A 53,848-nucleotide genomic window follows, 5' to 3' on the forward strand; every position below is an offset into this window, starting at 1 on the left:
GCCACCGCAGCGCGTTGATCACATCGAATTCCGGTCCGGCCTCGGGCACCCGGAACGAGTAGCCGACAAATCCGTGCTCACCCGAGCGGTAGCCGGTGCCGATCGCCGCCAATCCCGCCGCCGTGGTGGACGGGAACCCGACGTGCAGTGTCCGATTGGCCGCCCGGTCCGACATGGCGGTGAGGACCGGCGCATCGGCGGCATGGGCGGCCAGCAGGTCGGCGCCGAGTCCGTCGATCAGCAGAACGCATGCTCCGCGGATGGGGCCGGGCCAGCTGATCCGCGCATCGAATCCCGGCGCGCCCATCGCGGTAAGCACCGACGGGACCACATCGGCCAGGTGGGGTGCATCGGGATCGGGACGCGCAGGCTCCACACCGCGAGCGTGCCACAGATCACGTCGGCGGGTTTGGCCGACGCAGACCTCGGCCCAAGGGCGCCCGACCACTCTGCTGTACCCGGTACGCTGGGTTTTCATGAAGCCGATGAGAGCCGTGATCCTCGCCGCCGCCCTGGTGGTGTCTGCAGGTGGGGCATTCAGTGGCATCGCCAGCGCCGATCCGGACGCGCCGGCCCCCGTACCCGCGCCGGGCCCACCTCCGGGTCCTGTTGCCGCGCCCGGCCCTCCGCCGGGTCCCGCCGAAGCGGCCCCCGCGGCCCCTGCCGGCGGGAAGGCGATCGACCACGACGGCCTCTTCATGGTCGGTACCGATATCCAGCCGGGCAACTACGCCTCGGCCGGGCCGGTCGAGGGCGGTACCTGCTACTGGAAGCGCATGGCCGATCTGCACGGCGGCGACATCATCGACAACGCGTTCAGCAAGAAGCCACAGGTCATCACGATCGAGGCCACCGACAAGGCGTTCAAGACCAGTGGTTGCCAGGCGTGGCAGCCAACCGACGCGGTCCCCGACACCCCGGCCAACGGCGCCATCCCGGCGCTGGTCGGTGGCGCCAAGCTGCGCTCGTGGATGGACACCTTGAACAACAACGCCCGCAACTATGACGGGTCGTCGGTGCCGATGCCCTGACGGCTCGGCACCGGTGATCAGCCGGGGAGCAACGGCGGCCGGCAGGCATTGCCGACCGGGTCCCACCACCAGCCGTTGTCACACATCGGCGGTGGCGACACCACCGGCGGGCGACACGTATTGGCAACCGGGTCCCACCACGCGCCGTTCTCGCACTCCAGTGGCACGACCGGCGGGCGGCACACATTCGCCACCGGATCCCACCATTCTCCGGCCCCACAGTCGGCCCAGCTGACTGCCGGTGTGGCGACCGTAACCGCTGCCATGAGACCGAACGGCGCCAATACCGCGCCGACGCCGGCGGCGCAGCGGCCGATGATGCTGGACATCTCAAACCTCCCGGGAGATCACGTAACCCGAGCCTATCGGCCGGCTGAGCGGGCTGCCAGGAATCGGACACGCCGCGTGGTCGCTGACCACGCCGATCCAGCGACCGTGCCGGCGTCGGCAGATGCGTTGCTGCACAAGATCACCCAAGCTGGTATTCGCGCACCCGGTCGTGTCCCCCGGGAAGTGCGCACCGCGCGGGGACCAAGCTCTGCAACGGCACGCTGCTAGTCTGCGAGAGCTGCCGGTTGCGCGAATCGCGGGCCGATCCGCCCGGCCAGCCGCGGCGGAAGCGTGACGGATCAGCTCAGTGGATACGGAAAAGGGTGTAGTGCGCGGCGCAGAGATCAAGGCCCTGACGGGACTGCGCATCGTTGCAGCGGTGTGGGTGGTTCTCTTCCACTTCCGGCCCCTGCTCTACCAGGTGGCCCCTGACGTCACCGAAGCGCTCGCCCCCGTCCTCGACCGCGGCGCACAGGGCGTCGACCTGTTCTTCATCCTCAGCGGATTCGTCCTGACCTGGAACTACATCGACCGGATGGGGCCGACCTGGTCCACGCGGGCCACGCTGCACTTCTTGTGGCTGCGGTTGTCCCGGGTGTGGCCGGTGTACCTCGTCACGCTGCACCTGGCTGCACTGTGGCTGATCTTCACCCTCAACGTCGGGCATATCCCACCTGAGGACACGAGTGGCTACAACGCCGTCAGCTATTTCCGGCAGCTGTTCCTGGTCCAACTGTGGTTCCAGCCCTACTTCGACGGCTCGAGCTGGGATGGGCCGGCATGGTCGATCAGCGCCGAGTGGTTGGCCTACCTGCTGTTCGGAGCGCTGATCCTGGTCATCTTCCGGATCGCCCGCGCCACCCGGGCGCGAAGTCTGGTCCTGCTGGCCATCGCCGCCGCGGTGCCGCCGGTCGTGCTCTTGATGGCCACCGGCCACTTCTACACCCCGTGGAGCTGGCTGCCCCGCATCGTCATGCAGTTCACCGCCGGTGCGCTGGCATGTGCGGCGGTTCGCAAACTGCATCTGACGGATCGGACCCAGAAGGGTGCGGGCTACCTCTCGATCTTGTTGGGTGCCGCCATCGTCGGCGGACTGTACTTCTTCGACAAGCACCCGTTGAACACGGTCGGCGATGCCGGCGGCATGGTCGACATCCTCTTCGTCCCGCAGGTTGTCGCGCTGGCGGTCGGCGTCGGGAGCCTGCCGGCATTGCTGTCCACCCGGCTTCTGGTCTACGGCGGACAAATCTCGTTCGGTCTGTACATGGTGCACGAGTTGGTCCATACCGCCTGGATCTGGACCACCAGGCAATTCGAACTGACCCTGACACCCACGCTTTCGGGTAAGGCGACGCTTCTCGGTCTGTTCGCGATAGCCGTGGTGGGCGCAATCGCGCTGTACCACCTCGTGGAGGAGCCGGCCCGACGCTGGATGCGCAGGATGGTCGACATCCGGCCGGTCGAGCAGACGAACAAGAAACTGCACCGGATCGACACCGAGTCCGCAGACCGGTCGGACGAGGTTTCGGCCCGCGCGGGCTGACCGTTGTAACCATCCAAACTCGCTGCGCGACAGGTTGTTATGCCCTTGTTATCGCTGTGTCACCGGCCGCCTATCTACGGCCCAGGCTCACACCTTAGGCTGTCTCGGTATCGCGGTCCGGGACGAATTGGGTCTCGCCGGCAGTGGAGGTTGCAGTGGGTCGTCTGACCACTTTCATCGTCTCACTCGGCCTCACGGTCGGGCTTTTCGCGCAGCCTCCTCAGCAGCGCTACGTCACCTCGGGCCTAGATCCCCAGATCAACCACATCGCGGTGATCGGGGACTCCTACACCACGGGCATGCTCGCCGAGGGCGGCATGGGACCCAGGAACTGGGCGCCGCTGGCCTGGCAGAAACTGGCGCAACGCGGTGTGCAGGTGGACGCCGATGTGGTGGCCGAGGGCGGCGCCGGCTATGAGGCACGTGGAAACCACGGCAGCGTCTTCGCCGACCTGACACCGAGGGCGGTACAGCCCGACGACGCGTTGATTGTCTTCTTCGGGTCGCGCAACGACAAGGACGCCGATCTGGGTGTGGTCACCCGGTTGAGCCACGACGCCCTGACGACGGCACGTCAGTCCGCGCCGACGGCCCGGATGCTGGTGATCGGGCCACCGTGGGTGAACGCGGAGGTTCCGCCGAATCTGCTCGGTGTGCGTGACATCCTGCGGGATCAGGCCCGGCAGGTAGGGGCGACGTTCGTCGATCCGATCGCGGAGCGATGGTTCTTCGACAACCCGGAGTTGATCGGGGCCGACGGTATTCACCCGACGGACGCCGGCCACGCCTACATGGCGGACAAGATCGCACCGCTGATCGGAAAGGAACTCCCGCGCTGGGTCTGAGCGCGGGCTCAGCTGCCGGACGTGGTGCGGAACCGGTCGCGGTAGGCCCTCGGTGACACGCCGAGGTGGTTGACGAACACCCTTCGTAGGGTCTCGGCGCTCCCGAACCCGGCCAGGCGGGCGGTTTCTCCGACGTGGCGACCTGCATCGAGGGCTGCTCGTGCGGCGTCGATCCGAACCGTTTCGACGTAGCGCGCCGGGGTGGTGCCGAGCTCCGCCTGAAACAGCCGGGTGAGTTGTCGTGTGCTCAACGAGGCCAGTGCCGCAAGGCTTTTCACGCTGTGGTCGGCAGTCGGGTCAGCCGCTATCGCGTCGGTGACCCTACGCAATGTCGACTCTGCCGGCGCGTCTGACTCGACCAACCTGGAGAACTGCGACTGGCCGCCCGCGCGCTTGAGATACACCACCAGTGACCGTGCCACGTCGCGCACCAGGTCGGCTCCGCAATCCGATTCCACCAGCGCCAATGCCAGGTCGATGCCCGCCGACACCCCCGCTGAGGTGTAGATGTTGCCGTCCCGGACGAAGATCGCGTCAGGCTCGACCGAGATCGTGGGATACGCGAGTGCCAGCAGCCGTGCGTGCCGCCAGTGGGTGGTGGCCCGGCGGCCGTCGAGCAGTCCGGCCTCGGCCAGAAGGAAGGACCCGGTGCAGATCGACGCCAGCCGCCGGGTCCGCGTCGGTAGGTCGCGCAACGCTTCCACCAGACCCGGATCGATCGGCCGGCCCACGAGATTATCTCCACCGGAGACCAATACGGTATCCACGCCATCGATCTCGGCGATTCGATCGGTCGCCGCGAACTCCGTGCCGATCGAGGTCGTGACGTCGGCGCCGTCGACCGAGGCGATCCGGAGGCGGTAGTGGGCGCCGAACCGGTTGGCCTCGGCGAAGACCTCGGCGGGCCCGGCGGCGTCCAGCAACTTCATCCCGTCGAAGACGACGATCACGATCTCACGGGGCCCCATAGCCTGCGCCATCTATCCATTGTGTCGCTTTTTGTGGGAAAGATGGCAGATCGGACATGGTCGGGGCGTTGGGCCGCGGCGCAGACTCGAATCACGCGAAGTGCACCCAGAGCGCCGAGCCAGGTAAAACCGTTATGAGACAAAGGGACCGACATGACAACGTCGACAGCCAACACCATCGCCGGAATCCAGCTCCCCGATACCGCGCTGGTTCGAGATACCACCGAATACATCCGCGACGTCGAGGATGACCTGCTGTTCCACCATTCGCGCCGAGTGTTCTACTTCGGTGCGCTACAGGGCCTGCGTCGGGGACTGAAGCCCGATCTCGAACTGCTGTACGTCGGTGCGATGTTCCACGACCTCGGGCTGACGGAGCGGTACCGTACGACGTCGCAACTGCGGTTCGAGGTCGACGGTGCCGAAGCCGCGCGGGACTTCCTGTTGCAGCACGGGTTCGACGATGCCGCCGCCCGCAAGGTCTGGCTGGGCATCGCGTTGCACACCACCCCGGGCGTCCCCGAGTTTTTGGATCCCGAGATCGCGCTGGTGAGCGCCGGTGTGGAAACAGATGTGCTGGGGATCGGCCTCGACAATCTGGCGCCGGGGGATCTGAGTGCCGTCACCACGGCGCATCCGCGGCCTGATTTCAAGAACCGGATTCTGCAGGCATTCACCGACGGGGTGCAGAAGCGTCCGGGGTCCACCTTCGGCACGGTCAACGCAGACGTGCTCGCCCACTTCGACGATTCGTTCGTGCGCGAGGACTTCGTCGAGGTGATTCTCGCGAACAAATGGCCGGAATAGCCTGTCCCACAGGCGAACCCCGGGTAATCAGGTCGAGGCGGTCCGGCGTTCGGCGAGCTCCCGCAGCGGGTCGGGGAGGGCGGCCGCGCGCAGGATCGCGGGCAGATGCTGTGGCTCGAGGGTCAGCGCACGGAACACGAATCCGACGGTGATGTCGTGGTCGGGCCGATCGGTCACCACGATCTGATCGCCGGAGGATACCGATCCGGGTGTCACCAGACGCAGATACGCACCTGGAATCGCCGCTCTGGTAAAGGTTTTGACCCATCCGTTGAGCTCCAACCAGTTGGCGAACGTCCGGCAGGGGATGCGTGGCCGGGACACTTCGAGCTCGAGCCCGTCGGATCCGATGCGCCACCGTTCACCGATGACGGCGTTGGTGACGTCGATGCCCGCGGTGGTGAGGTTCTCGCCGAACACTCCGTTGGCGATCTCGCGGTCCAGTTCGGTCTGCCAGCCGTCGAGGTCTTCGCGTGCGTAGGCGTAGACCGCCTGATCGTCGCCGCCGTGGAACTGTTGGTCGCCGATGGTGTCGCCGACGAGGCCGCTACCGAGCCCGCCGTGCATCGGGCCCGGCGCGCGGACCGCGACGGCCCCGTCGACGGGACGTTTGTCGATGCCGGTGACGGCACGCCCCTCGGCGGTGTTGGGTCGTGGATGAGCCACGTTCACCGTCAGTACCTGCGCCATGACGCCCAGCGTAATGGCTTAGAAAAGTGGTGTCGCAACGCCATTCGGAGCGGGTGGCGGGGGCGGAACCGGCAGGCACAGCCCGGTCGCGGTGTCGAGTTGCCTGCCCGGTACGCAGAACGGAGAACAACCGTTGGTGACGCCGGTTTCCCCGGGTTGGCATGCCGAGCTCGGGGCCGGCGTCACGATCGTGGCGACTGCCATCGATCCGGCTGACAGCACCGCGGCCGACACCACCGTGAATACCCCGCGCCACACTGCGCTCGTCATTGGCTGTCTCCTCATCGGCAGCACCGCTTCAGGACCTACGGGCGCAGTCTAAGCCGCGGGTTGTCCGCCCACGAGCGGTTCGGTCCGCTAGCGTCACGTGGTTGTGCAGACCCTGATCGACTTTGACCGTGCGCCGGTTTTCGCCATCCCGACCCTTGAGCCGGTCGGTGGGCTCACGGTGCGTGAGGGAATGCTCATCGAGGGGCCGCAGGGCTGGGGGGAGTTCAGCCCACTGCCGCACGAGCGTGCGCTGGGCCGCTGGCTCACGGCGGCCACCGAGCCGGGCACTGTCGGCTGGCCGGATCCGGTGCGTGGACGAGTACCCATCGCGGTCACCATTCCCGCCGTCGACGCCGCGCGGGCGCACGAGATCGCCGCCGCATCGGGTTGTCGGACCGCGGCGGTCGAGGTGGGCGCCGGGGGATTGGCGGAGGATGTCGAGCGGGTCCGGGCGGTGCGCGACGGGCTCGGCGCGGACGGCGTCCTGCGGTGTGACGCCAAGGGGCGGTGGGATCCGGACACCGCGGTCACCGCCATCGCTGCTCTCGATCGGGCAGGCGGGGGTCTGGAGTTCATCGCGCAGCCGTGCCCCACGATCGGTGAGCTGGCGCAGGTGAGGCGCCGGGTCGAGGTACCCGTCGCGGCCGGCGAGTCGATCCGCGAATCCGGCGACCCGATCGGCCTGCGCCTTGGCGAGGCGGCCGACATCGCCGTGCTCGCGACCGGGCCGTTGGGCGGAGCCCGGCGCGCGTTGCGCGTCGCCGAGTCCTGCGGGTTGCCCTGTGTGGTCACCTCGACGCTGGAGACGACCATCGGACTTGCGGCGGGGCTCGCGCTGGCGGGCGCGTTACCCCAGCTCGCGTTCGCGTGCGAGCTGGGGACCAGGCGATTTCTCGCCGGCGACGTCGTCGCGGATTCGCGTTCCCTGGTCGCGGTGGATGGCTACCTACCTGTCGCGCCGATGCCCCCGGCGCCGCAGCGCGACCGACTCGAGCAGTACGCCGTCACCGACCCGGCCCGGCTGGCGTGGTGGCGCGAGCGCCTGCAAAGTGCCATTACTGCATCGTGAACTGCCCCGATGCAGTATCGGGTGAGGCGACTCGGGAGCGGGAGCAGCAATCTTCACCGAACAGATTCAAGTAGCGCACTACGCATGTGCGCGACCTGGCGGCAACTCGAGAATCGACTTCGTCAGCTACCGCTGGCGCGGAGATCCAACGGAGGATGCCATGTCGTTGTTCGCGAAGCTGTCGGAACTTCGGGCGGTGAGAACCCAGGATTCCGGCGGAGCCGACGAGCTCAGCATCAGCCGAGCTGATGGGTTTCAGTTCAAGGCCGTCTCGATGTGCCAGGGGGATGTGGTGGATCTGGACCGGCTACTGCCGTTCGACGGCCAGTTGGAGATCGTGTTGAGGGAGGTGGACGCCGGTACCGACGAGATGGAGGACGTCGGCTCGGTAGTCATCCGCTCCGACGAGTTGGGGCGCGGAGAGCTCACCCAGCAGGTCAGCGGCGCAGGCGCACTGTACGAAGTCACCTACAAGGTCATCTGAGGCGTCAGTCCTGCACCGCCTTGGCGATCGCCACACAGGTGGTCAGCCAGTCCGCGTCGGGTTCGGGCGTCTCGGTCAGCTCCCACATCGCGTTGTGCACCATCCGTACGATGACCCAGGCTCGGGCCCGGTCGACATCCAGGCCGGCAGCGTCGACCAGAGCCGACAACCGGCGCCGGACCCCGTCGCGAACGTAACCGGCCAGCTCCTCCCGCCGGTTCCACAGCATCGGCGCGACCTCGTAGTGCGGATCCCCGTTCATCGGCTTGGGATCGATCACCAGCCATGGCTCGCGGTCAGCGGCGAGGACATTCTCGTAATGCAGGTCGCTGTGGATCAGGGTGCCGGTGGCGGCGGTATCGGTGGCCAGGTCCGTGCCGAGCGTGATCGCCTGTTCCACGAGCCGGCGCGGGATCGGGGCGTTGCGGGGGAGTCGCACCAGATCGGCCGTCCACTGTGACGTGCATTCGGCCAGCGAACGTAGCTGGGGCAGCGACGGAACATGGATCCGGCCGTACAGCTCGGCGACGATCTCACACGCCTCAATATCCCAGAGCTCATTGAGATTTCGTCGGTACAGCCGTTCCAGCAGCATCGTCCGCCGGTGTGGATCGGCCCGGAGCAACCGGACCGCTCCCGCACCTGCCCAACGTCGCAACGCGAGGTGTTCATGTTCGGACTCGTCGTCGGGGAAGGCCGCCTTGAGGACCGCGGGCACACCCTCTCCGGTGTGTACCGGCAGCACGATCGAGCAATGGCCGTGTCCAGCAGGTCCGTCGGCCCGCAGATCCCATTCGTCGAATTGGTCCCGGATCATGCGGGGCAAGCCGTCGACCCAGGACTGCCACTGCGGTCCTCGCCTGCCCATCGCGCGCACGGCCTCGGGCAGATCGATCATCGCGCCCATCGTCGCACCCCGGCCCGCCCGCCGAGCACCCGGTTTTGACAGACTGTGCCCCATGGCACAGATAACCTTCAAGGGAAACCCCATCAATACGGTCGGCGACCTGCCGGCAGTCGGTAGCGCGGCCCCCGGCTTCGCGGTCACCGGCACCGATCTCGGCACCGTCACCAACGACCAGTTCCAGGGCAAGTCGGTGCTGCTGAACATCTTCCCGTCGGTGGACACCGGGATATGCGCCGCCAGCGTGCGCACCTTCAACGAACGGGCGGCTGCCGCCGGGGCAACGGTCTTGTGCGTGTCGAAGGATCTGCCGTTCGCGCTGAGCCGTTTCTGCGGAGCCGAGGGCATCGAGAACGTCATCACCGCGTCGGCCTTCCGGGACAGCTTCGGCGAGGATTACGGGATCACCATGGCCGACGGTCCGATGGCCGGTCTGCTGGGACGCGCCGTCGTCGTCATCGGTGCCGACGGCAAGGTGGCCTACACCGAACTGGTGCCCGAGATCGTTCAGGAACCGAACTACGACGCCGCGCTGGCCGCACTCTGATCGTCGTCACCCTCCCTCACCGGCGCGCCTCGCGCCGGTGAGGGACCGGCCGGCGTTCAGACCGGCCACTGCTCGCGGCGATGGGCCGCGTCGAAGAACATCCATTCGTATTTCGCCGTGACCTCGAAATGGGCTCGTGCGGCGGCCTCGTCCGCCCCGCCCAGCGTCGGCCCCAGCCGATCCGTCAGGTCGAGCACCTCGGCAACCGTGGCGGCGTACTCGTCACCGCCGTAGCTGTCGATCCAACGCTGATAGCGCCGATCGGGCGAACCGCGTTCCAGCAACGCCGTTCCGACCCGGGCGTAGATCCAATAGCAGGGCAGGACCGCCGCCAGGCCTTCGGCGAACGTGCCGCTGTATGCGGTGGCCAGCAGATAACTCGTGTAGGCGCGTGTGGTCGGGGCGACCGGCGTCGCGTTCAGCGCTGCGATATCCAGCCCCAATTCCGGGAGCAGTTCGTTGTGCAGACCCAATTCGACATCGAAGACCTCGGCGGCATGTCGGGCGAACATCGCGGTGTCGGCCAGGGTGGGTGCCTTGGCGGCGACAATGGCCAACGCGCGGGCGTAGTCGCGCAGGTAGTGGACGTCCTGTGCCACGTAGTGGGCGAACGCCGCGCCGTCCAGGCTGCCGTCGGTCAGTCCGGTCAGGAACGGGTGGGCGAGGATCGCGGTGAACGTCGGCTCGATCGGCTCCCAGAGTCGGGCCGACCAGGATTGCGGATGCGCGTCGGGGTGCATGTCACCATCGTGTCAGGTGACCCGCAAACGTGGTGAACCCTCCCGGTGCACCATGTACCGCAACGATTTTCACGGCGGCGGAGTCAAATCGGAGCTGCCCCGCGAACTTTGCCCGCCGGCAGGCGCGCCGGTGCCCGGCGCGGACGGTGTCACCGGCGCCCCGACGTGCCGCGATAAGCATGTGCGGTAACTGTTCGGTCACAGTCCTGCATCTGATCGTCCCTGCGCCCCAAACTAATTGGGCAATCCTGGCGCCCAGGGGTACAAATGGTTGACCCGGCTGACAACGACCAGCGGCCGGTGTCGCCTTCCGGTGGTCGAGAGAGTTGATGTTCGATGAGACGTACCTTTGCCCTGGTGTTCGGTCTGGCATTTCTGGTAGCGGCTCCCGGACTGGCCGGCGCCGCACCGATCGAACGCCCCACCGGCAACCAGCGCTATGTCGAGCTTGTGATCGCCCGCGCGATGTCACAGCGCGGTGTGCCCTTCAGCTACGGAGGCGGGGACGTGAACGGGCCGACCCGTGGCGTCGCTCGCAGCCTTCCCGCCCCGGGCCTGGCACCCGCCACGCCGCAGCTCGCCGGCGGCGGTCTGACACCGGGTCTGTCGACCCCCGCGGTGACCGCGCCTGTCGCTCCGGTGCTGACCCCGGGTCTCGGTGTCGCCCCGGATCCCTCGGCTAATGTGGTCGGATTCGATGCCTCCGGCCTCATCGTCTACGCGTTCGGCGGAGTAGGGGTGAAGATGCCTCGGTCGTCCGGCGAGCAGTACAAGGTCGGGCAGAAGGTACTTCCGTCGCAGGCGCTGCCCGGTGACCTGATCTTCTACGGACCTGAGGGCACCCAGAGTGTGGCGCTCTACCTCGGCAACAACCAGATGATCCAGGGCACCGAGCCCGCTGTCGCCGTCACACCCGTGCGCGCCGAGGGCATGACACCCTATTTGGTCCGCATCATCGCCTGACCCCGTATTGGTGCGCCTGAGACGGCTCAACCCTCCGTAGGCTTTGAGCTGTCGACGAGGAAGGGCGCTCAGCACCGATGGAACAGATACCTGCGACTACGCGGACGGTTTTTGCGGGCATCAGCTCGCGGGCCTGGGAGCATCCGGCGGACCGGACCGCGCTGACCGCGCTCCGTCGGCTCAAGGGATTCGATCAGATCCTCAAGGTGCTGTCGGCGATGCTGCGCGAACGCAAGCACCGGTTGTTGTATCTGGCGAGTTCGGCACGGGTCGGTCCGCGGCAGTTCGCCGATCTGGATGCGCTACTGGACGAATGCGTGCAAGTTCTCGATGCCCCGGTACGTCCGGAGATGTTCGTGATTCAGGCGCCCGAAGCCAACGCCTACTGCATCGGTATGGACGATCCGTTCATCGTCATCACCTCCGGCATGTACGACCTGATGTCGCACGACGAGATGCGGTTCATCATCGGTCACGAGCTCGGCCACGCGCTCAGCGGCCATGCCGTGTACCGCACGATGCTCAATCATCTGCTGCGGCTGGCTTCGTCGTTCGGCTTCATCCCCCTGGGGGGCTGGGCCCTGCGGGCCATCGTCGCCGCTTTGCAGGAATGGCAACGCAAATCCGAACTTTCGGGGGACCGGGCGGGTCTGTTGTGCGGGCAGGACTTCGACATGGCGATCCGGGTCGAGCTCAAGCTGGCGGCGGGCAGCCATCTCGAGAAGCTCGACTCGCAGGCGTTCCTCGCCCAGGCGCGTGACTACGAGGCGACCGGCGATATGCGCGACGGACTGCTCAAACTTCTGAATCTGGAGATGCGTACGCATCCGTTTTCGGTGCTCCGGGCGGCGGCGCTGACCAAGTGGGTTGATACCGGCGGATACGGGGCGATCATGGCGGGTGATTATCCGCTGCGGTCCGACGATGACACGGCCAGTTGGAACGACGATGTCAGCGCGGCGGCCCGTCATTACAAGGACGGTTTCGACCAGTCCGAGGATCCGTTGATCCGCGGGATCCGGGACGGCCTGGGTGGCGTGGTCGACGGAGTCGGCCAGGCCGCGACCAGTGCGGCCGACGCGATGGGCCGCAAGATCTCCGAGTGGCGTCGCAACAACAGGCCGGGCGAAGAGTAGCGGGCCGACGGGTGATTGCCGTCGGGCCTACGGTAAGCCTCTAGACTAGGCGGCCGTGGGCATCCTGTTTGGCTTCGCGCCGTGGATCATCTATTGGGTACTCGTCGGCAACGTGCCGTTCCTGGTCGCCGTGCTGGTGGCGCTCGCGGCGGCGATCGCCACCTTCACGATCAGCCGCATCTCCGGCGCGCCGGGCCGCACTCTCGAGGCCGGCGCGCTCGCCACCTTCGTGGTCCTGACGATCTTGACCCTGGTACTCAACCAGGACGTGATGGAACGCTGGATGCAGCCGCTGAGCAACGCGGGCATCTTCCTGGTCGCGTTGACCGGGTTACTGCTCGGCAAGCCCTTCGTGCTGGAGTTCGCGGCGGCGGGCCAGCCCCCGGGGGTCGTGGAAAGTGATCTGTTCCAACAGATCGTGAAGATCCTCACCTGGATCTGGGTGGGTGCATTCGCCGGAATGACGGTCTCTTCGGTGATCCCGCCGATCGTGCAGGGCGACGCCACGATTCTGGACACCAAGTCACCGCTGTCGTTCATCTGCTACTGGGTCATCCCGTTCACGCTGCTCGGTCTGGCGGCGCTGGCGTCACGCGTCCTGCCCGACCGAATGACGGCGGGCATGAACGACATAGTGCGCAAGACCACGTTCGTGGCATTTTCCGAAGCTGAGATCGACCAGCTCTACTACCTGGCTCAAGAGCACGCCAATCGCGAGGTCGGCGCGGGACAGGAAGCCTATGACGTTCGGGTGGGAGGTTCGGGAACGCCGTTGGTGGGCGATGAATCTCGCATGTCGTGGCCCTCGACGTACAAGGTGCGCGATCGCAAGAGGTAGCACCTCAGCGGGCCGGCATCATGCCCAGCAGTCCGAACATCATGACAAGGCCCGGCAGCAGGTTGGTCACCTGGTGGGCGATGATGCCGCCCCACAGGCTTCCGGAGTACAGCCGCGCCAATGCTATCGGGATGGCGACCACCAGCAGCAGCGGAGCCCGCTCGGGTTCCAGGTGGGCCATGGCAAATACGAGGGTGGACACGACCACCGCGACGATGCGCCCCCACCGTTGCTCGAGCGCACCCCACAGCAGTCCGCGATACACCACCTCCTCGCAGATCGGTGCGATGAACGCGACGAGCAGCAGGACGACCACCGCCAGCGGCCACCCGGTCCGGACGCCTTCGTAGACCCCGCCGACGGCCGAGGTCGCGTCGGGTCCGACGATCGACTGGTAGAGCAACGCGGCCGGCAGTGTGACGAACAGCCCGCCGATGCCGAATGCCAACCCGAGACCGACTGCACGCCAGGACCACTGCCATCGAAAGTCGATGCGGGCACCGTTGCCGCGCCATTTCGCGATGGCGACGGCCAGCGTCGCGGCGACGAGTGTGGGCACCCCGATCGCCAGCGTGATCAATTCGGCCGGCGGCGGGCCCGGGGGTGCGAACACGCCGAACGCGGCCGAGGCGAGCAGATAGACGGCCTCTACGACGACGAAGGCGCCGAGGCCCCAGCGGTGTGCGCTCACTTGGTCCCGAAGATCCGGTCACCGGCGTCGCCGACGCCGGGGACGATGTAGCCCTGCTCGTCGAGTTCTCGGTCGAGTGCCGCGGCGTAGATGGGGACCTCCGGATGCGCCTGATGCATGGCTGCGACGCCTTCCGGACACGTCAGCAGGCACACGAACTTGATGGATCGGGGCCCGTATTCCTTGATGCGGTCGATGGCGGCGACGGCCGAGTTGCCGGTGGCCAACAGCGGGTCGACGACCACCACGTCGCGCTCGTGGAGGTCACTGGGCAGCTTGCAGTAATACTCGACGACCACCCGGGTTTTCGGATCCCGGTACAGGCCGATATGGCCGACCCGGGCATTCGGCATCACACTGAGCATGCCGTCCAGGATGCCGCTGCCGGCGCGCAGAACGGACACGAACACCAATTTCTTGCCGTCGATCACGGACCCTGTGGTGGACTCCAAGGGCGTCTCGACGTCGATGTCGTGTACCGGGATGTCGCGCAGTACCTCGTAGCTCATCAACATCGAGATCTCATTGAGCAACTGGCGAAATCCTTTGGTGGACACGTCCTTCTGCCGCATCAGGGTCAGCTTGTGCTGCACCAGCGGGTGGTCGATGACATGCAGGTTGCTGCCCATCTGCCCTCCTAGAAGACCGTGCCGTCGCTGACAACGGACAGGGGAGGGCGGCCGTCTCGCAGGTGCGCGGCGAGCGCCCGCCCGGCGGCCCACGTCCCGCCCTCCAGCACGCAGGCCAGAGGCAACTGCGAGGCCCCGAGATGGCCGCGGATGAGCGGAGCCAGTTCATCGAGCAGCGCGACGGTCAGGGCCCGCCACTCCACGACGAGCTCGTCGTTCACCGCCCAGTCCGACTGCGCGAGTACAGGATCACGTAACCGCAGCACGCCGGTGTCGAGCAGCAGGCCGCCGTTGCGATACTCGGGCAACCCGGTCAGCGCGTTCAGATCGGTGACTGCAATGCCCGCCCACTCGAACGGCTCCAGGAGTGAGTAGGTCAACCACTGAGACAGTTTGTGAAACGGCATCCATCCGCGGGAGAGGCCCGGACCGGGTACTGCCCGGTGCCGCCAACAGTCACCGAGCGGTTGACCCGCGATGGCGTTGCCGGTGAGCCACACTCCGGACAGTGTGTTCAACACCGTGGCGAGGAGATCGTGGGCGGCGATGGACGGGCCGGTCGCCGTATCGAACAATCTGCCGGGACGGCCATCCGGACCGAACACGTCGGGGCGAGTGGCCAATTGCGTCCCGAGGCGATGCAACAGCTGAACGCGACCGGCGAGACCGACCAGTGGATTTCCGGGATTCACCTGAAAGGCCGCGGCCAGGCTTTCGACGTCGAGGCGGCGCAACGCGGCGGCATCGACCCGCAGCGGATCGCCGGGGTCGATGGAGAACATGCCACCGCAGAAAGCGTGCCAACTGGCAACGCCCAATCCTTCCGAGCGGGTCAGATCGAGGCCGGTATCGGATTCGACGTAGTGCCAATCAGTTCCGGCGCCGGCGTCGAGCAAGACGCTCACCACGGTCAGGTCGATCATCGAGCGGGCCCGGGCTGCAGTATCCAAATCGGCTGTGTGCGATTCCAGTTGAGCGCGGCGATCCACGCCTCCGGCCTCGAAATGTCGCCACCTGCTGTGGTAGGGAATGGCAAGTGTGGGGTACCGGGTACGGGTGACGTCAGCGACCTCGGCCGCTGCCTGGTCCAGCGCTTCCTCGTCGACCAGAAACCAGGCGGAGCCGCCGTCCCGGGCGCGCTGCAGAAGATGTTGAGCCCGTTCACGGATCGCAGACGTGGTGCGCAGGGCCGCGACGGCCGCCGAGCTGTCCAGGGTTGTGGTCATGGCATGAGCCCGCGGCCCTTGGCCATCTTGAGTTCGTAGATACCCGGGACCGGTCCGGGGGTGAAATAGCCGGCGGCCGTCTTCGCGTCGATCTCGACCCGGGCATCGGCCGGGATCAGCTCGTCGGGAATGTTGACCCGTTCCCCGACCTCGATCCCCGAACCGGTGATCGCGTCGTATTTCATGTTGCTCATCGATACCAGACGATGGATCTTGCGGACGCCGAGCCAGTGCAGGACATCGGGCATCAGCTCTTGGAACCGCATATCTTGCACGCCCGCCACGCATTCGGTGCGGGCGAAGTACTGGTCGGCGGTGTCGCCGCCCGCCTGGCGTTTGCGGGCGTTGTAGACCAGGAATTTGGTCACCTCGCCCAGTGCGCGTCCTTCCTTGCGTGAATAGGCGACCAAACCGACCCCGCCACGCTGGGCGCCGGCGATGCATTCTTCGATCGCATGTGTGAGATAGGGCCTGCAGGTACAGATGTCGGAGCCGAAGACATCTGAACCGTTGCACTCGTCGTGTACCCGTGCAGTCAGTTCGACCCTCGGATCGGCCAGATCGCTTGGCGCGCCGAATATGTAGAGGGTCTGCCCGCCGATGGGGGGCAGGAACACCTCGAGATCACCACGAGTGACGAGCTCTGGGTACATGCCCCCGGTCTCCTCGAACAACACCCTGCGCAGTGTGGTCTCCGTGCAGCCGAATCGGGCTGCCACGCCGGGTAGGAACCACACCGGCTCGACGGCGGCCTTCGTCACCAATGCCGCACCGCTCTCCAACAGCACCCGGCCATCCGGGTGCAGGCGCCCGGCGGCGATGGCCGCGGCGATCTCCGGCACGATCACGTGAGCTTTGGTGACCGCGATGGTCGGCCGGATGTCATAGCCCGCGGCCAGTTCGGCGGCGAACGAGTCGGAGACCATCGCGCCCCACGGATCCAGGCTGACGATCGCCTCCGGTCGACTCCACTGTGGATACGGCCCGATCACGTCCGTGGGGGCGGTGTTCGTCAGATCGGCCCGGTGCTCCGGCGAGAGCGCGCCCGCGGCAACAGCCAAGGCCCGGTAGACGCTGTACGAGCCGCTGTGGGTGCCGATCACATTGCGGTGCGCGCGTGTGGTGGTGGTGCCGATCACCGGACCGCGCTCGGCGGCGCTCGGTGCCGCCCACTGGATCGTCGGGGTACCCGCGACAGCGCTGTGGGACGTCAACCGGATGTGGCGGGCCTTCGCCGGCTCCGCGGACGCACCACCTGATTCGGCGACCATATCGGTGCTCCTTCCTCCGCGCATGCGCCCGGCTGAGACAGTCCAGTCAACTCCGATTCGGCAGGTTCTGCATGCGGTGTGCCCGTACCGTCGATCGGGTGCGCTGGATAGTGGACGGCATGAACGTCATCGGCACCCGGCCTGACGGTTGGTGGAAGGACCGCCACGGCGCGATGGCCGGTTTGGTCGAGCGGCTCGAGCGTTGGGCCGCGGCCGGGGGACACCCGGTGACGGTCGTGTTCGAAGGGCCGACGACGCCACCCATCGAGTCGGGAGTCATCGAGGTGGGTCACGCTCCGCGGGCCACCGCGAATTCCGCGGACGACGAGATCGTGCGGTTGGTGCGGGCTTCTCCTCGACCGGACGAAATCACCGTGGTGACTTCGGACAGCGGGCTGGCCGCGAGGGTCCGCGGGGTGGGCGCGCAGGTTCAGCCGGCCGCCGGCTTCCGCGAGCTGATCGAGTGATTCTGACTACTGTGCGGGGCGTTGTGCGGGCTGAAGTCGTTTGGCCTCGATCTCTCCGTCGATGATCAACTGCCGCAATGTTTTCCGGTCGAACTTTCCGCTGGGCAGGGTCGGGATCCGTTCGCTGTCGGTCAGCGCCCAGCGGGTAGGCACCTTGTAGGCGGACAACTGTTCCCGGGTGTAGGCGGCCAGGGCCGGCAGGTCGAGTTCCGCCGCGGGCACAACGACCGCGCAGACCTCCTCGCCGCGGTGTGGGTCGTCGATGCCGACGACGACGCATTGCGCGACGCCGGCGTACTCGGCAATGACAGCCTCGACCTCTAACGGGGACACGTTGGCCCCGGCGGCCTTGATCAGATCAGTGGTGCGCCCGACGTAGAACAGCCGGGGATCGCCGTCGCGCCGGTACACCTGGTCGCCGCTGTGATACCAGCCGTCGGCGTCGAACGTCTCCGACCGTTCGCGCTTGTTGTAGCCGGCCATCACCCCGATACCTCGGACCAGGAGTTCGCCGGTGTCCCCGGGCGCCACCGGGATGCCGTCGTCATCGACGATGACCATGTCGGTGAAGGCGAAGCCGCCTGCGGTCTCAGACATGGTGCGGTGCACCGGAAATCCGTCGGGTACATCGGTCATGGCGATGTCCAGCGGGCCCTCGCGCAGCATCGGTGCACTGCTCAGATCCCGGTCGGCGAACGACGGATGATCGCGCAACCGCTGCGTGAACGCCGGCCAGCCCACGATCCCGGTGATCCGTTCCCGCTCGGCCAGGTCCAGCGCGGTTTCGGGTTCCAGTTTCGGCAACACCACCAAGCTGACGGGTTCATGCAGGGCCCCGGTCACCGCGAGCAGTCCGCCGATCCAGAAGAACGGCATCGCGCACAGCACCCGAGACTCGTCCTGCGAGCGGGTAATGGCCCGGATGGCGGCGGGCCAGGTCGAGGTTTGACGCACGAGGGTGCCATGGGTGTGCAGGACACCTTTGGGATCGGCAGTGGATCCGGACGTGTGCACCATGATCGCGAGGTCTGCAGGGGACACCTCGGCTTCCGCGGCGGCCAGGACGTCGGCCGGCACGCCGTCGCTGGTTTCATCGCGGCCGCGCGACGCCCAGGCCCGGTCCGCCGAGCCGATCATCGCGATGCGGCGCAGATAGGGAGCGGCGCGCAGGGCCAGCCGGCTCGTGGACTGGCCGGACAGTTCGGGCAGAGCCTTCTCCAGCCGTTCGGCGACATCGATGTTCAGCACCGAGTTCGGCGCGATGAGCAGCCCGATGTCGGCCAGGCGCAACACCTTTGCGATCTCGGCCGGCGCGTACATCGTGCTCAGTGGCACCGCCACCGCCCCGATTCGCGACACCGCGAGCCACCACGTCACCCACTCGGAACCGTTGGGGAAGAACAGGCCGACACGACTGCCTTTGCCCACTCCTTCGTGCAGCAGCCATCGCGCCAGCTGCGCGGACCGATGCTCGGCCTCGAGGTAGGTGAGTCGATCGGTCGGCGTGACCAGATAGACGGACTCGCCGAACTCGGCGACGCTGTGGTGCAGCAGAGCGGGGATGGTCAACGGGGATTGCGTCACCTGCCCATCTTCTCCAATGGATGTCGCCGGTCTACTCGAGGTGGGTCAGCGACTCCCACAGGCGGCGCAGTCATCACGTGGCGGACGTGGATCGTGCGCGTTGTCGGGGTCGGGGGCACCGAACCACCGCGACGGTTCGTGCTCGGGATAGGCGTCGTGCCAGGACCACCACTCGTAGGGCTTGGTCTGCGGGTATCCCGGTGGCGAGTCCTCCCAGTTCTCCTGGCGGCCCAGCGCGGTCATGTCCAGGAAGTTCCAGGTGTTGACGAATGCCTCGTCGCCCCGGTCGTTGATGAAGTAGGTGCGGAAGACCTGGTCGCCGTCCCGGATGAACGCATTGGTGCCGTGCCATTCGTCGACGCCGAAGTCCACGTCGAACTCTGCGCCTGCCCGGGGAACCATGGTGTACCAGGGATGGCTCCACCCCATGCGCGTCTTGATCCGGGCGATGTCGGTCTGCGAACCGCGTGAGGCGTACACAAGGGTGGTGTCCCGGGCGTTGAGGTGGGCCAGGTTGCCGATGTGGTCGGCCATCAACGAACAGCCGACACATCCATGGTCTGGCCAACCGTGCACATCCGGGTCGAGGAAGGCGCGGTAGACGATCAGCTGGCGACGCCCGGCGAACAGGTCGAGCAGGGTCGCGGTGCCGTCAGGGCCTTCGAACTCGTAATCCTTGGTCACCGGCGTCCACGGCATGCGCCGGCGCAGCGCGGCGAGTCGGTCCCGCGCGTGGGTGAATTCCTTTTCTTTGACCAGCATTTCGTCAAGTGCGGCTTGCCATTCCGTTGCCGGCACGATCGGTGGGGTCTTCATTTCTGCTCCCGTCGTCGGTATCTTGCGGCGTTCCCAAAATATTCAACAACTCAGTTGAATAACCTTCCTCGAGCGAACCACGGCTCGCGGCTATAGTCAACAATGTGGTTGAAGATCAAGTTCTGGACCGCGCATATTCGGCCCTGGCCGATCCGACACGTCGGCGGCTGCTGGAGACCCTGCGTCAGGGTGACGCCCGGATCAGCGACCTGGCCGCCCCGTTGCCCATGACGTTCGCCGGGGTGTCGCGGCATATCGGGGTGCTGGAAGCCGCCGGTCTGGTGCAGCGCGAGGTCCGTGGACGCGAGCACTGGGTGTCGCTCAAGCAGGACGGGTTGACGATGGCCCAGCAGTGGATGAGCGAGCAGACGGACTTCTGGTCGACGCGCGCCGATGCGTTGGCCGCACGGTTACGGCGGAAGGCGGATCCTCGATGACCGAGGCGGCGACGGTCCGCGTGCGGCGGCTGATGCCCGCGGCCCCGGAGTTGGTGTTCGACCAATGGCTCGATGCAGAGTCGCTGCGGGAATGGATGTGTCCGCGCCCGGTGCGGTGCGTCGAAGTCGTGGTCGAACCCCGGGTCGGGGGGCTGGTGCGCTTCGACGTCGACGATTCCGGTACCGGCGTCCTCATCACGGGCCAGTTTCTGACCATCGATCGCCCCCGCGTGCTGCGCTTCACCTGGAGTAACTCGGACTGGGTCGATCCGACCGTGACCAGCATCGTCAACGTCGAATTCGAGCCGGCCGGCGACGGGCAGACGATGATGTCGATCGAGCATTCCCTTTTGCCGCCAGAGGAATTCGACAGCTTCCACAACGGATGGATCCTCACTTTCGAGCAGCTGGGAATCCGCCTCGAGCGCGCCGCGACCTAAACTGCGGTCATGGACAGCGGTACCCAGGTTCAATACGAGGCCCCTGCAGGCCTGCTCCGCATCGAGGACTGTCTGGACGACGATGGCGGCATCGTGCTGCCCCCGGGCACCACGCTGATCTCGCTCATCGACCGCAACATCGCCCACGTCGGCGACCTGGTCGCCTACCGCTATCTGGATTACAGCCACGGCGAGGAAGAGATCTTCGAGCTGACCTGGACCCAGCTGGGCGTCCGGCTACGGGCCGTCGCTGCGCTGCTGCAGCAGGTCGCCGCCCGGGGTGACCGTGTTGCCGTCCTCGCACCGCAGGGCCTTGACTATGTTGTCGGCTTCTTCGCGGCGATCAAGGCAGGGAACACCGCGGTGCCGCTGTTCGCGCCGGAATTGCAGGGTCACGCCGAACGCCTCGAAACCGCGCTGCTCGATTGCCGTCCGACGACGGTGCTCACCACCGCAGCCGCCGCCGACGCGGTACGGGCGTTCCTGGCGAAGCTACCTGACACCGTGCGGCCCCAGGTGGTGATCATCGACGAAGTGTCCGACTCGGTGGGGGACGGCTTCACCCCGATCGAGGTTGGTCCCGACGACGTCTCCCACCTGCAGTACACCTCGGGCTCGACACGTCCGCCGGTCGGAGTGGAGATCACCCACCGCGCGGTCGGCACCAACCTGCTGCAGATGATCCTGTCCATCGATCTGCTGAACCGAAACACGCACGGCCTCAGCTGGTTACCGCTGTATCACGACATGGGACTGTCGATGATCGGATTTCCCGCGGTATACGGCGGGCATTCGACGCTGATGTCTCCGACCGCGTTCATCCGGCGACCCGAGCGGTGGATCCGGGCGTTGTCGGAGGCGTCGAAGCTCGGCCGCGTCATCACCGCCGCACCGAATTTCGCCTATGAATGGACCGCACAGCGCGGTGTGCCCGCAGCGGGGGAGGACATCGATCTGAGCAACGTGGTGCTCATCATCGGTTCGGAACCGGTGATCCCCGAGGTGATGACGGCATTCAATGAGGTGTTCGCCCCGTACGGGCTGCCGCCGACAGCATTCAAGCCGTCCTACGGTATCGCCGAGGCCACCCTGTTGATCTCGACGATCGCCCCGGCCGAACAGCCGTCGGTGGTCTACTTCGACCGCGAGCAACTCGCCGCCGGGCGAGCAGTCCGCGTCAGTGCCGATTCGCGGGCTCGCGCCGAGAGTGCCGTCGCACATGTGTCGTGTGGCCACCCGGCCCGCAGCCTGTGGGCGGTGATCGTCGATCCGGCGACTGCCGACGGGCCGGCAGCCGAGCTGCCCGACGGTCAGATCGGGGAGATCTGGTTGCACGGCAACAACATCGGCCGGGGCTACTGGGGCCGTCCGGAGGAGACGCGCAGGGTCTTCGGTGTATCGCTGCATTCGCGCCTTGTCTCGGACAGTCACGCCGAGGGGCTTCGGCAGGACGTCACCTGGCTGCGCACCGGCGATCTCGGGGTGTACTTCGAGGGGCAGTTCTACGTGACCGGGCGGATGGCCGACCTGGTGCAGATCGACGGTCGCAGCCACTACCCGCAGGACATCGAGGCCACCGTGGCAGAGGCCTCGCCGCTGGTCCGGCGTGGCTATGTCACGGCGTTCACCGCACCCCCCGACGCCGACGACGCCGACGGTGCCGGATTGGTGGTGATCGCCGAACGTGCGGCCGGGACCAGCCGAGCCGACCCCACCGAGGCATGCGATGCCATTCGCGCGGCGGTGGCCGATCGGCACGGATTGACCGTGGCCGATCTGCGGTTCCTTCCGGCCGGGGCGATCCCGCGGACCACCAGCGGCAAGCTGGCCCGGGTGGCATGTCGCAGTGAGTATCTGGAGGGCACATTGGGCGTGCGGTGACCACCCGTCGCAGGCATGCTGCTGGTATGAGCAGAGACGAGATCACCGCCGCGATCGTGGAAGCCCGCCTGACCAAGGGCCTGACCTGGCAGCAGTTGGCCGATGCCATCGACAAACCATTGGTGTGGACGGTGTCTGCGCTGCTGGGACAGCATCCGGTTCCGGCCGAGTCCGGCAAGATCATCGCGGACCTGCTGGGTTTGGACGATTCGGTCATCCCGGTGCTGGCCGCGGTGCCGATGCGTGGCGGTTTGCCGACGGCCGTGCCCACCGACCCCACCATCTACCGGTTCTACGAGGCACTTCAGGTATACGGAGGGGCACTCAAGGAAATCATCCACGAGCAGTTCGGTGACGGCATCATGAGTGCCATCAACTTCAGCGTCGACATCCAGCGCAAATCGCACCCCGCCGGGGACCGCGTGGTGGTGACGTTCGACGGCAAGTTTCTGCCCTACGACTGGACGGCGGCCGAGAAAGTGGTTCGCTGCTAGTTTGCAGGCGTGAGCCAGTTCTCGGATTCGTGGGCGGCATTACGTGCGGCGGTGGCCGGGCTCGGGCCGGAGGAGTTCGAGCTGGCCTCCGGCTGTGCCGGGTGGTTGATTCGAGACCTGGTGTGCCACCTCATCATTGACGCCCAGGATGTGTTGATCACACTGGCCACCCCGGCCGATGCTCACGCGACCTGCAACGCGCTGACCTACTGGGACGTGTCCGGTACGCCTCCCACCGGTGCGGATCCCTTGGATGCGCTGACCGTGCGGCTGGCCGCCGCATACGAGGATCCGGAACTGCTCAAGTTCCATCTGGACGATCTGGGTTCGGCTGCGGGCCGGGCGGCGGATCTCGCCGACCCGGATCTGCCGGTGGGCACGAAGGAAAAAGTTCTCACCGTCGGCGACTACCTCGACGCCTACGTTCTCGAATCGACGTTGCACCACCTTGATCTGGTCGCGCATCTGCCGGCGGCAGCCGGACCGCCGGCAGCCGGGCTGGCCCGATCACGCGTGATGTTCTGCGATATCGCGGGCCTCCCATTCCCGGCAGAATTCTCGGACACCGACGTACTGCTGGTGGGCACGGCCCGGCGGGTCCCCACCGATTCGGAGAAGACCGCTCTCGGTGCAGCGGTTGCACGGTTGCCGTTCATCCTGGGCTGACGCTGGCCAAGTGGGCTGTCAACGGTCGATGATGGCCTGGTACACCGACGGCGACAGTAAGGACTCCCATGGCTACTCATCGAGCTGTTCACGTCCAGTCTTCTGGCGGCACCCTGGAACTTGTTGACGCCCAAACACTCTCACCGGATCGGGGACAGGTCCGGGTGGCTGTGGCGGCATGCGGCGTCTGTGGCACCGATCAGGCCATCGTCAACGGCGGGTTCCCGGGCATGGCCTGGCCGGTGACTCCCGGCCACGAGATCGCGGGCACCATCGCCGAAGTCGGCGCGGGTGTCACCGATTTCGCGGCGGGTGACCGCGTCGCGATCGGCTGGTTCGGCGGCCACTGCGGGGTGTGCATCCAGTGCCGTAAGGGCCTGTTCATTCACTGTGAGAAGGGGCAGATTCCGAGCCTGCATTACCCGGGCGGCTATGCAGAATCGGTGACGGTCCCGGCCAATGCGCTCGCCCGGATCCCCGACGAACTCTCCTTCGCCGAGGCCGCCCCGATGGGGTGTGCGGGGGTGACCACGTACAACGCGCTTCGTCACACCCGCGCACTCCCTGGTGACCTGGTTGCGGTACTCGGTGTCGGCGGCTTGGGCCACCTCGGTCTGCAGTTCGCCCACGCGATGGGCTTCGAGACGGTGGCGATCGCCCGTGGCCCGGGCAAGGAGGCGGATGCGCGATCGCTGGGGGCCGGGCACTACATCGACTCGACCGCCGGGGATGTCAGCGGCGCCCTGCGTGACCTGGGCGGAGCGGCGGTGGTGCTGGCCACGGTGGGCAACTCACAGGCGATGGCCGACACCGTGGGCGGGCTCGCGCCGCGTGGGGAGCTGGTCGCGATCGGGGTGTCGGCCGATCCGTTGCCCATCAGCCCGGTGCAACTGATCCAACCCGCGCTGAGTATCTCCGGGCACCCGTCTGGTACCGCACGTGACGTCGAGGAGACGATGCACTTTGCGGTCCTGTCGGGGGTTCGGGCCCGGATCGAGGAGCGCCCGCTCGACGAGGCAGCGAGCGCCTACGCGGCGATGGCGCAGGGGCAGGCGCGCTACCGGATGGTCCTGACCGTCTGATCGATGGTCGAATCCGGTTATCTCGCCCCGCTGGTCACAGCGAACGGGTAGCGTCGTGACTTCGTTTGCTGGACGACGAATCGGTGGGGGCCGGGATGGCGTGGAAGCGGATGGCGACGGTTGCCGACAGGATTTTCTCCGGTAGGTCACCTGGCGTTGCCCCAGAGTTCGCTCGTGATATCTACTCTGCCCCGGTGCTTTTCACGCCGGGACGGCTCAGAACAGTGGTATCGGCTGCGCTCATCGCGCTGACATGGTGCGCGGCCGGGGTGACGCCCGCAGCGGCTGCGCCCTTGCCGTCGGCACAGATCGATTTCGGCGGAGTGATGCGCACCTACCGGCTGCACCTGCCGCCCGGCGGCCCACCTTCGGGGCTGGTCGTCAATCTGCATGCCGCCGGCGCGACGGGGGGCGATCAGGCCGCGCTCACCCATTACGACGCGGTGGGCGACGCCCACGGGTTCGCTGTGGTCTACCCGGACGGTATCGATTACAGCTGGGCGGACGGCCGTGGTGCGTCGGTGCCGGACCGCCAAGGGGTCGACGACGTCGGTTTCATCTCGGCCCTGGTCGAGCGTCTCGTGGCGGAAAACGGCATCCCCGGGGGCCGCGTATATGCCACCGGTTTGTCGGCGGGCGGCTTCATGGCCAACCGGCTGGCGTGTGACCGCGCCGACCTGTTCGCCGCGATTGCCCCGGTCGCCGGCACGCTCGGAACGAATGTGGGCTGCAGTCCGTCGAGGCCTGTTTCGGTGCTCGCGACGTATGGGACGGCTGACCCGGTGGTGCCGTTCAACGGCGGGCCGATGACGGGGCGTGGGGGAGGGAGCACCGTGGTTTCGGGGCCGGCGATGGTGGACCGGTGGCGCCAGATCAACGGCTGCCCGGCTCCGTCTGACGAGGTGCTGCCCAGCACTGGTGACGGCACGGAAACCCACCGCATCGCCTCCGACGGGTGTGCCGCCGGAACTTCGGTGGTGTTCATGCGGGTCGACGGGGGCGGGCACACCTGGCCGGGTGTGCCCGAGATCCTTCCCGCGCAATCCGTCGGAGCCGCCAGCCGGGCTTTCGATGCCTCGGACGCCTCCGGGCAGTTCTTCGCCTCACACGGCAGATAGAACGCGCCGCCGAATCGCGTAGTCGGCTACGCGTGTCGATGCTGCGCCGGGCCGATACGTTCTGCGAATGCGGGCACGTGAAAGTCCTTGTGTCCGCATCGAAACGGAGGAGTCGATCATGGCGATCAGTTACGGCGTCCTGCGTGCACGACCGGACCGGTTCGTGCGCGAGGACGGGCAATCCAGTCCGCACCTGCAGATCCGGGCGGTTGACGACTCCGGGCAACCGTGGCGGGTCGCGGTCAACGTCGAGTCCAGCGACGGCAGCGAGGTCGTCTTCTGGGTGGTGGATCCGCTGGTCGGGCACCCCATCGTCGACGGGCTGGCCGCCGTGGCGTCGGGATTCTCTTTCACCCAAGGCAGCTCGGCGGCATCGTTGGACTACGTCAAGGCGCCGATGTTCGATTTCACGCTCGGGCGGGCGCTTCCGCCCAGCGGCAACGCGAACGCCGATGACCTGCAGGACCTCTTGAGCCTGTACCTGACCCAATGCCAGGCTGCGGGCGGTGAGCTCTACGCCTTCGGTGCGAAGTTCGACCGCAACCTGCAGAAGCCGATCGATACCGAGTTCGGCAATGCCGACGGTCTGCACGGAGTGCACGACATCCACATGAACCAGGGCAACGTCGGCGCCCACAGTGCCGACAACGGCGCGTTCCACGACGGCGGGCTTCTGCTGGCCTTCCCCGACCGGACCGTGGGCATCCTGCTCGCGTTCCAGACCCAGCGGGTACCGACCGATGCGGAGGGAAATGCGGCCCCCGCTGCCCAACCGCTGTCCCGGTTGATCGGGCCTGCACCCGTCGGGCAGATGAGTCCGGGATCGGCGTATCTGGAGCGGGCGCTGATCAACCCCGCCGGCCCGGATCCCGGACAGGAGGCCGTGGTGATCGGCAACTACGCGACCACGACGGTCTCGTTGCACGGTTGGCGGCTGGTCGACCGCAACGGCCGGGAGAGCAAGCTGGATGCGGACCTGCCCGGCGGCGCGTCGGCCGTCATCGGGCTCGACGGATCAGGTGCCCAGCTCGGTAATTCGGGTGGAAACCTGCTGCTGGTCGATGATCACGGCACTCAGATGGACAGTGTCACCTATTCCCAGAGCGAGGCAGGCATCGTGGACCGCTATGTGCGATTCCAGCGGTAGTCGCCAGTATTCATCACGCCGCGATTAACTCCGCCCGAGCTCCGATCGGCCCGCTGGGGACTATCGAAAAGTGGCTTTTCCCAGCTGAATTCACGATGCCGTCGCGCCGGTACATGGTCAAGTGCAGCAGCGCCCGGCCGTCCTGCAATGGCGCGGGCGAGGGTGCTCCGGCCATAGGGTTCCTCCCGTGGTGGATTGGCACAGCTGGCACGAAGACTACGACCGGCCCGATTCGGCGTTGGCGCACCGACTTCGCGCGGTGCAGACATTGATCAGACAGGCGTTGGATGAGGCTCCGGCCGGCCCACTGCGGGTCGTCAGCCTGTGCGCCGGGCAGGGCCGCGACCTGCTCGAGGTACTGGCCGGCCATCCGCGACGCGATGACGTCCGGGCGCGCCTGGTCGAGTTGGATCCCCGCAACGCCGCAGTCGCCGCCGATGCGGTGAACAAGAGTGGACTGACGGGGGTAGAGGTGGTGACCGCCGATGCCGCGCGTATCGACCACTACCAGGATTTGGTGCCCGCCGACATCGTGGTGGCCTGCGGCATCTTCGGCAACATCACCGATGAGGACATCGAGCGGACCATCGGCTTCCTCCCGCAGCTGACCAAGTCCGGCGGCACGGTGCTGTGGACTCGGGGGCGCACTGTTCCGGACCGGGTTCCCTTGATCCTCAACTGGTTTGACGAGCGCGATTTCGACCTGATCTGGGTGTCGCAACCGGATGTGAGCTACGGCGTGGGAGCCCATCGCTTCACCGGGCAACCCGAACCACTGGCAGCCGGCGCCCAGATCTTCACCTTTGTCGGCTCTGATGTGATCCGGGCCGCGGACCGCGCCCGCCACGCCGGCTGACGACTCCCGCCGGAGGCGCCGCCTGTCTTCCACCAGCACACGCGCGTTCATCAGTACGCTTTCCAACGATGGCTGAGGAAGGTCTGAACGGCAGGGATCGCTTGCGCGGTGGGCTGCGCATGGCTCTGCGGGGACGCCGCGACCCGGCACCGGTGGCCGGCCGGCGCAGTCGCGCGTCGGCCGGGATGGGAGACGTGCACACCCGCAAGGTCCTCGATCTGACCATCCGGCTCGCGGAGGTCATGCTGTCGTCGGGCTCGGGTACTGCCGATGTCGTGGCCACTACCCAGGACGTCGCGCAGGCCTACCGGCTCACGGACTGCGTTGTCGACATCACCGTCGCGACGATCATCGTGTCGGCGCTGCCCACCGCGGACAGCCCGCCGGTGACGATCATGCGGGCGGTGCGGACCAGGTCCACGGACTACACGAGGCTCGCCGAACTCGATCGGCTGGTGCGGCGCATCACCTCCGGCGGTATCACCGTCGACGAGGCGCACGAGGCCATGGATGAGCTGACCGAGAGCCCGCATCCGTTCCCGCGGTGGCTTGCGACCGCCGGCTGGGCCGGGTTCGCGCTCGGTATCGCGATGCTGCTGGGTGGCAACTGGCTGACCTGTCTGCTGGCCACCGTGACGGCCGCATTGATCGACCGGGTCGGCCGGTTGTTGAATCGAATCGGCACCCCGTTCTTTTTCCAGCACGCGGTCGGAGCCGCGATCGCGACATTGATCGCGCTGGCTGCCTACCGGTACGCCGGTCAGGGTCTCAGTGCGCTGGTCGCCACCGGGATCGTGTTGTTGCTGTCCGGCATGACTTTGGTCGGTGCCGTGCAGGACGCGTTGACCGGCTACATGGTCACCGCGATGGCGCGGCTCGGTGACGCGGTGTTTCTCACCGCGGGAATCGTCGTGGGCATCACCGGTGCACTGCAGGCCGCCACACTCCTGGGGATCGAGATCGAACTGCACGTCAACACGGCGGGCACCTTCATAACGCCGAGAGGACCGGTGGCGATCGTCCTGGCGGTCCTGGGCGCCGCGCTGGCCGGGATCTGCCTGACCATGGCCAGCTATGCACCACTGCGGTCATTACCCACCGCCGGGTTGGCGGCCGCGCTGGCCGAGCTGACGTTGATCGGGCTCGGGACCGCCGGGTTCGGCCAGTGGGCGGCCACCGGGATCGCGGCGGTCGGCGTCGGTCTTCTGGCCACCCTCATTTCCATTCGCCGGCAGGCTCCCGCGCTGGTGACGGCGACCGCGGGCATCATGCCGATGCTGCCCGGGCTCTCGGTGTTCTGGGCGGTATTCGCATTTGCCGTCGACGAGAAGTTCGGTGAGGGGCTTGCGCACCTGCTCAGTGCGGCAGCGACGGCGTTGGCACTCGGCAGCGGCGTGGTGATGGGTGAGCTGCTCGGCTCGCCGCTGCGGTACCGCGCCGGCCGCATCGGTGAGTTCTTCCGTAAAGAAGGACCTCCCGGGTTGCGCCGGGCAGTGGGTCAGGAAGTTGTCCGGCTGCAACCGGCCGACAACACCTCGGCCATCACCGCACCACGCGCGGAAAGCGTTCCCTTGGAAGCAGTCCCGGCCGAGGAGCCCGACGACGACGAGAGTGCAGAGACCGACAGCTGAATTACGAGATCAGGGCGATCCGGCGGCGGGAATGTCGACACGCGCCTGCAGGATTCGTCCCGTCGACGAGCCGGCCAGAAGACCTTCGTGGGTTGTGTCGTCGACCACGAGGTACAGCGTTCGGCCGTCGGGCCCGCCCAGTGCCGGTGCCACCGCCCATCCACGGTCGATCTCGATGCGGTGGGTGATCTCGCCCCCGGCGACCACGCGCAGAAACTCCCCGGTGTCATAGCAGCCGACCCAGACTCCTCCCGCTGTGTCGACGCACAACCCGTCGGGATGCCGGTCCGGGCCAAGATCCGCGAAGATGGTGGGTTCACTCAGGCTGCCGTCGGGGCCGGCGGTGAACGCCACCAGCCGTGAGCCGTGTGTTTCGCTGACCACCAGGGTCGACTCGTCGGGCAGGAGTCCGAGGCCGTTGGGCATCGACAGTCCAGTGGCGACGACTCGCACGGTGCCGTCGGGGGCAACCAGTCCGATCCCTCCGCTCAGGCCGCCGCCGTCAGAGATGTAGAGGTCGACGTAGGCCCGGCCGTCCGGCGTGACCAGCAGATCGTTGGTGGACCATGCGATGTCGCTGACGTCGTAGCTGGCTGTCACGTTCCCGCGGGCATCTGCGTGGTGCAGCTCCGCTGAGAAGAGGGTCGACACCACGAGTGTCCCGTCGGGTAGCCACCCGAGCCCGGAGGCACGCGCGAGCTCGACCTCGACGGTGAGATCAGAGTCTGCGCCGGCCGAGTACACCCGGCCGGCCAGACCGTCGGTGAACCACAGGCGGTCACCGTGCCAACGTGGCCCCTCGCCGTAGACGATCCCGTCGATGAACGGGACGGCGGCGATGGCCTCGGCCGATGTCATCGGGCCCGCAGGTCCGGTGTTCGATCAGGTGAACGGGAGGAAGTCGCCGTTGACCCAGACCCCCCAGTGGCCGCCGGCAGGCAGGTTCCACCAGACCATCGGGTGGCCCTGCCACGTCTCAGCCGGCTTCTTCGGCGCGTTCGGCGGCGGCGGCAGGCTCGGGTCGGGTTCCGCGCTCGCGATGGCGGTGCCCAGGCCGAGGGCGGCGCCGATCAGGCCGGTGGCGGCGATGGTCGCCAGGGTTGCCTTGCTTCCGAACATGAATGTCCACCTCGGTGCTTGACTCTGAACTTGGATACCCGAAGCTTAGCCAAACGAAGTGATCGAGTCTGCACTTGAGGTCGGCGACGGGCTGATACGTCATCCTGGACCCTTGTGACGCGGCCTGACAATGAGATCAGAAATATTTCGGGCCTCGGTGTCGAGAATGCCGCGGCGGCTCCGTCCCCGTTGTGAACGACCAACCACGGTCGCGAATCCGAAGGAGAATCCCATGGCGAAGTACTTGTTTCTCAAGCACTACCGAGGCGCCCCCGCGTCGGTCAACGACATTCCGATGGATCAGTGGACGCCGGAGGAGATCCAAGCTCACATCCAGTACATGAACGATTTCGCCGATCGGCTCAAGGACAGCGGCGAGTACGTCGACAGTCAGGCCCTTGCCCCGGAGGGCGCGTGGGTGCAGTACGGCGGTGAGGGGAAGCCGCCCGTGACCGACGGCCCCTTCGCGGAGACCAAGGACCTGATCGCCGGCTGGATGCTCGTCGATGTCGACTCCTACGAACGCGCCGTCGCGTTGGCCGGAGAACTGTCGGCCGCGCCGGGTGCGGGCGGGCGGCCCATCCACGAGTGGCTCGAGGTGCGTCCGTTCCTGACCGCTCCGCCGACTGTCACCGAGTAGATGGACGCCGGTGCGGTGGACGAGGCCGGGCTCCGGGATCTGATTCCCGGTGTCCTGGCCGCCCTCGTCCACCGCGGGGCCGACTTCGCGACTGCCGAGGACGCGGTGCAGGAAGCCCTGGTCCGAGCCTGGGAAACCTGGCCGAGCCGGCGACCCGACGATCCCAAGAGCTGGCTGATCACGACGGCGTGGCGGCGTTTCCTCGACCTGACCCGATCCGAGGTCGCGCGGCGCAACCGCGAGGTCCGGGTTTCTGCGGAGCCGGCGGCTGGGCCGGCCCCCGCGGTGGACGAGACCTTGCAGCTCTACTTCCTGTGCGCGCATCCGAGTCTGACCCCGTCGGCGGCTGTCGCCCTGACACTGCGTGCCGTCGGGGGTCTGACCACGCGCCAGATCGCGCAGGCCTATCTCGTACCGGAAGCGACCATGGCGCAACGGATCAGCCGTGCCAAGCGCACCGTGAGCGCGGTCCGGCTGGATCGTCCCGGCGACCTGCACACTGTGCTGCGCGTGCTGTACCTGGTCTTCAACGAGGGTTACAGCGGCGATGTCGACCTGGCAGCCGAGGCGATCAGGCTGGCCCGCCGGCTGGCCCGGACCACCGACGATCCGGAAGTCGGTGGCCTGCTCGCGCTGTTCCTTCTGCACCATGCCCGGCGCCCGGCGCGTACCCGTGCAGACGGGACCCTGGTTCCCCTGGCGGAGCAGGACCGCGCGCTGTGGCGGCGCGATCTCATCGCCGAAGGGGTGTACGTGCTGCAGGCGGCACTGGCGCGCGACCGACTCGGGGAGTACCAGGCCCAGGCGGCGGTGGCGGCGCTGCACGCCGACGCCCAGTCTGCCGAGGAGACGGACTGGGTGCAGATCGTCGAGTGGTACGACGAGCTCGTCGCACTCACCGACAGCCCGGTGGTACGGCTCAACCGCGCCGTTGCCGTCGGGGAAGCCGACGGGCCGCGAGCAGGCCTGGCCGCCCTCGCCGAGCTCGACCCGGCGCTGCCGCGCCACACCGCCGCGGCGGCCTACCTGCATGAGCAGGCCGGGGACATCGCATCGGCCGCGCAGCTGTATGTGCAGGCCGCCGCCGAGGCTCAATCACTGGCCGAGCGCAATCACCTCACCCTGCGCGCATCTGAGCTGCACCGTCGCATTTCCGAGGCGGGCGGTTAACCTCCTAGGTGTGGGCAACAGTCGGATGAGGGTGTTGATCATCGGTGGGGGATTCGGCGGGCTGTTCTGTGCCCGCCGGCTGGGCGGGGTCGATGTCGACGTGACCCTGCTGGATCGGGCGGCGGGACATCTGTTTCAGCCGCTGCTCTATCAATGCGCCACCGGGACTTTGGGCTTCGGCCAGATCAGCCGGCCGCTACGCGAGGAGTTCGCGCGACACCGCAACGTCACCACGCTGCTCGGTGAAGCGATAGACCTCGATCCCGAGTTGCGCCGGGTCACGGCCCGACGGCCCGATGAGACGACATTCACCCTCGACTACGACGTACTTGTGGTGGCCGCGGGGATGCAACAGTCGTACTTCGGCAAAGAACATTTCGCGGAGTGGGCGCCGGGGATGAAGACGCTCGACGACGCGCTCAACATCCGGCAGCGGGTTTTCACCGCCTTCGAGATCGCCGAGACACTGCCACCCGGTCCGGAGCGCGATGGTTGGCTCACGTTCGCGGTCGCGGGGGGCGGCCCCACCGGCGTCGAGTTGGCCGGGCAGATCCGCGAGATGGCCACGCGCACCTTGGCTCACGAGTTCCACAGCATCGAGCCCGAGGAAGCCAGGGTGCTGCTGTTCGACGGTGGGGAGCGGGTGCTGAAGTCCTTCTGCGCCGAACTGGGGGAGAAGGCGACGAAGTCGCTGCAGAAACTCGGTGTCGAGCTGCACATGGGTGTACACGTGACGGACGTCAATCGGGACGGGGTGACCGTCAGCCCGAAGGCCGGTGGGCCCGACGAGCAGTACGCGGCACGAACCGTGTTGTGGACGGCTGGCGTTGAGGCCGTGCCGTTCGCCCGGCACCTCGCGCAGGTGCTGGGAGTGGAGGCGGATCGCAGCGGGAGAATCGCTGTGGGACCTGATCTTTCGGTCGACGGCCGTCCCGAGATCTTCGTGATCGGAGATCTTGCCGGCCGGGAGAACCTGCCGGGTGTTGCCGAGAACGCGATGCAGGGTGGGCTCCACGTCGCCTCGTGCGTTCGCCGGGAACTCGACGGGAAACCCCGGCGGCCGTTCCGGTACCGAGACCTCGGTTCAGCGGCGTACATCGCCCGCCGACAGGCACTTCTGCAGGTCGGTCCGGTGAAAGTCGCCGGGTTCTTCGGCTGGCTGGCTTGGGGTTTCATCCACATCGCGTTCCTCACCGGCGTACGAAACCGCGTCAGCACGGTGACCACGTGGCTGACCACCATCGCCCGCGAGAATCGCTCGCACCGTGCGTTCATGCTCGGTGCCAGCGGTCTACCCGATCAGCACTACACGTGGACCGTATGGGACGCGGTGACGCCGCCGCCTGAGGCGGAGCGAGGGGAAGGCTAGCGGCAGTCACCCTCGGGGTGGGCGCTCCTGAAGATCGGGTGCGGCGGCTGCGAGCAGGGTCCGCCGATCGCCGGTCAACGGCGGGTAAATCCGTTCGGTGTTGATGGTCTTCTTGGTCGCCTTGGCCACCGTGCCCGTTGCCACGACATCGCGATCCCAGCCTTCGGTGTAGACCGCACCGGCCGGGCCCAGATCGAGAACGGTGACATACCAGGGGATTCGGAGCGTGCGCATGGGCCGGCCGAGGAGGTCGCCGATCACGTTGTAGCCGGCGTAACGGCCCATCGGCCGACCGTGTTGACACGACATCACCGACAGGTGGCTGTCATCGACCCGCGCGGCGGCCACGTCGCCGGCCGCGAACACCGCGGGTACGCCTTCGACGCGGAGGTAGTCGTCGACGGGCAGTCGGCCGAACCGGTCCAGCATCACCGGCAGTTGGGCCGTCAGCGGGTTGGCCCGCATTCCCGCGCACCACACCACGGTTGCCGTCGGCAACGCCTCGCCGGATGACAAGGTCACGGCGCCGGTGTCGACGGAGGTCACGGCGACACCGGTCATCGTCTGAACTCCGTTGTCGGACAAAGCGGTTTCGATCACCGGGCGGGATGCGTCGCCCATATCCGAGCCGATCTGTGGGTTGTGGTCCACGAGCACGACCTTCGGTGCGACGCTGCCATCGAAGAGCGCGGAGAGCCGCGACGGCAGTTCGCATGCGGTCTCGATACCGGTGAGCCCCGCTCCGACGACAACGACCGTGCCGGCGCCTGATACCTGGGGATCGGCAGCCAACGTATCCAGGTGACCGGCAAGGCGCCTGGCCCCGTCGAATGTATCGACGTCGAAACCGAATTCGGCAAGCCCGGGGACAGCCGGTCGCGCAACTCGACTGCCGGCGGCCAGGACCAGCCGGTCATAGCCGATGACGCGCGTTCGGCCATCTTGTTGCGTGGTGACGTTGCGGGCTTCGACGTCGATTGCCGTGACCTCGGCAGCAACGTGGTCCACACCGACGGGATCCAGCAGCCCCCGCAACGGGATGCGGCAGTGGGTGAGATCTGTCTCGTAATTGCGGACGCGAATGTCGTGAAAGGGATGCTCACTGATCACAGTGATCTGCACGCCGTGGGCCGCCGCTCCGAGTTCGTCGATGCGTCTGGCGGCCCCGAGTGCTGCCCACAGCCCGGCGAAACCCGATCCGACGACCAGAACCCGAGACACGGATTCAGCCTGCCACGCGAGACACACCGGGGTCGCCGGGACGCGCTCACGCATCGCCCTCGCGGCATGTCCGAGGCATCATCATGGACGCTCTAACCCAGCGCGTCCTCGGGGCGGTGTGCGACGATGCACGGACCGCCCGGTATTCGCCCTGATTCCCGAGCCGGAGTTTGTGCGGGTGCATCGAGAGAGGACCGCCGGATAGATGACCGAAGCGCACCGCGCCACCCTCGCCGTGAACGGGGCGAAGCTCGCGATCGCAGGCCTGGCCGCCGTCGGCGCCATGCTGGCCGCGGGAGGGCAGGCCGCAGCGGACCCTGTCGTGCCTGATCCAGCGCCCGCACCGGCGGATCCCGCACTGGCTGCGCCTCCGCCGCCGGCGCCGGCCGGTCCTCCGCAGGTGCCCGAGATCGCCAACCCTGTGTACGGCTCCGGCCAGTACGGATCAGGACCCGTCGGCACCCTGAGGGATCTGTGGCATCAAGCTCACGACCCGGGCGGTTTCCAGGCCGGCGGGGGAGCGCCCGAAGGAGTTGCACCGCCTCCCGGTTCTGGTCCGGCTCCGCCGCTGCCGCCCGGATACAAATCGATCAACGCTCCTGGCTCGGAGACACCGATCACGGCGCCGGCACCCGGTAGCGGTCCAGCTGGTCCGCCACTGCCACCTGGCTATTACTCGCTGAACGGCCCGCCGCCGCCCGGATACGACTACAACTCGCCGGGGCAGCCGCCGGCTGCGCCGCCGGCGGCTCCTACGCCGTAGGCGACCGTCCCAATACGTGGCTCAGCGCCTGCTCCAGGCGCGGGTGGCGGAAGCCGTGACCGCCGGCCGACAGGACTGCGGGAACCGCACGTTGGCTCGCGCATGCCAGTTCGCGGGCACCCTGATCGCCCAGTAGTAGCCGTGGCCCCAGTGTCGGCACCGGCACAACCGTCGGGCGGTGCAGAACGCGGCCGAGCGTGTCGGTGAATTCGGCGTTGCGCACCGGCTCCGGTGCCACCGCGTTGACCGGGCCCGCCAGCTGCTTGTCCCATAATGCGCGGTAATAGATGTCGATCAGATCGTCGATACCGATCCAGGGCAACCACTGTTGTCCATCGCCGATGCGGCCACCGAGTCCGGCGGCGAAAAGTGGACGCAGCAGCCGTAACGTGCCGCCGCGCGGGGACTGGACGATTCCGGTACGGATTCGCACCACTCGTGTGCCTGATCGTTCAGCCGGGGTCAGCGCGCCTTCCCAGTCGGTGACAACCTCGGCAAGGAAACCATCGCCGCGTTCGCTGGTCTCGGTGAGAACCTCGTCGCCGCGGTCGTATCCGTAATAGCCGACCGCCGAGGCGCTGACCACCACCTGCGGACCGGGATCGATGTCGGCGATCAGTTCGGCGAGTCGGCGGGTGGGCTCGATGCGGCTGTCGCGAATCGCCCGGCGGTGCCCGTCGGTGAACCTGCCGGCGATCGACGCGCCGGCCAGGTGGATGACGGCATCCACCCCGGTGAACAGACCGGGGTGGGGGTCGGCCGGGTCCCATTGCCGCTCATCAGAATTGGAAGCTGCGTGGCGGACCAGCCTGATGACCCGGTGGCCACCGGTGCTCAGGAACGCGGTCAACGCTGACCCCACCAGCCCGGACGCTCCGGTGATCGCAACAGTCAGCGGCGGCAGACCCTGTTCGCGGGCCCTTTGGTGGGCTGCGAGGTCGTCGGCGAGTTGGCGATGGCGGTAGCTGAACATCGGGCGCAGGAAACGGCCGGGCACCGGAGTCTCGACGCGGTCGGTCATCCGGGTGTGGGTCGCATCGAGCGCTTCGAATTCGTGAATGTGCTTCCAGCGCATTGCCAATGCCGCGGGGAGAGAGGCCGGCCCGCCGCCGGCGATCTCGTCGACGAAGCGCCGTGGCGGGTCGTAGGCGTCAGCTTGGTGCTGAGCTACCCACCGCAAACCGCCGGGTAACGCCAGTTCGGCACGGCCGTCACGCAGTGAGGCCGCCTCGGATCTGAGCTTCATGGCTTGCCACGGCGGCGACAGCCTGGCGAACGCCCCCGGGCGGCCGTGCCACGCGAAGACCTCTTCTTGTGGGGCATCGACGATGCTGGAGTACACCAATCCCATCGGCCGACGTTACCCGCGGAATCGCACCTACGCCGCAGCCCGCTTCGCCCGTATGCCCGCATAGGCGAACAACAGTCCGCTGCCGATCTCGGAAAGCGCTGTCACCCAGGAGAACCAGGTGACGTTGATGCGGGGACCGCTGAGATAGCTGTCCTGGAAGTCCGGCCAGAAATTCGGCAGCAGGTGCGCGTAGGTGAACACGACTGCACTACCGATACCTGTGAAGATCGCGAGGTCGGGCGCGCGGGGATGCGCGCGCAAGGTCATGGTGATCGCGATGATGACGATCACGCCCTGGATCATGCCGCCGGCCATGACAAACATCGGTGATGCCGACATTCCTCGCAGTAGGTGGTCGATAACGTGCAGACCCCACCCGAGCAGGAACATCAATGCCGCCAGACGCAGAAAGCGTTGTGTCTGAACGAGTATCGGTGACGTCATAGGCCCCCCAAGTAACTACTACAGGCGATAGTAGAACGAAGGGGCGGTCGTGGCAATAGTCCTGTGCCCGATCGTCGAAATCCGTGGCACCGAGCACCCGGCCATATCGTGGCAACAACTGTAGGCATATCTGTAATAGAGTCCGTGCTTGCCTGAAGTACCGGACGAAAGGGCACCTGTGGAGCGCACTGCGATGACGCCGTTCTTTGTGAGCAGTGACGACGGGTTCGTGCCGAACAAGATCGCACACGGAGGGTGGGGTCCCACCCTGGGCGGCCAGGTGGTCGGCGGCCTCCTGGCCCGTGCCGTTGAGCAACTCGTCACCGACGACGGCCTTCACCCCGCCCGGTTCACCGTGGAGATACTGCGCCGGGTCGCTCACGCTCCGGTCCGCGTCGCTGCCTCGGTGGTGCGATCCGGATCCCGGATGCAGGCGGTCGATGCGGAGATGACCCAGGACGATGCGTTGGTGGCGCGGGCTTCGGCGCTATATCTACGGCGCGGCGCACAGCCCGACGGACAGTTCTGGACCACCGAGTTCGCCCTTCCGGCAATGCCCGAGGAACCGGACAAGTTCGACGACACCGTGCCGATGTTCATCAGGGCGTATGGCCCGCACGAGAATTGGACGGGCGAGGGGTTTCCGTGGCAACAATCCGGCCCGCGCTATGCATGGCTGCGCGAGGTCCGTGAGCTCGTTGCCGGCGAAGAGCTCACGCCATTTGTGCGAGCCGCTCTGGCGGTCGACGTCACGAGTTCGATGAGCAATTTCAGTTCGGCCGGGTTGGCTTTCATCAACGCCGATTACACGCTGGCGCTCAGTCGGTTGCCGGTCGGCCCGTTCATCGGCATGGCGGCAGTAACCCATACCAGCGCTGAGGGCGTGGCCACCGGCAGTGCGTGCCTGTACGACGCGTCGGGCCCGATCGGCACCGGATTGTCCACCGCGATAGCCAATTTCAACTTCAGCCCGAACGGTTCGAGCTAGGCGCGACGCAGGATCGCCACCAGGAAGTCCGAGCCTTCGGTGAAGGGGCGGACGTCCCAAGCGGACAGCAACAGGTCGGTGGTGAATCCGGCCGCGATCGCGTCGTCGAAGAATTGACCGAACTCGTATTCGCGGCCGGCTCCGAACCCGATCACCGCCCGGCCGTCGTCGGCGAGATGCGCGCGCAGCCGCGTCAGGACCCGAACCCGCGTGCTCGGGGCGAGGAAGGTCATCACGTTGCCGGCCGACACGATGATGTCGAACGGGTCGGCGATACCGCGTGCCGGTAGGTCGAGCTCGGCGAGGTCGCCGACGAGCCAGCGCGGACCGGGATGGTCGTGCACGGCCGCGTCGATGAGCACAGGGTCGACGTCGACGCCGACTACCTGGTGCCCGGCCTCGGCGAGGTATCCACCCACCCGGCCGGGACCGCAGCCGGCGTCGAGGATGCGGGCATTGCGCGATGCCATCGCGTCGATCAGACGGGCCTCACCGGCCAGGTCCTGACCGGCACGCTCCATGGCACGAAAGCGTTCGACGTACCAATCCGAATGCCCGGGATCGGCTGCCACCTTCTGCATCCAGATGCTGCGCTCGACCATGGGAGCATTGTCGCAAGCGGGCTCCGGGCCCGGGTGGGCGGTGTGACTAGCCCCGGGCGTCGAGGATCTTGATCGCGAAGACCAACGAGTCGCCGGGCTGGATGCCTGCGGCGGGCTGACCCTGGGGGTAGCCGTCGGCTGAGGTCATCGCGACTGCCACCGTGGAGCCGACCTTCTGTCCGGAGATGGCCTTCTGGAAGCCGGGCACAACGCCGTTGAGGGGGAAGTCGACCGGTTCGCCGCGCTCGTAGCTGCTGTCGAACACCGACCCGTCACGCCCGTTGACACCCATGTAGCAGACCGAAACGTTCGCCGACGGCGCGACGACGGGGCCGTCCCCGGCCTTCAGGGTGTGCACCTGGGTCTCGGCCACGCTGAACGGTCCGGTCACCTTCACCACCGGCGCGGCCGTGTCGGTGGAGCCGGTGACCGCGACACTGCCGGTCGCCCCGGACATCGTCCATTCGGGGGTGCCGGCGCCCTGCGGCGCCGCCGTCGGGCAGGTGGTGGCCTCGGTCGCGGTCTGTGCGATGGAGGGCGTGAGCACCTCAGCGACGGATGGCGTGCTCGTCGAGGACGAAGCCGCGGAGGTGTCCGTGTCGGAGCCGCATGCGGCAAGCGTCATGGTCAACGACGCGGCACAGGCCACGAGCGCGACGGTGGAAGGCACGCGAATGGAGTTCATGCGCGTCACGCTACAGCGGAGAGGGCGCGCGCCTGCCGATAGCTGGGTGATGGTGCCCCGGTGAACAAATTGCCGCCAGTGAATCTTGTCGTCATCGTTGAGTTTCAATGACCACGCCCAGGGGTTGGAAGTTTCATCGATAAGCGTCGAGCCACGTTTGCCCGTGATAGCGTCGCCGCAGGCAGACCGTTTATCCACCTGAGGACACGGAATATGGCCAACAATTCCATGGGTGATTTTGTCAGCCAGTTGCGCCCGGCATTACATCGGCTGCAGGACTGGCCCTACCCCGATCAGATCGACCACACGCTTTTCGGTGCGTTCATGAAGAATCCGCACGACGTCGGCGGTGATCCCGACGCACCCGCGATCTTCGAGGAGAAGCAAGAAGAGGCGTGGGAGCTCAATACCTTTGTCACGTGTGAGGTCCTCGGCTGGCGTGGCATCTGGACGTCCGAAGAACGGCGGCGGCTCGGAAACGTCGATGTGGGCCGGACGATTTACCACGGCTTCCCCTATTACGGCCGGTGGGTGTGGGCTGTCGCCCGATGCCTCGTCGAGAAGGACCACATCACGCTTCGCGAGTTGCTCGAACGGGTCGACGAGGTGCGGGCCCGGGTGGCCGCCGGTGCTGACGACGCACTCTCGGCTGCACCCCGCAGCGTCGGTGATCCGACGCGGGTCTCCAGGAACCGGCATCACATCGAGGCGCTCGGCAAGGGGGATCCCCAACGGTTCGCCGGCCAGGCCGGGGAACCTCGATTCGCTGTCGGCGACCGGGTGCGTGTGCGGGACCTACCGACGATCTTCTACACCCGTACCCAGGAGTATCTGCGCGGGAAGCCCGGGACGATCGTCGAGGTGTCCTACGAAAGTCTGGTACCCGAGGACGAGGCATTCGACCGTGAAGAGCAGAAGCCTCAGTGGTTCTACATCGTGCGCTTCAACATGACCGACGTGTGGGAGCCGTACGCGGGCGCCGAAGGCGACACCCTTCAGGCCGAGATCTCCGAATTGTGGTTGCGGCCGCTCGCTTAGACCTCTCATTCGACGGAACGAACAGGAATCCGACATGACCCACGACGACGCGGCGCACACGCATCACGAAGCCCAGGAGCGGCACGCGGCACCCATGGTCGAGGAAGTGACCGATTTCGAGGTCTTGGAGATCGCGCTCCGCGAATTGGCGATCGAGAAGGGCCTGTTCACTGCCGAAGACCACCGGCACTACACCGAGTTCGTCGAGCAGATCGGCCCGGCGCCGGGCTCCCGACTCGTCGCGAAGGCTTGGGTGGATCCGGATTTCAAGCAGCTGGTGCTCCGGGACCCCATCGCCGCCAGCCGGGAAGTCGGAATCGATTGGCTGCACCCGACCGGCTTCGGGACACCCAGCGATTTCACCGCCTTGGAGGTACTGGAGAACACACCGAGTTTGCACCACGTGATTGTCTGCACATTGTGCTCGTGTTATCCGCGGCCGTTGCTCGGTAATTCTCCCGAGTGGTATCGGACGCCCAAATATCGGCGACGCATTGTGCGCTGGCCGCGCCAGGTTCTCGGCGAGTTCGGGCTTTTCCTGTCCGACGATGTCGAAATCCGGGTCGAGGACTCCAATTCCAAACGCCGGTTCCTGGTCCTGCCGGTGCGGCCCGCCGGAACTGAGGACTGGACCGAGGAGCAACTCGCCGAGATCGTTACCCGCGACTGCATGATCGGTGTCGCCTTGCCGAAGCCCGGGGTGACCGCGAATGCGCCACGGCCGGTGCATCTTGCGGTCCGCCCGGCCGACGGGTACTGAGGGGCAACCGATGACCGACGAAGATGACGTCACCGCAGTCAGGGTCCGGACGCTGGAACAGATCGTGAGGCGGGGGCAGTCGTGGCCCCGCATGGCGCAGAAGTACGGCGTCTCCAATCCGGTACCGCCGTGGAAATCGAGTCTCGACGGGATGTGCGAGGCACTTGACCACGAGGGCGCGACACTGCCGCTGCTCGCTCGTCGAACCGATGAGGATCGCCTGGTTCAAGAGGTTTATGTGACATTGCCGTACCCCGAGAATCAGCTTGTCGCACTGACGCATTCACTGGTGGCCAGGCATGTCATCGATGAGGAGACACTGGCCCGGCGAATGCGAGAAGTCCGGGACCGCCTCGAGGGGTCTGACCCTATACCTCCCGTCGCTATCGATTCCATCGGGAATTGAGCGCCGCCGGCGTCCAGCTGGGCCAGGCGGGCGATCCGATGACGAACCCGCCGGCGATCTGAGCGACTATCTGCGGGCCCTTGACGGTGCTGTTGTCGTAGAACATTGCCGAGTCCACCCGGTCCGCGGCGATTGCGACGAGATTCCAAAGTCGTTGGTAGCGTTCACGAATCTTCGTCTCGGGAACGTGGTGGCCGCCTGCCTGCACGCGGTGGCGCACTCGGTGCACGGCCAGCTCTTCGGGGATTAGCACGCAATGCAGGATCACGGTGTACCCGGCGGCGTGCGCATGGTCGATGAGTTCGAGTTTGGAGGGATGAGAGAACACTGTCTCGGCGATGAAGGACTCGCCGAGTTCGATGAGTTTTGCCCGCGTTTCGGCGGCGACCAGCGCGGCCTCGTAGGAGTGCGGGGCGGGATCTTCAGGCCAGCGACGCTTGGCGATTTCGTCGGCGTTGACGAAGGGGCTACCCGGAAGCAGTGGGGAGAGGGTGAGTTCGACAAAGGTGGACTTGCCGGCGCCGTTGCATCCGACGACGAGATCGAGACGCTTCACCGCGCGACGGTACGGCCCGCGTCACGGTGCGCCAGGATCACTGCTGCGGCGTCAGCACCGTGGTGCTGCCGTCCGGTTGGTATTGCACGATCGCGCCGTCCTCGTCGAGTGCGACGGTCGTGATGCCGCGGGCCGCCAGCGTCGCACCATAGTCGGCGCGCGCCAGGCTCTCCTCGATGGACGCGGCGATCTCGGCGTCGAACACCGCACCTTCCTCGGCGGTCAACTCCCGAAGCGGGATGTCGCCGGCCAGGGCGGCCTCGACCTTGCGGCGGGCGGCGCTGTGGCGGCTCGATACGGCACGACCCACGCGCGCCCAGTGGTCGAGTTGCTGTTTGGCCGACCGGCTCTGACGTGCACCTTCTGCGGCCGCACTGTCGACGAGGTCGGCGGCGAACCGGGTCACCCGATCTGCGGTCTCGGTCATGAGAACCTCCCTGGTAGCACTCTGAAACAAGCGTAGCAGAATGCTACGAGACGGGACGGTCTCTCGCCTCAGACCGTCGACAGGCGCTGTGCGATCTCGCCGTACCGTTCGAGACGGTCGGGCCTGCCGAGCGCGTTGTAGAGCACGACGCGGGTGGCGATTCCGCCGTATTTGGCGGTCAACGCGTCCGCCAACCCGTCCCACGTCGATTCGGTGGCAAAGGCGGCGATGTGGTCGTCGGTGATCTGCGCCGCCATGCCGGCGATGTCACCGGCTTTTTGCTTCTCCCTGAGGCGGGCGGTGGTGCCCTCGAAGCCGGCCTCGTCCCAAATGAACGCATAGTTGGGCGTGCTTCCGTAGAAGCTCATACTGGCCCGCACGAACTCGCGCTCGTTGGCGCGTTCCTCGTCGCTGTCGCCGACGATCGTCATCACGGGGATGATCTTGGCGATGTCGTCAGGGGAGCGGCCCGCTTTGGCCGCACCCGCGGCGACGTTGGGCAGGACGTGGCGGGCGATGTAACCGGGCTCTCCGATCGGGTGGATGTGGACACCATCGGCGACTTCGCCGGCCATGCGCAGCATCCACGGATTCACCGCGGCGATGTCCACCTTGGGATCGGGTGCATCGATCGGTCCGGGGTTCCACTGCGGCGTGATGAAGTCGAGATCGTAGAAATCGCCGTGATGCTCGAGCTTGCCGGTCCGGAAGGCAGCGAAGCAGTCCTTGACCGCCAGCACATAGTCACGCAGACGCGGGCCGGGCTGCTCGAAGGGCACTCCGTAGCGACGCACGACATGTGTGCGGACCTGGGTACCGATACCGAGCCGGAATTTGCCGTCGCTGGCTTCCTGGAGTTCCCACGCTGAGGCCGCGGTGACAAATGGGCTGCGCGGAAAGGCAACGGCGACACCGGTCGAGAGCTCCAGTCCGGGAGCGGACTGTGAGGCGACCGCCGCATTGAGATACGCGGTGCGGCCTGTCTCGGTGAGCAGGAGCCCGGAGAATCCGGCGGACTGGACACGGCGGGCAAGCTCTCCGATTTGAGCCAGGGGCTGCGGAACGGACATCACGTCGACGTACACGTGGGGGAGCGTACGTGAATCAGCATGCCGAGAACTCGTAATGCCTTAGAAGTCAACCATTTCACGCTGTCGGCCGCGGGCCTAGACTTGTTGACATCAGGGCAACCGGCGTCGTAACCACAAGCGCCAGGACCAGAGCTAGTTGCAACTGAAGGAGGGGAACCATGGTCAGGATTCATACGGTTGTGCCGGGGGAAACGCTGTCAGCGTTGGCATTGCGGTTCTACGGGGATGCCGAACGCTACCGACTGATCGCCGCGGCCAGCGGTGTATCCGATCCCAACGTCATCCAGGTGGGGCAACGGCTGCTCTTTCCCGACTACGCGCGATACACCGCGGCCCCGGGGGATACGTTGTCGAGCGTGGCGTCGCGCTTCTATGGGCAGACCGATCTGTCGCGGCTGATCGCCACTGCCAGTGGCGTCGGCCCGGATGCCGGCCTCAATCCCGGTCAGCAACTGATCATCCCGGAGCTGAGGAAATACCTGGTGGCTCCGGGAGATACGTTGTCGGCGTTGGCATCACGCTTCTACGGTGACCCGTCGTTCTATCCACCGATCGCCGGTGTGAATGGCATCACCGACTCCGGCGCCATAAACCCCGGACAGTCGCTGGTCATATTCACCGGGCGCGGCGACGGATTCGGCCTGCGGATCGTGGACCGTAATGAGAACGATCCTCGCCTGTGGTACTACCGATTCCAGACTGCGGCAGTCGGCTGGAACCCCGGCGTCAACGTCTTGCTTCCCGACGACTATCACACCAGTGGGCGCACGTATCCGGTGCTCTACATGTTCCACGGCGGCAACGACGATTTCCGTTCGTTCGACTTCATGGGTATCCGTGACTGGACCGCCGGAAAGCCGATCATCGTGGTGATGCCCGACGGTGGGCACGCCGGCTGGTATTCAAACCCGGTCACGTCTTTCTCCGGACCACGGAACTGGGAGACGTTCCACATCGCCCAGTTGCTGCCCTGGATCGAAGCGAACTTCCGGACGTACGCGGAGTACGACGGCCGAGCGGTCGGCGGATTCTCGATGGGCGGCTTCGGGGCGCTGAAGTACGCGGCGAAATACTACGGCCACTTCGCTTCGGTCAGTGCCCATTCGGGCCCGGCAAGCCTGCGCCGCGATTTCGGCCTCGTCGTGCACTGGGCAAACATCACGTCCGCGGTGCTGGATCTGGCAGGTGGCACGGTTTATGGCGCCCCGCTGTGGGACCAGGCCAGGGTCAGTGCCGACAACCCGGTCGAGCGGATCGAGAGCTATCGCAACAAGCGCGTCTTCCTCGTCGCCGGCACCAGTCCAGATCCGATCAACTGGTTCGACAGTGCCAACGAGACCGAGGTACTCGCCGGCCAGCGTGAGTTCCGCGGCCTTCTCGACCACGCAGGAATTCCATATGAAGCGCATGAGCTGCCCGGTGGTCACGTCTTCCGTCCCGACATGTTCTTCGTCGACCTCGACGGGATCATCGCCCGGCTGCGGCCCGCGGCCGTAACCAGTAATTCGATGTAACAATAACCACACCTACCTCACCAGTAACATTGGCATCAAAATTCAATTCTTTCACTGGCATCTCATGGGAAACTAAATTCACAATAGGCCCCAAATTTCACAGCACCTGACGCCGAACTCTGTGAAACCAGACGCGCGCGATTGCCTCCGCCCTTGGCGTGCGGTCATGGCTTTGAACTGGGGTTTTGGCGCGGAACAGACGGATGGGGCTATCCCCACCGGCCCCATGAGACCCATAACTATTAAATAAACTCAAAGAAGATAATTAGACTCTCTAGCACGGCTATTTTACTTCCGCCCCATCGGTAAACTCTGTATCACGATGGGCTGAAAATGGTCTGTCGCCCCGCCATTACCGGCGTGCATCCAAGCGCACGCCGCCATGAAGGGATCGACATGCGCGTGCGCAAGGTCGTCACCGTAATCGGGTTCGTCGGTGCGATCGCCCTGACTCAGACACTCCTGACAGTTCCGAACGCCGGCGCCGAACCGAACTGGGACGCGATGGCTCAGTGCGAATCGGGCGGAAACTGGGCGGCGGACACCGGCAACGGCTTCTACGGCGGGCTGCAGTTCACCCCGGCTACGTGGGCCTCGCACGGGGGAATGGGGTCGCCCGCCGCGGCGAGTCGCGAGGAACAGATCCGCGTGGCTCGCAACGTGATGCAGACCCAAGGTCTCGGCGCCTGGCCGGTCTGCGGGGGCCCGATCGGCCAGGCGACGGGAACCTGCCGTCAGGTGATGGTCTGGATCCCACTGAGGAACCTGCCGCGGTTGTGCACCTTCGTGCTCAATCCGCTGGGCTGATCAACCGACCGTGATCATCACCCGGACAGCAAACCTCGCCGCGCTCCGCCACGCCTAGCGGCTGGGTTCACGCGCGTGGAGACGTTCGAGCAATTCGACGCGGAGCAGATGCTGGCCGGCGCTGAGCCGGGGGGCTTTCTCCGGCAGTAGCGCCTTGCGGCGCCGAAAAAGTCTTGGGCAGCACCGAACTCACTCTCAGCAAACCCTCAGTGGGGCACTGCACCATCTAGATAGGCGCCGGCACGGCGCATATATGTCGGTGTCGCAAGGGAAGAAGCAATCGGAATGAATTATTGGTCGGGTAAGTCGCCGCAGAGTAGCAATCGCGAGTGGACTGCGAAACAGGCGGAGGATCAACGGAATCCAAGCCCATGGAGCCGGACCGGCTATCAGCAACCGTTTCCTCCGTATGGATTGCATCCTGGGACGACCCAGACGTTCGATGCGCCTCCGGTACAGGACGTTTCACAGCCGAAGAAGAAGTCCCGCGTCGGCGTGCTGGTCGCCGGCACTGCCGCGGTGGCCATGGCCACCGGCGCAGTCGCAGCGGTCGCGGTAGTCGACCAGGCCGGAAAGCCCACCACTGTCGCACAGGCGCCGGTTGCTGACCACGCCCGCATACCGGCGCCGACCACCGGATCCGCCCCCGTACAGCCGAAGGGTTCCGCACCGGCCGGATCGGTCGAACAGGTATCTGCCAAGGTGCTGCCCAGTGTGGTCAAGCTGCAGGTCGAGACCGGGCAGGGGCGCGAGGAGGGATCCGGGATCGTCCTCAGCGAGGACGGTCTGATCCTCACCAACAATCATGTCGTGGCGGCCGCCGCGCGCGGAGCGGGCACTCAGGGACCGCTGGCCGCCGACGGCTCACCTGATGGCGAGTTCCCCGGAATGCCGCGCGGACTGTTCCCCGGTGGGCAGTTCCCGGGTGACGATCAGTATTCGCCTGACGGGCCGTCGGCCAGGACTTCCGGCCGGACCAACGGCGCCATGCAGGCAACCGTGACCATGTCCGATGGCCGAACGGTGCCGTTCACGGTCGTCGGCACCGACCCCGACGACGACATCGCGGTGGTGAAGGCACAGAACGTGTCCGGGTTGACCCCGATCACGATCGGTTCCTCGAAGGACCTGAAGGTGGGGCAGAACGTCGTGGCGGTGGGCTCGCCGTTGGGGCTGCAGGGAACGGTGACCACAGGCATCATCAGCGCGCTGGATCGTCCGGTCGCCACAGGCGATGAGCAGAGTGGCCAGAATTCGGTGATGAGCGCCATCCAGACCGACGCCGCGATCAACCCGGGCAACTCCGGCGGTGCACTGGTCGACATGAACGGCGACCTCATCGGAGTGAACTCGGCGATCGCATCGTTGGGCGGTGGTCAGGGTTCGCAGGGCGGTGGGCAGGCCGGGTCGATCGGTCTGGGCTTCGCGATTCCGGTGGATCAGGCCAAACGCATTGCCGACGAACTGGTTTCGACCGGGACCGTCCAGCACGCCTCGCTGGGTGTCCAGCTCTCCGGTGACGATTCGCACGGCGCGACGGTCGCCGGCGTGGTCGCCGGAGGCCCGGCAGCCGCGGCCGGTCTGCCCGACGGCGCGGTGATCACCAAGGTCGACAACCAGGTGATCGACGGTCCCGATGCCCTGGTCGCTGCCGTGCGCTCCAAGGCGCCGCGGGACACCGTGACGCTGACTTATGAGGATCCGTCGGGTGCTCCGCGCACCGTCGACGTCACCCTCGGACAGGTCCAGGCGTAACAGTAGGCAAGTCAGTGGGCCCCAGCCGGTTTCCGGGCTGGGGCCCCTTGCTGTGTCGTTCATCGGTGTCAATCGGCATGGCGGCACAAAATTCGAGTGACCCCGGCACACAACGTATGTGACGATTCCCCGATGCCCAGCACACTCATCGAAGTACGGCGGCCTTATCGCGAGTCCGCAGAGGTGGCGATCATCGATGCGGTGCACGACGCGCTAGTGGCCGCCTTCCAGATCCCGGCCGGCGACAAGCACGTCCGACTGGTATCCCATGAGCCTCATCGGTTCTCGCATTCGCCCGGCGTGGCGCAACCCGAGCTGTGCACCCTCGTGACAGTCGACTGCTTTGCCGGCCGTTCCGTGCAGGCCAAGCGGAATCTCTACCGGGAGATCGTCAATCGCCTGGAGGTACTGGGCATCCCGCCGGACCACGTCACCATCGTTGTACGCGACCATCCGACACAAAACTGGGGCATTCGGGGCGGGCAGGCCGCCTGCGATGTCGACCTGGGATTCGACGTCAATGTGTGATCGGTGCCCTGGGCTTGTCCTCAGGTGGTCGCGGGCTTGTCGGCGACGAGCCGCCGGGTTCTCATTCTCCACAACAGGTTTCGCCCCGCCACGCTTCGCGTCCTTCGTTGACGGCAACGCCGGCGAGAATGAGTGCGGCGATCGAATCGGCCCAACTCCAGCCGAACATACTGTTGAGGACCAGCCCCGCGAGGACCACCGCGGACAGGTAGGTGCACAGCAGCGTCTGTTTGGAGTCCGCCACTGCTGAGCGGGAACCGAGTTCGCGACCGGCGCGGCGCTGGGCAGTGGATAGCACCGGCATGATCACCAGGCTGGCCGTGGTCAAGGCGATGCCGATCACCGAATGTCTGGCCTCCTCCGCTCCGGCGAGCGATCGGATCGATTCGACGGTGACGTAGGCGGCCAACGCGAAGAACGACACCGCAATGATCCGCAGCGCGGTCTTCTCGCGAGCCTCCGGGTCCGGGCCCGAGAACTGCCAGGCGACGGCGGCGGCCGAGGACACCTCGATCACGGAGTCGAGTCCGAAGCCGATCAGCGCGGTCGACGACACCCGGGCACCCTCGCCGATCGCGATGATCGCCTCGATGACGTTGTAGGTGATGGTCGCGGCGACGAACCACCGGATCCGCTGGTGCAGCAACGCCCGTCGTGCCGGGGCCAGAGGAGTGCCGGGCATCGGGACCTCTGGCGCCATCAGCAGCACCCATCGGATGCCGCGTCCGGGCACTGCCCGGGGTCGCCTGCCAGCACCACATGTAACAGGTCGTTCAGTGCGTGGGCGAGCCTGGGGTCGGCGAGTTCGTAGCGGGTGCGCCGACCTTCCGGGACCGCGACAACCAGACCGCAACCACGAAGGCAGGCAAGATGATTGGACATGCTCTGCCGGGACACACCGGCCTGATGGGCCAGATCGGCCGGATATCCCGGGGCGTCTTTGAGTGCGAGCAGGATCTTGGACCGGGTCTGATCCGAGAGGGCATGACCGAACCGGGCCAGCACCGCGACCTGCGTCAGCGTCTCCATGAGCTCAGAGTACATCGGATTGTGAATACAGAGAACACTGAACTATCAAATGGGGTAGCCGGATACTTGTTGCGACAGCTGGTGTGCGACGCATCCTGATCCTGGACGGTTGCCGCAGTTCACCGAACGGAAGCTTGATATGCCGGTCAACGACTTGGACATGTTGCTCGTCCACCGCGTGTTTCGCCGCGAGTTCGGTGAACTGGCGGAGCTGATCGACGGCGTGCAGCCCGGCGACACCTCGCGTGCGCGGATTGTCGGTGAACACCTGCAATTCATCACCGAAGCGTTGCATCACCACCACGCGGCCGAAGACGAGCTGGTCTGGCCGATCCTGTCGGCCAGAGTGCTGGATCGGAGATCCGACTTCGAGCTGATGGAAGCGCAGCACGGGCGTATCGCAACGGCACTCCACGAGGTACAAGCAGATCGCGTGTCGTGGACGAACTCCGCGCAGCGATCGACCACTGACCGGCTGCGCGAGTCGTTCGCCCAGCTGTCCGAACAGGTGCTGACCCACCTCGATGAAGAGGAGCGAGACGCCTTGCCGGTTATCGTCCAGCACCTGACTGCGAAGGAGTGGGAAACCGCGGTCAGGCGGGGAGCGTCGTTCTTGACCAAACATCCACGATGGGGCATCCGCCTCGGCGGACTTGTGCTGGATTACGCTTCCCCCGAAGAGCGCCGCTCTTTCCTGGCGGGAGTGCCACTGCCGCAACGGCTTTTGGTCAAGGCGCTGGGCGCGCGGTCGCTGGCGGCATACCGCAAGAAGTTGTACGCCGTGCAGATCTAGCCTGTGCCGGCTGGCGTGGAGGCGTCGCCGCTAGATGGCCCCGGGTGTCCCAGGTGGGCTCATCGATCCGTCGACATTCGGCACCATCGCCGGGGCCGGTATGCCCCCGTCCGCGGCGTTGTCTCCGGGGATCCCGTCGTCTGGCGTCTGGTCGTACATGCCGCCCCAGCAGGCTGGATTCCATCCCTCCGTGGCGCACGCCGGATCATCCGGGCTGGTGGGGGAATCGAGAGCCGTGGGTATGCGCGGTGCCGCTGAAGCGACGGACGCCGTAGTCACCGGAGTAGCCGCGGCCAGCGCAGCGATCCCGCAGATTGCGGCCACCGCAGATCTTGTCAGCATGTGTCGCGCCTCAGAAGCCGTCATCGAACGCATCTTCCACTCCTTCACCCCGGCCAACCAAGCCAGTTTGACGTTTGCCAACGCCGCACCGTCATTGCTCATGCTCGCAGTTCCACGCCTACCACGGGTGGAAACCGAAACTTCGCTGGTAGAAATCCCCACGCCATCATGGTCCGGAACGCGTGATTGGCCGGCGCTCCCCGTAGGGAGCGCCGGCCAATCACGGCAGGCGATCAGTAATCCCAGCCGGCCGGTACACACCGGAAGGCGTCGCCGGCGGTCGCCACGTGGCAGACGGATGGGAACGGCAGGTGGGTGGCCACCAGCGATTCTCCCGTCGCCGCCAACTCGCGCAGAAGCTCGATGCGGACGCGGGCCGCCTCCTCGGGATCGTGTTCGAATCCGTTCTGCCACTCGGGGTTGTCGAACCCGGGTGCGAACACGGCGTCGCCGGCGAATGTCAGCTTCTCGCCGCCGGACGCCAGGCGGACCACACTGTGTCCGGGAGTGTGACCGCCGGTGCGACTGACGAGCACGCCCGGTGCCACTTCGTACTCCGTCTCGAACGTCCGCAGCTGGCCCCGGTAGTCGTCCAAGAACTGCGTGGCAACCCTCCGAAGCACATCCGGGATCGGCTGCGGCATCACAGTGCGGGAGAAATCGGGCGACTCCCAGAATTCAGCCTCGGCAGCCGCTGCGTGGACCCGCAGGTCCGGCCGCAGCCGTTCCTTCACCCCTTCGGTGATCAGTCCGCCCACGTGGTCCATGTGCATGTGGGTCAGCACGACGTCGGTCACGGAACCGAGATCGACACCTGCAGCCTCCAATCGCTGGACCGTCTGGCCGGCGCGGGGGAAGTCCGGGAATTCCAGCCCCAGCCCGGCGTCGACGAGGATGGTCCGATCACCGCTGCGGACCACCACGATGTTCAGCGGCCAGTCGACCACCTCCGGCGGCAGAAAATTGTCGTCCAACCAGCCCGCCAGGTCCGCCTGGTCGACGTTGGTGGCCAACGTCGAGGCCGTGATCGGCAACACTCCGTCGCTGATCACCAGCACCTCGATGTCACCCACCTGTACCGCGTAGCGCGACGGAACCAACTCGTCGACCGGACTTCCCACCCTTGTCATGTCGTCCAAACTCATACCGTGTTCCTCCTGAGGGCCGCACCGAAGACATGTCGAATGACCTGTCTTTCTCGTGGGAACGTCCTCGAGCCGCCGGAACTATCCAGCGATCACCTCGGCAGCTGGTTAGGGTCGGCTGATGGGCTCGGTCAAGCAATTTCAAGTGACTTTCGATTGCGCGGATCCGGAGCGCGTAGCTCGCTTCTGGTGCGAAGTGCTGGGATACGTGGTGCCTCTGGCACCGCCGGGATTTGACACCTGGGCGGACTTCGATCGGTCCCTGCCCCCCGAGCGTCAGGGATCGGCGTTCGCCTGCATTGATCCTTCGGGTGTCGGCCCACGACTGTTCTTTCAGCGCGTACCCGAAGGCAAGACCGCCAAGAACCGTGTGCATCTCGACGTCCGGGTGGGCATCGGACTCGTGGGGCCAGAGCGCCTGGCAACGCTGGAAGCCGAGTGCGCACGCTTGGTGGCGCTGGGGGCCGTGCGGGGGCGAATAGTGCCGGCTGACGGCATCAACGAGTCGTACATCGTGATGCAGGACATCGAGGGTAACGAGTTCTGTCTCGACTGAGGCACGTTTGGCCCTTGTGCCCAAGCGCGTTTGAGGTCAAGAAGTTTGGCGGGTTCTGCCGTCAGAGCGGGTCTCATCGATTTGTTCGCGAAGAATGTCGCCGTGCCCGGCATGCCTGGCGAACTCTTCGATCATGGCGAGCAGGGTCCACCGCATGCTCACAGTTCCCTCCGCAGGGATGTCTATGGTGGCGTCGAGGTCGAACCGCGACGCGATGTCGCGTGATCGCTGACTGGCGCGCTGGAACTCGGCGATCACGTCGGGCAGCGACTCGTGATCGCCGACAGCGAACGTGCCTTCGTCTCGCCTCGAGTACCCGTCGCATTCGGATTCGTCTAGTCCGGCCCAGAACCTTTGGAACCAGATTCTCTCCGCTGCGGCGGCATGCTTTATCAACGAGATCGGCGTCGTCAGCGACGTCACGAGGTGCCGGCGGGCGTCGGCTTCAGCCAGCCCGCGTGCGGTCGCGATCAATGCTTCACGGTTTCGGTCGAGTGTGTTCTCGATGAGGGTGCGCTCGGATCCGTTGGTGATTCGCTTGGTACCCATAGTTTTTACTCTGCTCTGTCGTGCGGATGAAGACATGCTCAGGTGGCCTGGGAGAAGGCGGAGAGGCGTGGCGGTGCGAGCCCGCGAAGACAGGGGAGCCGTCGGGAGCGGGTGCTACAACCGCCTGACCGCAAACTGCGCGGCCTGGTCGACCATGCCGTTGGCGATGTAGGCGTTGTGGGCGCCGGTCGGCGGCCCCGGTGCGGCGCCATTGCACACGCTGTCCCCGGTGGCACACAGATCGATGGTCTTGGGCGCATAGAGCGGCCCGATGGTGATTTGCGGCGCCCCGGCATCGCTGAGGAATTGGTTCGACGGTTTCCCGAACAATGCGACGGCAGCCACGTGCGAAGCGATCTCCGGTGGCATCGGAGGTGGTACGAACGCCGCCGGGACACCCGCGGGGATATCGGCCGAAGTGGTGAATGCCGCCACGGCAGCACCTTGGGAGAACCCACCCAGGACCATCTTGGTGGTGGGGCAGTCCGCGGCCACTGCCTGGATGTGGTTGGTCGCGTCCCTGATGCCGTCGATAACGGTGAGGGCGAACTGGATGCCGTCGGCGAAGTCGGCGCTGGCCTGGTAATTCACCGGGTACT

At 66.4% G+C, this 53,848-nt stretch carries 64 protein-coding genes (2 of these 64 only partly in view); 35 read left to right on the top strand and 29 right to left on the bottom strand.

Features of this window, described 5'->3' with window-relative positions; genetic code table 11:
* Positions 1-376, bottom strand: partial view of an alkaline phosphatase family protein gene (locus tag ACZYZF_RS25950; RefSeq protein WP_463747916.1) — the beginning only. The gene continues 785 nt to the left of window position 1, outside the view; the window shows 376 of its 1,161 coding nt (coding positions 1-376); it begins with the start codon at positions 374-376; its stop codon lies off the left edge, out of view.
* A 100-nt stretch (positions 377-476) separates the two neighbouring features.
* On the opposite strand from ACZYZF_RS25950, the gene ACZYZF_RS25955 reads away from it, so the two are divergent.
* A complete protein-coding gene (locus tag ACZYZF_RS25955) occupies positions 477-1,031 on the top strand; it encodes a hypothetical protein (protein WP_463747917.1) in 555 nt (184 codons plus the stop codon).
* A 17-nt stretch (positions 1,032-1,048) separates the two neighbouring features.
* Here ACZYZF_RS25955 and ACZYZF_RS25960 read toward each other — a convergent pair whose 3' ends face one another.
* Positions 1,049-1,360: a hypothetical protein gene (locus ACZYZF_RS25960; RefSeq protein ID WP_463747918.1), complete on the bottom strand. Its 312-nt coding sequence runs from the start codon at positions 1,358-1,360 to the stop codon at positions 1,049-1,051.
* 329 nt (positions 1,361-1,689) lie between these two features.
* On the opposite strand from ACZYZF_RS25960, the gene ACZYZF_RS25965 reads away from it, so the two are divergent.
* Positions 1,690-2,904: an acyltransferase family protein gene (locus tag ACZYZF_RS25965; RefSeq protein WP_463837333.1), complete on the top strand. Its 1,215-nt coding sequence runs from the start codon at positions 1,690-1,692 to the stop codon at positions 2,902-2,904.
* A gap of 155 nt (positions 2,905-3,059) precedes the next feature.
* The gene (locus tag ACZYZF_RS25970; protein WP_463747919.1) at positions 3,060-3,749 is read left to right on the top strand and encodes an Rv0518 family GDSL lipase; all 690 of its coding nucleotides are present in this window, start codon (positions 3,060-3,062) and stop codon (positions 3,747-3,749) included.
* Between the two features lie 8 nt (positions 3,750-3,757).
* Here ACZYZF_RS25970 and ACZYZF_RS25975 read toward each other — a convergent pair whose 3' ends face one another.
* Positions 3,758-4,729 carry a GlxA family transcriptional regulator gene (locus tag ACZYZF_RS25975; protein ID WP_463837207.1) on the bottom strand — a complete coding sequence of 324 codons (972 nt, stop codon included), beginning with the start codon at positions 4,727-4,729 and terminating at the stop codon, positions 3,758-3,760.
* Positions 4,730-4,870: 141 nt separating this feature from the next.
* Between ACZYZF_RS25975 and ACZYZF_RS25980 the strand changes: the two genes are divergently transcribed.
* Positions 4,871-5,524 carry an HD domain-containing protein gene (locus tag ACZYZF_RS25980; protein WP_463747921.1) on the top strand — a complete coding sequence of 218 codons (654 nt, stop codon included), beginning with the start codon at positions 4,871-4,873 and terminating at the stop codon, positions 5,522-5,524.
* A 27-nt stretch (positions 5,525-5,551) separates the two neighbouring features.
* Here ACZYZF_RS25980 and ACZYZF_RS25985 read toward each other — a convergent pair whose 3' ends face one another.
* Both ACZYZF_RS25985 and ACZYZF_RS25990 read right to left on the bottom strand, forming a co-directional pair.
* Positions 5,552-6,214: an MOSC domain-containing protein gene (locus ACZYZF_RS25985; protein ID WP_463747922.1), complete on the bottom strand. Its 663-nt coding sequence runs from the start codon at positions 6,212-6,214 to the stop codon at positions 5,552-5,554.
* A gap of 18 nt (positions 6,215-6,232) precedes the next feature.
* The gene (locus tag ACZYZF_RS25990) at positions 6,233-6,484 is read right to left on the bottom strand and encodes a hypothetical protein (protein WP_463747923.1); all 252 of its coding nucleotides are present in this window, start codon (positions 6,482-6,484) and stop codon (positions 6,233-6,235) included.
* A gap of 103 nt (positions 6,485-6,587) precedes the next feature.
* Between ACZYZF_RS25990 and ACZYZF_RS25995 the strand changes: the two genes are divergently transcribed.
* Positions 6,588-7,553, top strand: coding sequence for an o-succinylbenzoate synthase (locus ACZYZF_RS25995; protein WP_463837208.1), 966 nt, complete (start codon positions 6,588-6,590; stop codon positions 7,551-7,553).
* Positions 7,554-7,713: 160 nt separating this feature from the next.
* A complete protein-coding gene (locus ACZYZF_RS26000) occupies positions 7,714-8,037 on the top strand; it encodes a hypothetical protein (protein ID WP_463747925.1) in 324 nt (107 codons plus the stop codon).
* 4 nt (positions 8,038-8,041) lie between these two features.
* On the opposite strand, the gene ACZYZF_RS26005 is transcribed toward ACZYZF_RS26000, so the two are convergent.
* Positions 8,042-8,935 carry an aminoglycoside phosphotransferase family protein gene (locus ACZYZF_RS26005; RefSeq protein WP_463837335.1) on the bottom strand — a complete coding sequence of 298 codons (894 nt, stop codon included), beginning with the start codon at positions 8,933-8,935 and terminating at the stop codon, positions 8,042-8,044.
* Between the two features lie 61 nt (positions 8,936-8,996).
* Between ACZYZF_RS26005 and tpx the strand changes: the two genes are divergently transcribed.
* Entirely contained in the window at positions 8,997-9,488 is a 492-nt protein-coding gene (gene tpx, locus ACZYZF_RS26010) for a thiol peroxidase (RefSeq protein ID WP_463837209.1), read from the top strand.
* Between the two features lie 56 nt (positions 9,489-9,544).
* Here the strand turns inward: tpx and tenA are convergent, their stop codons facing one another.
* The gene (gene tenA / locus ACZYZF_RS26015; RefSeq protein ID WP_463747927.1) at positions 9,545-10,228 is read right to left on the bottom strand and encodes a thiaminase II; all 684 of its coding nucleotides are present in this window, start codon (positions 10,226-10,228) and stop codon (positions 9,545-9,547) included.
* 336 nt (positions 10,229-10,564) lie between these two features.
* On the opposite strand from tenA, the gene ripD reads away from it, so the two are divergent.
* From ripD to ACZYZF_RS26030, 3 genes are all read left to right on the top strand, one after another.
* Entirely contained in the window at positions 10,565-11,191 is a 627-nt protein-coding gene (ripD, locus tag ACZYZF_RS26020; protein ID WP_463837211.1) for an NlpC/P60 family peptidoglycan-binding protein RipD, read from the top strand.
* 77 nt (positions 11,192-11,268) lie between these two features.
* Positions 11,269-12,327 (top strand): M48 family metallopeptidase, encoded by a 1,059-nt coding sequence (locus ACZYZF_RS26025; RefSeq protein WP_463747929.1) that lies wholly within the window; start codon positions 11,269-11,271, stop codon positions 12,325-12,327.
* Between the two features lie 55 nt (positions 12,328-12,382).
* On the top strand, positions 12,383-13,165 hold the full coding sequence (locus ACZYZF_RS26030; RefSeq protein ID WP_463747930.1) for a hypothetical protein: 783 nt from the start codon (positions 12,383-12,385) through the stop codon (positions 13,163-13,165).
* A 4-nt stretch (positions 13,166-13,169) separates the two neighbouring features.
* Here ACZYZF_RS26030 and ACZYZF_RS26035 read toward each other — a convergent pair whose 3' ends face one another.
* Genes ACZYZF_RS26035 through ACZYZF_RS26050 form a run of 4 tightly spaced genes read right to left on the bottom strand, consistent with a single transcriptional unit; the run spans position 13,170 to position 16,982 of the window.
* Positions 13,170-13,856 (bottom strand): lysostaphin resistance A-like protein, encoded by a 687-nt coding sequence (locus tag ACZYZF_RS26035; RefSeq protein ID WP_463747931.1) that lies wholly within the window; start codon positions 13,854-13,856, stop codon positions 13,170-13,172.
* A complete protein-coding gene (gene upp, locus ACZYZF_RS26040; RefSeq protein WP_463747932.1) occupies positions 13,853-14,485 on the bottom strand; it encodes a uracil phosphoribosyltransferase in 633 nt (210 codons plus the stop codon). The genes ACZYZF_RS26035 and upp overlap by 4 nt, the downstream gene beginning before the upstream one ends.
* Positions 14,486-14,493: 8 nt before the next feature.
* Positions 14,494-15,711, bottom strand: coding sequence for a URC4/urg3 family protein (locus ACZYZF_RS26045; protein ID WP_463747933.1), 1,218 nt, complete (start codon positions 15,709-15,711; stop codon positions 14,494-14,496).
* Complete coding sequence (locus tag ACZYZF_RS26050; RefSeq protein WP_463837213.1) at positions 15,708-16,982, bottom strand: GTP cyclohydrolase II; 1,275 nt, start codon at positions 16,980-16,982, stop codon at positions 15,708-15,710. The genes ACZYZF_RS26045 and ACZYZF_RS26050 overlap by 4 nt, the downstream gene beginning before the upstream one ends.
* 98 nt (positions 16,983-17,080) lie before the next feature.
* Between ACZYZF_RS26050 and ACZYZF_RS26055 the strand changes: the two genes are divergently transcribed.
* Complete coding sequence (locus ACZYZF_RS26055; protein WP_463837214.1) at positions 17,081-17,449, top strand: NYN domain-containing protein; 369 nt, start codon at positions 17,081-17,083, stop codon at positions 17,447-17,449.
* A 6-nt stretch (positions 17,450-17,455) separates the two neighbouring features.
* Here the strand turns inward: ACZYZF_RS26055 and ACZYZF_RS26060 are convergent, their stop codons facing one another.
* On the bottom strand, positions 17,456-19,033 hold the full coding sequence (locus tag ACZYZF_RS26060; RefSeq protein ID WP_463837215.1) for a class I adenylate-forming enzyme family protein: 1,578 nt from the start codon (positions 19,031-19,033) through the stop codon (positions 17,456-17,458).
* A gap of 45 nt (positions 19,034-19,078) precedes the next feature.
* Positions 19,079-19,849 (bottom strand): DUF899 domain-containing protein, encoded by a 771-nt coding sequence (locus ACZYZF_RS26065; RefSeq protein WP_463747936.1) that lies wholly within the window; start codon positions 19,847-19,849, stop codon positions 19,079-19,081.
* Between the two features lie 104 nt (positions 19,850-19,953).
* On the opposite strand from ACZYZF_RS26065, the gene ACZYZF_RS26070 reads away from it, so the two are divergent.
* The 10 genes from ACZYZF_RS26070 (at position 19,954) to ACZYZF_RS26115 (ending at position 29,601) form a co-directional block, all read left to right on the top strand.
* On the top strand, positions 19,954-20,286 hold the full coding sequence (locus tag ACZYZF_RS26070; RefSeq protein ID WP_463747937.1) for an ArsR/SmtB family transcription factor: 333 nt from the start codon (positions 19,954-19,956) through the stop codon (positions 20,284-20,286).
* Positions 20,283-20,726: an SRPBCC family protein gene (locus ACZYZF_RS26075; protein ID WP_463747938.1), complete on the top strand. Its 444-nt coding sequence runs from the start codon at positions 20,283-20,285 to the stop codon at positions 20,724-20,726. The genes ACZYZF_RS26070 and ACZYZF_RS26075 overlap by 4 nt, the downstream gene beginning before the upstream one ends.
* A 9-nt stretch (positions 20,727-20,735) precedes the next feature.
* Entirely contained in the window at positions 20,736-22,607 is a 1,872-nt protein-coding gene (locus ACZYZF_RS26080; RefSeq protein WP_463837217.1) for a fatty acyl-AMP ligase, read from the top strand.
* Positions 22,608-22,633: 26 nt separating this feature from the next.
* A complete protein-coding gene (gene cynS, locus ACZYZF_RS26085; RefSeq protein ID WP_463747940.1) occupies positions 22,634-23,101 on the top strand; it encodes a cyanase in 468 nt (155 codons plus the stop codon).
* 9 nt (positions 23,102-23,110) lie between these two features.
* A complete protein-coding gene (locus tag ACZYZF_RS26090) occupies positions 23,111-23,767 on the top strand; it encodes a maleylpyruvate isomerase N-terminal domain-containing protein (protein ID WP_463837219.1) in 657 nt (218 codons plus the stop codon).
* A gap of 68 nt (positions 23,768-23,835) precedes the next feature.
* On the top strand, positions 23,836-24,849 hold the full coding sequence (locus ACZYZF_RS26095; RefSeq protein WP_463747942.1) for an alcohol dehydrogenase catalytic domain-containing protein: 1,014 nt from the start codon (positions 23,836-23,838) through the stop codon (positions 24,847-24,849).
* A 224-nt stretch (positions 24,850-25,073) separates the two neighbouring features.
* Complete coding sequence (locus ACZYZF_RS26100) at positions 25,074-25,967, top strand: extracellular catalytic domain type 1 short-chain-length polyhydroxyalkanoate depolymerase (protein ID WP_463748067.1); 894 nt, start codon at positions 25,074-25,076, stop codon at positions 25,965-25,967.
* A gap of 118 nt (positions 25,968-26,085) precedes the next feature.
* Positions 26,086-27,114 (top strand): DUF2278 family protein, encoded by a 1,029-nt coding sequence (locus tag ACZYZF_RS26105; RefSeq protein ID WP_463747943.1) that lies wholly within the window; start codon positions 26,086-26,088, stop codon positions 27,112-27,114.
* Between the two features lie 187 nt (positions 27,115-27,301).
* Positions 27,302-27,970, top strand: a complete 669-nt coding sequence (locus ACZYZF_RS26110) for a class I SAM-dependent methyltransferase family protein (RefSeq protein ID WP_463747944.1) — start codon at positions 27,302-27,304, stop codon at positions 27,968-27,970.
* A 68-nt stretch (positions 27,971-28,038) separates the two neighbouring features.
* Positions 28,039-29,601 (top strand): threonine/serine exporter family protein, encoded by a 1,563-nt coding sequence (locus ACZYZF_RS26115; protein WP_463747945.1) that lies wholly within the window; start codon positions 28,039-28,041, stop codon positions 29,599-29,601.
* Positions 29,602-29,610: 9 nt separating this feature from the next.
* Here ACZYZF_RS26115 and ACZYZF_RS26120 read toward each other — a convergent pair whose 3' ends face one another.
* Both ACZYZF_RS26120 and ACZYZF_RS26125 read right to left on the bottom strand, forming a co-directional pair.
* Entirely contained in the window at positions 29,611-30,459 is an 849-nt protein-coding gene (locus ACZYZF_RS26120; RefSeq protein WP_463837221.1) for an SMP-30/gluconolactonase/LRE family protein, read from the bottom strand.
* Between the two features lie 24 nt (positions 30,460-30,483).
* Positions 30,484-30,720, bottom strand: a complete 237-nt coding sequence (locus ACZYZF_RS26125) for a hypothetical protein (protein WP_166904819.1) — start codon at positions 30,718-30,720, stop codon at positions 30,484-30,486.
* Positions 30,721-30,952: 232 nt separating this feature from the next.
* Between ACZYZF_RS26125 and ACZYZF_RS26130 the strand changes: the two genes are divergently transcribed.
* From ACZYZF_RS26130 to ACZYZF_RS26140, 3 genes are read left to right on the top strand one after another with little or no spacing between them, the layout of a single operon-like run.
* Complete coding sequence (locus tag ACZYZF_RS26130) at positions 30,953-31,360, top strand: YciI family protein (RefSeq protein ID WP_463747947.1); 408 nt, start codon at positions 30,953-30,955, stop codon at positions 31,358-31,360.
* Complete coding sequence (locus ACZYZF_RS26135; RefSeq protein WP_463837223.1) at positions 31,361-32,530, top strand: RNA polymerase sigma factor; 1,170 nt, start codon at positions 31,361-31,363, stop codon at positions 32,528-32,530. It abuts the gene before it with no gap.
* Between the two features lie 25 nt (positions 32,531-32,555).
* Complete coding sequence (locus ACZYZF_RS26140; protein WP_463748068.1) at positions 32,556-33,899, top strand: NAD(P)/FAD-dependent oxidoreductase; 1,344 nt, start codon at positions 32,556-32,558, stop codon at positions 33,897-33,899.
* Between the two features lie 6 nt (positions 33,900-33,905).
* On the opposite strand, the gene ACZYZF_RS26145 is transcribed toward ACZYZF_RS26140, so the two are convergent.
* On the bottom strand, positions 33,906-35,120 hold the full coding sequence (locus ACZYZF_RS26145; RefSeq protein ID WP_463837225.1) for an NAD(P)/FAD-dependent oxidoreductase: 1,215 nt from the start codon (positions 35,118-35,120) through the stop codon (positions 33,906-33,908).
* A 235-nt stretch (positions 35,121-35,355) separates the two neighbouring features.
* On the opposite strand from ACZYZF_RS26145, the gene ACZYZF_RS26150 reads away from it, so the two are divergent.
* Entirely contained in the window at positions 35,356-35,883 is a 528-nt protein-coding gene (locus ACZYZF_RS26150) for a hypothetical protein (RefSeq protein WP_463837337.1), read from the top strand.
* On the opposite strand, the gene ACZYZF_RS26155 is transcribed toward ACZYZF_RS26150, so the two are convergent.
* Positions 35,873-37,234, bottom strand: coding sequence for a TIGR01777 family oxidoreductase (locus tag ACZYZF_RS26155; RefSeq protein ID WP_463837226.1), 1,362 nt, complete (start codon positions 37,232-37,234; stop codon positions 35,873-35,875). The genes ACZYZF_RS26150 and ACZYZF_RS26155 overlap by 11 nt on opposite strands.
* A gap of 27 nt (positions 37,235-37,261) precedes the next feature.
* A complete protein-coding gene (locus ACZYZF_RS26160; protein ID WP_463837227.1) occupies positions 37,262-37,678 on the bottom strand; it encodes a hypothetical protein in 417 nt (138 codons plus the stop codon).
* 193 nt (positions 37,679-37,871) lie between these two features.
* On the opposite strand from ACZYZF_RS26160, the gene ACZYZF_RS26165 reads away from it, so the two are divergent.
* On the top strand, positions 37,872-38,666 hold the full coding sequence (locus ACZYZF_RS26165; protein WP_463837339.1) for a thioesterase family protein: 795 nt from the start codon (positions 37,872-37,874) through the stop codon (positions 38,664-38,666).
* On the opposite strand, the gene ACZYZF_RS26170 is transcribed toward ACZYZF_RS26165, so the two are convergent.
* Positions 38,663-39,268 carry a class I SAM-dependent methyltransferase gene (locus ACZYZF_RS26170; RefSeq protein ID WP_463837228.1) on the bottom strand — a complete coding sequence of 202 codons (606 nt, stop codon included), beginning with the start codon at positions 39,266-39,268 and terminating at the stop codon, positions 38,663-38,665. The genes ACZYZF_RS26165 and ACZYZF_RS26170 overlap by 4 nt on opposite strands.
* Before the next feature lie 46 nt (positions 39,269-39,314).
* Positions 39,315-39,953, bottom strand: coding sequence for an FKBP-type peptidyl-prolyl cis-trans isomerase (locus ACZYZF_RS26175; RefSeq protein WP_463747953.1), 639 nt, complete (start codon positions 39,951-39,953; stop codon positions 39,315-39,317).
* Between the two features lie 213 nt (positions 39,954-40,166).
* Between ACZYZF_RS26175 and ACZYZF_RS26180 the strand changes: the two genes are divergently transcribed.
* Genes ACZYZF_RS26180 through ACZYZF_RS26190 form a run of 3 tightly spaced genes read left to right on the top strand, consistent with a single transcriptional unit; the run spans position 40,167 to position 42,157 of the window.
* On the top strand, positions 40,167-40,991 hold the full coding sequence (locus ACZYZF_RS26180; protein WP_463747954.1) for an SH3-like domain-containing protein: 825 nt from the start codon (positions 40,167-40,169) through the stop codon (positions 40,989-40,991).
* A gap of 34 nt (positions 40,992-41,025) precedes the next feature.
* Complete coding sequence (scnC, locus tag ACZYZF_RS26185; RefSeq protein ID WP_463837229.1) at positions 41,026-41,751, top strand: thiocyanate hydrolase subunit gamma; 726 nt, start codon at positions 41,026-41,028, stop codon at positions 41,749-41,751.
* Positions 41,752-41,761: 10 nt separating this feature from the next.
* Entirely contained in the window at positions 41,762-42,157 is a 396-nt protein-coding gene (locus tag ACZYZF_RS26190) for a thiocyanate hydrolase (RefSeq protein WP_463747956.1), read from the top strand.
* On the opposite strand, the gene ACZYZF_RS26195 is transcribed toward ACZYZF_RS26190, so the two are convergent.
* The 3 genes from ACZYZF_RS26195 to ACZYZF_RS26205 form a co-directional block, all read right to left on the bottom strand.
* Positions 42,135-42,713, bottom strand: a complete 579-nt coding sequence (locus ACZYZF_RS26195; RefSeq protein WP_463747957.1) for a zeta toxin family protein — start codon at positions 42,711-42,713, stop codon at positions 42,135-42,137. The two genes, ACZYZF_RS26190 and ACZYZF_RS26195, sit on opposite strands and share 23 nt — an antisense overlap.
* A 37-nt stretch (positions 42,714-42,750) precedes the next feature.
* Positions 42,751-43,140: a TA system antitoxin ParD family protein gene (locus ACZYZF_RS26200; RefSeq protein WP_463747958.1), complete on the bottom strand. Its 390-nt coding sequence runs from the start codon at positions 43,138-43,140 to the stop codon at positions 42,751-42,753.
* Positions 43,141-43,208: 68 nt separating this feature from the next.
* The gene (locus ACZYZF_RS26205; RefSeq protein WP_463747959.1) at positions 43,209-44,225 is read right to left on the bottom strand and encodes a TIGR03617 family F420-dependent LLM class oxidoreductase; all 1,017 of its coding nucleotides are present in this window, start codon (positions 44,223-44,225) and stop codon (positions 43,209-43,211) included.
* 164 nt (positions 44,226-44,389) lie between these two features.
* On the opposite strand from ACZYZF_RS26205, the gene ACZYZF_RS26210 reads away from it, so the two are divergent.
* The 4 genes from ACZYZF_RS26210 to ACZYZF_RS26225 all read left to right on the top strand — a co-directional run bounded on the left by ACZYZF_RS26210 (position 44,390) and on the right by ACZYZF_RS26225 (position 48,835).
* Positions 44,390-45,745, top strand: a complete 1,356-nt coding sequence (locus ACZYZF_RS26210; protein ID WP_463747960.1) for an alpha/beta hydrolase-fold protein — start codon at positions 44,390-44,392, stop codon at positions 45,743-45,745.
* A 396-nt stretch (positions 45,746-46,141) separates the two neighbouring features.
* Positions 46,142-46,552 carry a transglycosylase family protein gene (locus ACZYZF_RS26215; RefSeq protein WP_463747961.1) on the top strand — a complete coding sequence of 137 codons (411 nt, stop codon included), beginning with the start codon at positions 46,142-46,144 and terminating at the stop codon, positions 46,550-46,552.
* A 498-nt stretch (positions 46,553-47,050) separates the two neighbouring features.
* On the top strand, positions 47,051-48,307 hold the full coding sequence (locus tag ACZYZF_RS26220) for a S1C family serine protease (protein ID WP_463837341.1): 1,257 nt from the start codon (positions 47,051-47,053) through the stop codon (positions 48,305-48,307).
* Positions 48,308-48,439: 132 nt separating this feature from the next.
* Positions 48,440-48,835 (top strand): tautomerase family protein, encoded by a 396-nt coding sequence (locus ACZYZF_RS26225; protein WP_463747962.1) that lies wholly within the window; start codon positions 48,440-48,442, stop codon positions 48,833-48,835.
* 61 nt (positions 48,836-48,896) lie between these two features.
* On the opposite strand, the gene ACZYZF_RS26230 is transcribed toward ACZYZF_RS26225, so the two are convergent.
* Positions 48,897-49,535, bottom strand: coding sequence for a cation efflux transmembrane domain-containing protein (locus tag ACZYZF_RS26230; protein ID WP_463747963.1), 639 nt, complete (start codon positions 49,533-49,535; stop codon positions 48,897-48,899).
* Positions 49,535-49,864 carry an ArsR/SmtB family transcription factor gene (locus ACZYZF_RS26235; protein WP_463747964.1) on the bottom strand — a complete coding sequence of 110 codons (330 nt, stop codon included), beginning with the start codon at positions 49,862-49,864 and terminating at the stop codon, positions 49,535-49,537. The genes ACZYZF_RS26230 and ACZYZF_RS26235 overlap by 1 nt, the downstream gene beginning before the upstream one ends.
* 109 nt (positions 49,865-49,973) lie before the next feature.
* On the opposite strand from ACZYZF_RS26235, the gene ACZYZF_RS26240 reads away from it, so the two are divergent.
* A complete protein-coding gene (locus tag ACZYZF_RS26240; RefSeq protein ID WP_463837231.1) occupies positions 49,974-50,657 on the top strand; it encodes a hemerythrin domain-containing protein in 684 nt (227 codons plus the stop codon).
* 30 nt (positions 50,658-50,687) lie between these two features.
* Here ACZYZF_RS26240 and ACZYZF_RS26245 read toward each other — a convergent pair whose 3' ends face one another.
* Positions 50,688-51,101, bottom strand: a complete 414-nt coding sequence (locus ACZYZF_RS26245) for a hypothetical protein (RefSeq protein ID WP_463747966.1) — start codon at positions 51,099-51,101, stop codon at positions 50,688-50,690.
* Positions 51,102-51,232: 131 nt separating this feature from the next.
* Entirely contained in the window at positions 51,233-52,144 is a 912-nt protein-coding gene (locus tag ACZYZF_RS26250) for an MBL fold metallo-hydrolase (protein WP_463747967.1), read from the bottom strand.
* Between the two features lie 121 nt (positions 52,145-52,265).
* Between ACZYZF_RS26250 and ACZYZF_RS26255 the strand changes: the two genes are divergently transcribed.
* Complete coding sequence (locus ACZYZF_RS26255) at positions 52,266-52,700, top strand: VOC family protein (RefSeq protein WP_463747968.1); 435 nt, start codon at positions 52,266-52,268, stop codon at positions 52,698-52,700.
* A 36-nt stretch (positions 52,701-52,736) separates the two neighbouring features.
* Here ACZYZF_RS26255 and ACZYZF_RS26260 read toward each other — a convergent pair whose 3' ends face one another.
* On the bottom strand, positions 52,737-53,249 hold the full coding sequence (locus ACZYZF_RS26260) for a DinB family protein (RefSeq protein WP_463747969.1): 513 nt from the start codon (positions 53,247-53,249) through the stop codon (positions 52,737-52,739).
* A gap of 114 nt (positions 53,250-53,363) precedes the next feature.
* Positions 53,364-53,848 carry the 3' portion of a cutinase family protein gene (locus ACZYZF_RS26265; RefSeq protein ID WP_463748072.1) on the bottom strand. Its footprint extends 193 nt past the window's final position, so the window shows 485 of its 678 coding nt (coding positions 194-678); its start codon lies off the right edge, out of view — the gene reads right to left on this strand; it ends in the stop codon at positions 53,364-53,366.

It is taken from the genome of Mycobacterium sp. IDUB_24 (genome assembly GCF_055419385.1).

Excerpts from the sequence above, each read along its gene's own strand:
- ACZYZF_RS25955 (WP_463747917.1), top strand. The coding sequence starts at position 477 with ATGAAGCCGATGAGAGCCGTGATCCTCGCCGCCGCCCTGGTGGTGTCT.
- ACZYZF_RS25960 (WP_463747918.1), bottom strand. The coding sequence starts at position 1,360 with ATGTCCAGCATCATCGGCCGCTGCGCCGCCGGCGTCGGCGCGGTATTG.
- ACZYZF_RS25975 (WP_463837207.1), bottom strand. The coding sequence starts at position 4,729 with ATGGCGCAGGCTATGGGGCCCCGTGAGATCGTGATCGTCGTCTTCGAC.
- ACZYZF_RS25980 (WP_463747921.1), top strand. The coding sequence starts at position 4,871 with ATGACAACGTCGACAGCCAACACCATCGCCGGAATCCAGCTCCCCGAT.
- ACZYZF_RS25985 (WP_463747922.1), bottom strand. The coding sequence starts at position 6,214 with ATGGCGCAGGTACTGACGGTGAACGTGGCTCATCCACGACCCAACACC.
- ACZYZF_RS25990 (WP_463747923.1), bottom strand. The coding sequence starts at position 6,484 with ATGACGAGCGCAGTGTGGCGCGGGGTATTCACGGTGGTGTCGGCCGCG.
- ACZYZF_RS26000 (WP_463747925.1), top strand. The coding sequence starts at position 7,714 with ATGTCGTTGTTCGCGAAGCTGTCGGAACTTCGGGCGGTGAGAACCCAG.
- ACZYZF_RS26005 (WP_463837335.1), bottom strand. The coding sequence starts at position 8,935 with ATGATCGATCTGCCCGAGGCCGTGCGCGCGATGGGCAGGCGAGGACCG.
- tpx (WP_463837209.1), top strand. The coding sequence starts at position 8,997 with ATGGCACAGATAACCTTCAAGGGAAACCCCATCAATACGGTCGGCGAC.
- tenA (WP_463747927.1), bottom strand. The coding sequence starts at position 10,228 with ATGCACCCCGACGCGCATCCGCAATCCTGGTCGGCCCGACTCTGGGAG.
- ripD (WP_463837211.1), top strand. The coding sequence starts at position 10,565 with ATGAGACGTACCTTTGCCCTGGTGTTCGGTCTGGCATTTCTGGTAGCG.
- ACZYZF_RS26025 (WP_463747929.1), top strand. The coding sequence starts at position 11,269 with ATGGAACAGATACCTGCGACTACGCGGACGGTTTTTGCGGGCATCAGC.
- upp (WP_463747932.1), bottom strand. The coding sequence starts at position 14,485 with ATGGGCAGCAACCTGCATGTCATCGACCACCCGCTGGTGCAGCACAAG.
- ACZYZF_RS26045 (WP_463747933.1), bottom strand. The coding sequence starts at position 15,711 with ATGACCACAACCCTGGACAGCTCGGCGGCCGTCGCGGCCCTGCGCACC.
- ACZYZF_RS26050 (WP_463837213.1), bottom strand. The coding sequence starts at position 16,982 with ATGGTCGCCGAATCAGGTGGTGCGTCCGCGGAGCCGGCGAAGGCCCGC.
- ACZYZF_RS26065 (WP_463747936.1), bottom strand. The coding sequence starts at position 19,849 with ATGAAGACCCCACCGATCGTGCCGGCAACGGAATGGCAAGCCGCACTT.
- ACZYZF_RS26075 (WP_463747938.1), top strand. The coding sequence starts at position 20,283 with ATGACCGAGGCGGCGACGGTCCGCGTGCGGCGGCTGATGCCCGCGGCC.
- ACZYZF_RS26080 (WP_463837217.1), top strand. The coding sequence starts at position 20,736 with ATGGACAGCGGTACCCAGGTTCAATACGAGGCCCCTGCAGGCCTGCTC.
- cynS (WP_463747940.1), top strand. The coding sequence starts at position 22,634 with ATGAGCAGAGACGAGATCACCGCCGCGATCGTGGAAGCCCGCCTGACC.
- ACZYZF_RS26095 (WP_463747942.1), top strand. The coding sequence starts at position 23,836 with ATGGCTACTCATCGAGCTGTTCACGTCCAGTCTTCTGGCGGCACCCTG.
- ACZYZF_RS26105 (WP_463747943.1), top strand. The coding sequence starts at position 26,086 with ATGGCGATCAGTTACGGCGTCCTGCGTGCACGACCGGACCGGTTCGTG.
- ACZYZF_RS26115 (WP_463747945.1), top strand. The coding sequence starts at position 28,039 with ATGGCTGAGGAAGGTCTGAACGGCAGGGATCGCTTGCGCGGTGGGCTG.
- ACZYZF_RS26120 (WP_463837221.1), bottom strand. The coding sequence starts at position 30,459 with ATGACATCGGCCGAGGCCATCGCCGCCGTCCCGTTCATCGACGGGATC.
- ACZYZF_RS26125 (WP_166904819.1), bottom strand. The coding sequence starts at position 30,720 with ATGTTCGGAAGCAAGGCAACCCTGGCGACCATCGCCGCCACCGGCCTG.
- ACZYZF_RS26130 (WP_463747947.1), top strand. The coding sequence starts at position 30,953 with ATGGCGAAGTACTTGTTTCTCAAGCACTACCGAGGCGCCCCCGCGTCG.
- ACZYZF_RS26135 (WP_463837223.1), top strand. The coding sequence starts at position 31,361 with ATGGACGCCGGTGCGGTGGACGAGGCCGGGCTCCGGGATCTGATTCCC.
- ACZYZF_RS26140 (WP_463748068.1), top strand. The coding sequence starts at position 32,556 with ATGAGGGTGTTGATCATCGGTGGGGGATTCGGCGGGCTGTTCTGTGCC.
- ACZYZF_RS26155 (WP_463837226.1), bottom strand. The coding sequence starts at position 37,234 with ATGGGATTGGTGTACTCCAGCATCGTCGATGCCCCACAAGAAGAGGTC.
- ACZYZF_RS26160 (WP_463837227.1), bottom strand. The coding sequence starts at position 37,678 with ATGACGTCACCGATACTCGTTCAGACACAACGCTTTCTGCGTCTGGCG.
- ACZYZF_RS26165 (WP_463837339.1), top strand. The coding sequence starts at position 37,872 with ATGACGCCGTTCTTTGTGAGCAGTGACGACGGGTTCGTGCCGAACAAG.
- ACZYZF_RS26170 (WP_463837228.1), bottom strand. The coding sequence starts at position 39,268 with ATGGTCGAGCGCAGCATCTGGATGCAGAAGGTGGCAGCCGATCCCGGG.
- ACZYZF_RS26175 (WP_463747953.1), bottom strand. The coding sequence starts at position 39,953 with ATGAACTCCATTCGCGTGCCTTCCACCGTCGCGCTCGTGGCCTGTGCC.
- ACZYZF_RS26180 (WP_463747954.1), top strand. The coding sequence starts at position 40,167 with ATGGCCAACAATTCCATGGGTGATTTTGTCAGCCAGTTGCGCCCGGCA.
- scnC (WP_463837229.1), top strand. The coding sequence starts at position 41,026 with ATGACCCACGACGACGCGGCGCACACGCATCACGAAGCCCAGGAGCGG.
- ACZYZF_RS26190 (WP_463747956.1), top strand. The coding sequence starts at position 41,762 with ATGACCGACGAAGATGACGTCACCGCAGTCAGGGTCCGGACGCTGGAA.
- ACZYZF_RS26200 (WP_463747958.1), bottom strand. The coding sequence starts at position 43,140 with ATGACCGAGACCGCAGATCGGGTGACCCGGTTCGCCGCCGACCTCGTC.
- ACZYZF_RS26210 (WP_463747960.1), top strand. The coding sequence starts at position 44,390 with ATGGTCAGGATTCATACGGTTGTGCCGGGGGAAACGCTGTCAGCGTTG.
- ACZYZF_RS26215 (WP_463747961.1), top strand. The coding sequence starts at position 46,142 with ATGCGCGTGCGCAAGGTCGTCACCGTAATCGGGTTCGTCGGTGCGATC.
- ACZYZF_RS26225 (WP_463747962.1), top strand. The coding sequence starts at position 48,440 with ATGCCCAGCACACTCATCGAAGTACGGCGGCCTTATCGCGAGTCCGCA.
- ACZYZF_RS26230 (WP_463747963.1), bottom strand. The coding sequence starts at position 49,535 with ATGGCGCCAGAGGTCCCGATGCCCGGCACTCCTCTGGCCCCGGCACGA.
- ACZYZF_RS26235 (WP_463747964.1), bottom strand. The coding sequence starts at position 49,864 with ATGGAGACGCTGACGCAGGTCGCGGTGCTGGCCCGGTTCGGTCATGCC.
- ACZYZF_RS26245 (WP_463747966.1), bottom strand. The coding sequence starts at position 51,101 with ATGAGCAATGACGGTGCGGCGTTGGCAAACGTCAAACTGGCTTGGTTG.
- ACZYZF_RS26250 (WP_463747967.1), bottom strand. The coding sequence starts at position 52,144 with ATGAGTTTGGACGACATGACAAGGGTGGGAAGTCCGGTCGACGAGTTG.
- ACZYZF_RS26255 (WP_463747968.1), top strand. The coding sequence starts at position 52,266 with ATGGGCTCGGTCAAGCAATTTCAAGTGACTTTCGATTGCGCGGATCCG.
- ACZYZF_RS26260 (WP_463747969.1), bottom strand. The coding sequence starts at position 53,249 with ATGGGTACCAAGCGAATCACCAACGGATCCGAGCGCACCCTCATCGAG.